The sequence below is a fragment of the Paenalcaligenes niemegkensis genome (assembly GCF_022230885.1).
In the GTDB taxonomy this organism is placed as follows: Bacteria; Pseudomonadota; Gammaproteobacteria; order Burkholderiales; family Burkholderiaceae_B; genus Paenalcaligenes; species Paenalcaligenes niemegkensis.
Genome location: NZ_JAKGCT010000004.1, coordinates 1377049 through 1434719, shown reverse-complemented (window position 1 = coordinate 1434719; position 57671 = coordinate 1377049). Strand labels below are relative to the sequence as shown.

48 protein-coding genes and 8 pseudogenes (2 of these 56 only partly in view) are annotated in these 57671 nt (G+C 52.8%); 35 read left to right on the top strand and 21 right to left on the bottom strand.

Translation table 11 applies throughout. The features are described from left to right. From upp to L1889_RS10895, 5 genes are all read left to right on the top strand, one after another. Nucleotides 1-118: the 3' portion of a uracil phosphoribosyltransferase gene (gene upp / locus L1889_RS10915; protein ID WP_238665144.1), read on the top strand. It extends 524 nt beyond the left edge of the window; the window shows 118 of its 642 coding nt (coding positions 525-642); the start codon falls outside the window, past its left edge; its stop codon occupies nt 116-118. A 149-nt stretch (nt 119-267) separates the two neighbouring features. After that, on the top strand, nt 268-981 hold the full coding sequence (locus tag L1889_RS10910; protein ID WP_238665143.1) for a hypothetical protein: 714 nt from the start codon (nt 268-270) through the stop codon (nt 979-981). 58 nt (nt 982-1039) lie between these two features. Next, a complete protein-coding gene (locus L1889_RS10905) occupies nt 1040-1357 on the top strand; it encodes an ElaB/YgaM/YqjD family protein (protein ID WP_238665142.1) in 318 nt (105 codons plus the stop codon). Between the two features lie 78 nt (nt 1358-1435). Beyond that, the gene (locus tag L1889_RS10900; RefSeq protein ID WP_238665141.1) at nt 1436-1834 is read left to right on the top strand and encodes a phage holin family protein; all 399 of its coding nucleotides are present in this window, start codon (nt 1436-1438) and stop codon (nt 1832-1834) included. Then, entirely contained in the window at nt 1834-2217 is a 384-nt protein-coding gene (locus tag L1889_RS10895) for a hypothetical protein (protein WP_238665140.1), read from the top strand. The genes L1889_RS10900 and L1889_RS10895 overlap by 1 nt, the downstream gene beginning before the upstream one ends. Nucleotides 2218-2308: 91 nt before the next feature. Here the strand turns inward: L1889_RS10895 and L1889_RS10890 are convergent. Further along, a pseudogene (locus L1889_RS10890) lies at nt 2309-3852 on the bottom strand (UbiD family decarboxylase). Nucleotides 3853-3931: 79 nt separating this feature from the next. Between L1889_RS10890 and L1889_RS10885 the strand changes: the two are divergent. Further along, on the top strand, nt 3932-4768 hold the full coding sequence (locus tag L1889_RS10885) for a transglycosylase SLT domain-containing protein (protein ID WP_238665139.1): 837 nt from the start codon (nt 3932-3934) through the stop codon (nt 4766-4768). Between the two features lie 26 nt (nt 4769-4794). On the opposite strand, the gene L1889_RS10880 is transcribed toward L1889_RS10885, so the two are convergent. Further along, complete coding sequence (locus tag L1889_RS10880) at nt 4795-5952, bottom strand: pyridoxal phosphate-dependent aminotransferase (RefSeq protein ID WP_238665138.1); 1158 nt, start codon at nt 5950-5952, stop codon at nt 4795-4797. A gap of 99 nt (nt 5953-6051) precedes the next feature. Here L1889_RS10880 and L1889_RS10875 point away from each other — a divergent pair, with 99 nt between their 5' ends. The 4 genes and pseudogenes from L1889_RS10875 (at nt 6052) to L1889_RS10860 (ending at nt 11064) form a co-directional block, all read left to right on the top strand. Further along, nucleotides 6052-6969, top strand: coding sequence for a hypothetical protein (locus L1889_RS10875; protein WP_238665137.1), 918 nt, complete (start codon nt 6052-6054; stop codon nt 6967-6969). A gap of 129 nt (nt 6970-7098) precedes the next feature. Next, the gene (locus L1889_RS10870; protein WP_238665136.1) at nt 7099-9390 is read left to right on the top strand and encodes an NADP-dependent malic enzyme; all 2292 of its coding nucleotides are present in this window, start codon (nt 7099-7101) and stop codon (nt 9388-9390) included. Beyond that, nucleotides 9368-10600, top strand: a pseudogene (locus L1889_RS10865) (patatin-like phospholipase family protein). Before L1889_RS10870 ends, L1889_RS10865 begins: the two are co-directional and overlap by 23 nt. Then, nucleotides 10597-11064, top strand: a complete 468-nt coding sequence (locus L1889_RS10860; protein ID WP_372871477.1) for a barstar family protein — start codon at nt 10597-10599, stop codon at nt 11062-11064. Before L1889_RS10865 ends, L1889_RS10860 begins: the two are co-directional and overlap by 4 nt. A gap of 4 nt (nt 11065-11068) precedes the next feature. On the opposite strand, the gene L1889_RS10855 is transcribed toward L1889_RS10860, so the two are convergent. Then, nucleotides 11069-11824 (bottom strand): 16S rRNA (uracil(1498)-N(3))-methyltransferase, encoded by a 756-nt coding sequence (locus tag L1889_RS10855; protein ID WP_238665135.1) that lies wholly within the window; start codon nt 11822-11824, stop codon nt 11069-11071. A 172-nt stretch (nt 11825-11996) separates the two neighbouring features. Between L1889_RS10855 and tkt the strand changes: the two genes are divergently transcribed. The 3 genes from tkt to L1889_RS10840 all read left to right on the top strand — a co-directional run bounded on the left by tkt (nt 11997) and on the right by L1889_RS10840 (nt 16344). Then, nucleotides 11997-14042: a transketolase gene (gene tkt / locus L1889_RS10850; RefSeq protein WP_238665134.1), complete on the top strand. Its 2046-nt coding sequence runs from the start codon at nt 11997-11999 to the stop codon at nt 14040-14042. Nucleotides 14043-14056: 14 nt separating this feature from the next. Beyond that, nucleotides 14057-15070 (top strand): type I glyceraldehyde-3-phosphate dehydrogenase, encoded by a 1014-nt coding sequence (gap, locus tag L1889_RS10845; RefSeq protein ID WP_238665133.1) that lies wholly within the window; start codon nt 14057-14059, stop codon nt 15068-15070. Between the two features lie 71 nt (nt 15071-15141). Beyond that, nucleotides 15142-16344 carry a phosphoglycerate kinase gene (locus tag L1889_RS10840; RefSeq protein ID WP_308217674.1) on the top strand — a complete coding sequence of 401 codons (1203 nt, stop codon included), beginning with the start codon at nt 15142-15144 and terminating at the stop codon, nt 16342-16344. Nucleotides 16345-16349: 5 nt separating this feature from the next. On the opposite strand, the gene L1889_RS10835 is transcribed toward L1889_RS10840, so the two are convergent. Then, entirely contained in the window at nt 16350-17201 is an 852-nt protein-coding gene (locus tag L1889_RS10835) for an NAD-dependent epimerase/dehydratase family protein (RefSeq protein WP_238665131.1), read from the bottom strand. Between the two features lie 139 nt (nt 17202-17340). Here L1889_RS10835 and mog point away from each other — a divergent pair, with 139 nt between their 5' ends. From mog to L1889_RS10805, 6 genes and pseudogenes are all read left to right on the top strand, one after another. Then, a complete protein-coding gene (gene mog / locus L1889_RS10830) occupies nt 17341-17973 on the top strand; it encodes a molybdopterin adenylyltransferase (RefSeq protein ID WP_238665130.1) in 633 nt (210 codons plus the stop codon). Between the two features lie 80 nt (nt 17974-18053). Continuing rightward, nucleotides 18054-19118, top strand: a complete 1065-nt coding sequence (gene fba / locus L1889_RS10825; protein WP_238665129.1) for a class II fructose-bisphosphate aldolase — start codon at nt 18054-18056, stop codon at nt 19116-19118. Nucleotides 19119-19240: 122 nt separating this feature from the next. Then, complete coding sequence (locus L1889_RS10820; RefSeq protein ID WP_238665128.1) at nt 19241-20122, top strand: phosphoribosylaminoimidazolesuccinocarboxamide synthase; 882 nt, start codon at nt 19241-19243, stop codon at nt 20120-20122. Nucleotides 20123-20212: 90 nt separating this feature from the next. Continuing rightward, nucleotides 20213-20733 (top strand): annotated as a pseudogene (gene purE / locus L1889_RS10815) (5-(carboxyamino)imidazole ribonucleotide mutase). A gap of 27 nt (nt 20734-20760) precedes the next feature. Beyond that, a complete protein-coding gene (locus tag L1889_RS10810; protein ID WP_238665127.1) occupies nt 20761-21948 on the top strand; it encodes a 5-(carboxyamino)imidazole ribonucleotide synthase in 1188 nt (395 codons plus the stop codon). Beyond that, the gene (locus L1889_RS10805; protein WP_238665126.1) at nt 21926-22963 is read left to right on the top strand and encodes an L-threonylcarbamoyladenylate synthase; all 1038 of its coding nucleotides are present in this window, start codon (nt 21926-21928) and stop codon (nt 22961-22963) included. Before L1889_RS10810 ends, L1889_RS10805 begins: the two co-directional genes overlap by 23 nt. Before the next feature lie 3 nt (nt 22964-22966). Here the strand turns inward: L1889_RS10805 and L1889_RS10800 are convergent, their stop codons facing one another. Next, nucleotides 22967-23485 carry an alpha/beta fold hydrolase gene (locus L1889_RS10800; RefSeq protein WP_238665125.1) on the bottom strand — a complete coding sequence of 173 codons (519 nt, stop codon included), beginning with the start codon at nt 23483-23485 and terminating at the stop codon, nt 22967-22969. A gap of 408 nt (nt 23486-23893) precedes the next feature. Between L1889_RS10800 and L1889_RS10795 the strand changes: the two genes are divergently transcribed. Then, the gene (locus L1889_RS10795) at nt 23894-24325 is read left to right on the top strand and encodes a MaoC family dehydratase (RefSeq protein ID WP_238665124.1); all 432 of its coding nucleotides are present in this window, start codon (nt 23894-23896) and stop codon (nt 24323-24325) included. A gap of 85 nt (nt 24326-24410) precedes the next feature. Here L1889_RS10795 and L1889_RS10790 read toward each other — a convergent pair whose 3' ends face one another. Both L1889_RS10790 and L1889_RS10785 read right to left on the bottom strand, forming a co-directional pair. Then, nucleotides 24411-25604: an acyl-CoA dehydrogenase gene (locus tag L1889_RS10790; protein WP_238665123.1), complete on the bottom strand. Its 1194-nt coding sequence runs from the start codon at nt 25602-25604 to the stop codon at nt 24411-24413. A 25-nt stretch (nt 25605-25629) separates the two neighbouring features. After that, nucleotides 25630-27306 carry a thiamine pyrophosphate-binding protein gene (locus tag L1889_RS10785; RefSeq protein ID WP_372871472.1) on the bottom strand — a complete coding sequence of 559 codons (1677 nt, stop codon included), beginning with the start codon at nt 27304-27306 and terminating at the stop codon, nt 25630-25632. Nucleotides 27307-27479: 173 nt separating this feature from the next. Between L1889_RS10785 and L1889_RS10780 the strand changes: the two genes are divergently transcribed. From L1889_RS10780 to L1889_RS10775, 3 genes are read left to right on the top strand one after another with little or no spacing between them, the layout of a single operon-like run. Continuing rightward, entirely contained in the window at nt 27480-28364 is an 885-nt protein-coding gene (locus L1889_RS10780) for a LysR substrate-binding domain-containing protein (RefSeq protein WP_238665121.1), read from the top strand. Between the two features lie 15 nt (nt 28365-28379). Further along, a complete protein-coding gene (locus L1889_RS18440) occupies nt 28380-28964 on the top strand; it encodes a gamma-glutamyltransferase (RefSeq protein WP_257793894.1) in 585 nt (194 codons plus the stop codon). Nucleotides 28965-28966: 2 nt separating this feature from the next. Continuing rightward, the gene (locus L1889_RS10775; protein ID WP_257793893.1) at nt 28967-30136 is read left to right on the top strand and encodes a gamma-glutamyltransferase family protein; all 1170 of its coding nucleotides are present in this window, start codon (nt 28967-28969) and stop codon (nt 30134-30136) included. 59 nt (nt 30137-30195) lie between these two features. Here L1889_RS10775 and purU read toward each other — a convergent pair. The 4 genes and pseudogenes from purU to L1889_RS10755 all read right to left on the bottom strand — a co-directional run bounded on the left by purU (nt 30196) and on the right by L1889_RS10755 (nt 32983). Next, nucleotides 30196-31049, bottom strand: a pseudogene (purU, locus tag L1889_RS10770) (formyltetrahydrofolate deformylase). Between the two features lie 31 nt (nt 31050-31080). Beyond that, the gene (locus tag L1889_RS10765; RefSeq protein ID WP_238665120.1) at nt 31081-31620 is read right to left on the bottom strand and encodes a flavin reductase family protein; all 540 of its coding nucleotides are present in this window, start codon (nt 31618-31620) and stop codon (nt 31081-31083) included. A gap of 21 nt (nt 31621-31641) precedes the next feature. Next, nucleotides 31642-32276 (bottom strand): annotated as a pseudogene (gene pdxH / locus L1889_RS10760) (pyridoxamine 5'-phosphate oxidase). A 5-nt stretch (nt 32277-32281) separates the two neighbouring features. Further along, nucleotides 32282-32983 (bottom strand): gamma-glutamylcyclotransferase, encoded by a 702-nt coding sequence (locus tag L1889_RS10755; protein ID WP_372871469.1) that lies wholly within the window; start codon nt 32981-32983, stop codon nt 32282-32284. A 198-nt stretch (nt 32984-33181) separates the two neighbouring features. On the opposite strand from L1889_RS10755, the gene L1889_RS10750 reads away from it, so the two are divergent. Then, nucleotides 33182-34009 (top strand): tRNA threonylcarbamoyladenosine dehydratase, encoded by an 828-nt coding sequence (locus L1889_RS10750; RefSeq protein WP_238665119.1) that lies wholly within the window; start codon nt 33182-33184, stop codon nt 34007-34009. A gap of 39 nt (nt 34010-34048) precedes the next feature. Here L1889_RS10750 and L1889_RS10745 read toward each other — a convergent pair whose 3' ends face one another. The 4 genes from L1889_RS10745 to L1889_RS19370 are packed head-to-tail and all read right to left on the bottom strand — an operon-like array spanning nt 34049 to nt 41464. Further along, nucleotides 34049-34747 (bottom strand): aminotransferase class IV, encoded by a 699-nt coding sequence (locus tag L1889_RS10745; protein ID WP_238665118.1) that lies wholly within the window; start codon nt 34745-34747, stop codon nt 34049-34051. Next, nucleotides 34699-35820 carry an aminodeoxychorismate synthase component I gene (gene pabB, locus L1889_RS10740; protein WP_238665117.1) on the bottom strand — a complete coding sequence of 374 codons (1122 nt, stop codon included), beginning with the start codon at nt 35818-35820 and terminating at the stop codon, nt 34699-34701. The genes L1889_RS10745 and pabB overlap by 49 nt, the downstream gene beginning before the upstream one ends. Continuing rightward, nucleotides 35820-41060: an excinuclease ABC subunit UvrA gene (gene uvrA / locus L1889_RS10735; protein ID WP_444329672.1), complete on the bottom strand. Its 5241-nt coding sequence runs from the start codon at nt 41058-41060 to the stop codon at nt 35820-35822. Before uvrA ends, pabB begins: the two co-directional genes overlap by 1 nt. After that, a complete protein-coding gene (locus tag L1889_RS19370) occupies nt 41039-41464 on the bottom strand; it encodes a hypothetical protein (RefSeq protein WP_444329662.1) in 426 nt (141 codons plus the stop codon). Before L1889_RS19370 ends, uvrA begins: the two co-directional genes overlap by 22 nt. A 154-nt stretch (nt 41465-41618) precedes the next feature. On the opposite strand from L1889_RS19370, the gene L1889_RS18435 reads away from it, so the two are divergent. Then, nucleotides 41619-41747 (top strand): hypothetical protein, encoded by a 129-nt coding sequence (locus tag L1889_RS18435; RefSeq protein ID WP_257793892.1) that lies wholly within the window; start codon nt 41619-41621, stop codon nt 41745-41747. A gap of 198 nt (nt 41748-41945) precedes the next feature. Then, nucleotides 41946-42893 (top strand): glycosyltransferase family 2 protein, encoded by a 948-nt coding sequence (locus L1889_RS10730; protein ID WP_238665116.1) that lies wholly within the window; start codon nt 41946-41948, stop codon nt 42891-42893. Nucleotides 42894-42896: 3 nt separating this feature from the next. Here L1889_RS10730 and L1889_RS10725 read toward each other — a convergent pair whose 3' ends face one another. Next, nucleotides 42897-43391, bottom strand: coding sequence for a hypothetical protein (locus tag L1889_RS10725; protein WP_238665115.1), 495 nt, complete (start codon nt 43389-43391; stop codon nt 42897-42899). Nucleotides 43392-43573: 182 nt separating this feature from the next. Here L1889_RS10725 and ettA point away from each other — a divergent pair, with 182 nt between their 5' ends. The 3 genes and pseudogenes from ettA to L1889_RS10710 all read left to right on the top strand — a co-directional run bounded on the left by ettA (nt 43574) and on the right by L1889_RS10710 (nt 46140). Further along, a complete protein-coding gene (gene ettA / locus L1889_RS10720; RefSeq protein ID WP_238665114.1) occupies nt 43574-45247 on the top strand; it encodes an energy-dependent translational throttle protein EttA in 1674 nt (557 codons plus the stop codon). A gap of 12 nt (nt 45248-45259) precedes the next feature. Then, nucleotides 45260-45796 (top strand): isochorismatase family protein, encoded by a 537-nt coding sequence (locus L1889_RS10715; protein ID WP_238665113.1) that lies wholly within the window; start codon nt 45260-45262, stop codon nt 45794-45796. A gap of 117 nt (nt 45797-45913) precedes the next feature. Then, nucleotides 45914-46140 (top strand): annotated as a pseudogene (locus L1889_RS10710) (YMGG-like glycine zipper-containing protein). Between the two features lie 207 nt (nt 46141-46347). Here the strand turns inward: L1889_RS10710 and minE are convergent. The 4 genes from minE to L1889_RS10690 all read right to left on the bottom strand — a co-directional run bounded on the left by minE (nt 46348) and on the right by L1889_RS10690 (nt 50220). Continuing rightward, nucleotides 46348-46620 (bottom strand): cell division topological specificity factor MinE, encoded by a 273-nt coding sequence (gene minE, locus L1889_RS10705; RefSeq protein ID WP_238665112.1) that lies wholly within the window; start codon nt 46618-46620, stop codon nt 46348-46350. 1 nt (nt 46621) lies between these two features. Beyond that, entirely contained in the window at nt 46622-47437 is an 816-nt protein-coding gene (gene minD, locus L1889_RS10700) for a septum site-determining protein MinD (RefSeq protein WP_238665111.1), read from the bottom strand. Nucleotides 47438-47636: 199 nt separating this feature from the next. Beyond that, entirely contained in the window at nt 47637-48413 is a 777-nt protein-coding gene (minC, locus tag L1889_RS10695; protein ID WP_238665110.1) for a septum site-determining protein MinC, read from the bottom strand. A 49-nt stretch (nt 48414-48462) separates the two neighbouring features. Then, complete coding sequence (locus L1889_RS10690; RefSeq protein WP_238665916.1) at nt 48463-50220, bottom strand: glutamine--tRNA ligase/YqeY domain fusion protein; 1758 nt, start codon at nt 50218-50220, stop codon at nt 48463-48465. A 178-nt stretch (nt 50221-50398) separates the two neighbouring features. On the opposite strand from L1889_RS10690, the pseudogene L1889_RS10685 reads away from it, so the two are divergent. From L1889_RS10685 to recQ, 6 genes and pseudogenes are all read left to right on the top strand, one after another. Continuing rightward, nucleotides 50399-51673, top strand: a pseudogene (locus L1889_RS10685) (cytochrome ubiquinol oxidase subunit I); the annotation flags it as partial. Beyond that, nucleotides 51670-52719: a cytochrome d ubiquinol oxidase subunit II gene (locus tag L1889_RS10680; protein ID WP_238665108.1), complete on the top strand. Its 1050-nt coding sequence runs from the start codon at nt 51670-51672 to the stop codon at nt 52717-52719. The pseudogene L1889_RS10685 and the gene L1889_RS10680, both read left to right, overlap by 4 nt. Before the next feature lie 11 nt (nt 52720-52730). Beyond that, nucleotides 52731-52922, top strand: a complete 192-nt coding sequence (locus tag L1889_RS10675) for a hypothetical protein (protein ID WP_238665107.1) — start codon at nt 52731-52733, stop codon at nt 52920-52922. Beyond that, complete coding sequence (locus tag L1889_RS10670) at nt 52919-54505, top strand: ClcB-like voltage-gated chloride channel protein (RefSeq protein WP_238665106.1); 1587 nt, start codon at nt 52919-52921, stop codon at nt 54503-54505. The genes L1889_RS10675 and L1889_RS10670 overlap by 4 nt, the downstream gene beginning before the upstream one ends. Nucleotides 54506-54557: 52 nt before the next feature. Next, nucleotides 54558-55655 (top strand): fimbria/pilus outer membrane usher protein, encoded by a 1098-nt coding sequence (locus tag L1889_RS10665; RefSeq protein WP_238665105.1) that lies wholly within the window; start codon nt 54558-54560, stop codon nt 55653-55655. A gap of 4 nt (nt 55656-55659) precedes the next feature. Beyond that, nucleotides 55660-57482 (top strand): annotated as a pseudogene (gene recQ / locus L1889_RS10660) (DNA helicase RecQ). 5 nt (nt 57483-57487) lie between these two features. Here the strand turns inward: recQ and ruvB are convergent. Then, a protein-coding gene (gene ruvB / locus L1889_RS10655; protein ID WP_238665104.1) for a Holliday junction branch migration DNA helicase RuvB crosses the window boundary here: on the bottom strand, nt 57488-57671 show its final stretch. It continues 878 nt past the right edge of the window; the window shows 184 of its 1062 coding nt (coding positions 879-1062); its start codon lies off the right edge, out of view; the stop codon is at nt 57488-57490.

Below are 57671 nucleotides of genomic sequence, written 5' to 3'. Positions count from 1 at the left end.
TGTACAAATTTATACGGCGTCCATTGATAGCCACCTTGACGAGAACGGTTATATAGTTCCTGGATTAGGTGATGCTGGTGACCGAATATTTGGTACCCGTCAAAAAGAAGTCGAATAGATAAAGTCAAACCCTATCGTTTAAAGGTCGAGTCAGCTCGGCCTTTTTTTCTTTGGCATTATTTTTTACAATCCTTTTGCCGGTATTGCTCGAGAGTTGCAGAAAATCAGGTAAGCTAAATATTGGAATTACTGTTGAATGGTTAATCGATGCAAAAATATAAATCCCATCTGTTAGGCGTGGTATTGGCTTGTTGTGGTACGGCCGCCAGCGCGGGTGTGTGTGATGCGCCCTTTATGCACGATGGGGGTTACCTGAGCCTGAACGGCAATGGCTTGATTTCAGTACAAGCGCAAATGAATCTTTCGCAGGTGCGCATCGTTAACTCGAACGAATGTGAGGCTTTCGTCAACGGAAACGCTGCCTTTGGTTTAGCCGGTCTGCCGGGCGGTAAGTCCAAATTGCATTACTGGATGTCAGTTAAAGACGGATTTGCCCGGTTTGAGCGTGATATAGGCGGTGGTGGCCGAGAAATTGTTAAAGGTGGTTTTGATTTAAACCTGTTAGGCTTATTTAATTACGATCAGGCAATTAATGCTAAGGGCCAGCAATTGCCAGAGCAGCGCTTTAGTGTGCAGTTTGATAAACGATCTGAAAAGCCTGTGGCCGTGCATACCACGGCGAAAACCGTGGGTGACGAGAAAGAAATGCCTACAGCATTGGGTCCGCAAAGCTGTTTTCCTATTCAGTATCATCGGACAGTGGCGGCTACACAGGTTTCGATCAGTGGCTTGGTGATGCCCATTCCTGAAATGCAGTCAGAGGTAACTGACTGGTATTGTCCCTCGGTACAAATGGTTATGCGACAGGATAGTGTTCAAAATGGTGTTCCGTCGTATATTGAAGTTCAAGAGGTGCGTTAACAAGTCTTTGCAGGGCGCACCACTTTTTTCGTTTCATTTTTGCTTGAAGGAGCTAATAATGGTCACAAAGAAGAGAGTTCAAGAGGTTGAAGATGATTTCGTCTCCAGCGTTAAAACGAGCTTAGACGAGGCCGAAAAGCTACTGGTAGAAGCGGCTTCGGCGTCCGGTGAAAAAGCAACTGAATTGCGTGAAAACGCATTGCGCTCCTTGCGTAATACACGTGAAGCCCTGCACGATACCCAGGAAGCTGTGGTCGAACGCGGCCGTCAAGCAGTGAAAGCTACCGATCACTATGTACACGATAACCCATGGCAGGCCATCGGCGTGGCAGGAATCGTCGGTCTGCTTTTCGGTCTTTTGGTTGGCCGTCGCTGATCTGTCTCGTTTTAACCGGCTGTAAAGGTCGCCCCGCTTGCGGGGCGTCTCTTGCTAATAACGATAAGAAGGGGTGACATGTCTTTACGTCAATCTGTGGGTGACATTACGTGTACCTTGGTTTCTATTGTTCGGACACGCTTAGAACTCTTCTCGCTTGAAGCCAGTCAACAAAAAGCGAGCCTGATCAAACTGTTAGGCCTATTGTTCGGTGCAATACTGTTTTCCACATTGGCCTTGCTGGTTTTTTCACTGCTGATTGCCTTGCTATTCTGGCCAACCGAATATCGATATTGGGCTATTGCCGTATTAATCGTAGTCTATGGCGCGCTTGGTCTGGGGATGTTCCTGGCTATCGTCAATCGCCTTAACAAGGGGCCTTATCCATTCGCTGCTACCATCGCAGAGCTTAGGCGAGATGTAGAGGTGGTCGAGCGTCTACGGGGTTCGTCGTCAAATAATGCCGGAGATTCCTGATGAGCACACGCCGTAACAATTTAGATCGCGAAATTCGCATTGAGCTTCTCCGTGCCCAGGCGGCTATAGAAAGGGGAGAGCTTTGCCGTCATGTACGTAATTTCAGCGAGGATCTCCGGCCTGGTAACTTGTTTCACTCCTTTTCCGGCCTGGGGCGTGGGTCCAGGCTTTCGCAGTGGAGCAACTTGCTGCTGACGTCCACGGGACGTTATCCGATGCTGGTGTCAGTACTCTCAGCATTGGTTGGCGGCATCGGTGGCAAAGGGCTTAAAGCCAGTGCGCTGGGGTTAATTGGCTGGCGTCTGGCGAAGACATTTATTTTGCGTTCCGCGCGGCAACGTAAAGATGCAGCGCGCAGTAAACGCGTGATGGGACCACTCTAAAAGTCCAGCTCTGATCTTAGCTATAAAGCGTTATGTAAAAAGAGCCGGATTCTACTGAACCTGGCTCTTTTTACATCAGATGAAGGCTGTTTTATAAGCCCAGCTCATTCCACATTGCATCAACTTTTGTTTTGACGTCGTCGCTCATGTCAATAACGCTTCCCCATTCTCTGGTTGTTTCCCAGGCCATTTATTGGTGGCGTCCATACCCATTTTTCCGCCAAGTCCCGAGACCGGTGAAGCGAAGTCGAGGTAATCAATGGGGGTGTTTTCGACTAAAACGGCATCTCGTACGGGGTCCATGCGGGTCGTCATGGCCCATATCACTTCTTTCCAGTCGCGCGTATTAATGTCTTCATCCACGATAACGATGAATTTCGTGTACATGAACTGACGCAAAATGCTCCACACGCCAAACATGACGCGTTTAGCGTGTCCGGCATATTGCTTGCGTATAGATACTACGGCGAGCCGGTAACTGCATCCTTCAGGTGGCAGATAGAAATCAACGATCTCTGGAAGTTGGCGTTTTAGAAGCGGAACAAATACTTCGTTCAGGGCTACGCCCAGGACAGCCGGCTCATCCGGCGGCTTACCTGTGTAAGTGCTGTGGTATATGGGGTCGCGACGCATGGTGATACGGTCTACCGTAAAGACGGGGAACCAGTCTTGTTCGTTGTAATAACCGGTGTGATCGCCATAAGGGCCCTCAAGCGCCTGCTCATAATTGCTCGAAGGGGGCTGCGGTGCTCCGTCTGGCACTGTCAGGGGCAAGGCGTCAGGATGGCTGGAAGGTAAAATATGACCTTCAAGTACAATTTCGGCAAAAGCGGGAACCGAAAGATCGCTACCGATAGCTTTGGACAGTTCGGTGCGTGAGCCGCGCAGCAAACCGGCAAATTGGTATTCAGACAGACTGTCTGGAACAGGCGTTACCGCCCCCAAAATGGTTGCAGGGTCGCATCCTAACGCCACCGCGATCGGGAAAGGCTCGCCGGGATTTGCCAGCGCATGATCCCGAAAATCAAGAGCGCCGCCACGATGAGAGAGCCAACGCATGATCAGCTTATTATGCGAGATTTGCTGCTGGCGGTAGATACCCAGATTTTGGCGTTTTGCTTTTGGTCCTTTGGTAATGACCAGACCCCAGGTCAGAAGGGGCGCCACGTCGCCCGGCCAGCAAAGTTGTAAGGGGATGTTGTTTAAATCGACATCTTTGCCTTCGATCACGATCTCTTGGCAGGGAGGGCTTTTGATGTTTTTAGGAGCCATGTCCCAAAGCGCCGACTTCAACATCGAAACCTTGGAGAAAGCATCCCGTAAGCCGCTCGGCGCCTCGGGCTCGCGCAAGGTAGCCAGTAGTTCGCCTACATCGCGCAATGCGGATACATCGTCGGCGCCCATCCCCCAGGCAACCCGTTTAGGTGTGCCGAATAAGTTGGTCAGCACGGGCATAGAGGCAGGGCTGTTCTGATGGACAGCGTTTTCAAATAGCAGGGCGGGCCCCGCAGCTTTGAGCACTCTGTCGCCAATCTCGGTCATTTCCAGATGAGTGGAAACGGATGTTTTTATGCGCTTTAGGTCGCCCGCTTTTTCAAGCTGTGCGATAAAGTCTCTTAAGTCACGGTATTTCACAACTACTGGATGCTCCGATTTTAGTTCTGCGCGTTGGAAGGGTAAGATGCCTCTAGTCTAGTTTACGAGGATAAGCGATATGAACCCAACCCGGTTCAGTTCAATGCTTAACCGAGGGGTACAGTTAATACGATACCGCCTCGAAGAATTTATGCATGTTTGTGCCATTTATCTGGGTATTGCCGTGTTGGTAACGATTGCAGCCGGTTCTGTAGTGCCGTCGATGCGCGAGCAGGCCAGCCAGCTTTATACCGTTGTGGTTGAAGCGCTACGCCCAGCAGCATTGGAAGATGATGGTTTTTCACAACTGGGGTGGTTCGCTTCATCAGTGGACCCTGAGGTTCGTGCCAACATTCATGATGATAATCAAAAAGACGGCATTAATGCATCAGCCTATCAGGCCTTTGCAGAGGCGTTGCAGGTAAGTGCAGGCACAGTGAATATCGCGGGTGTCTCGCGTACACAGCTGCAGGCGCTAAGAAGTTACATCGCCCGTAAATATAAAGTGGCTCATAGCGTGTCGGGTGCGCTGATCCACACTGCATTCAGGGTGGGGCACGAGAAAAATATTGATCCGCAGCTGATTTTGGCGATTATTGCGATTGAGTCCAGCTATAACCCTTTTGCAGAAAGCCATGCGGGAGCTCAAGGGCTCATGCAAGTCATGACGCGCGTACATAAAGATAAGCTTGAGGACTACACCGAGGGTGACCTCGCTGTTTTCAGTCCTGAAGCCAACATAAGGGCAGGGACGCAAATTTTATATGACTGCCGCCGCCGGCGCGGCTCACTGACGGGTGCCCTTAGCTGCTACGTCGGAGCAACCGGCCCCAGCGATGGTGGCTATGGCGCTCGTGTGCTGGCCGAGCGCCGGCGTATGGCCTTGGCTTCAGGCATTGCGGTGCGCAACGAGTAGCTGCGCAGTCTGCCGCCTTGCCTTTCTTAACCCAGGAATTTCTGTAATCTGGCTACGGCTTCGTGCAAGCGTTCCAGCGATGTCGCATACGAAAAACGAATCATCTTGTTAGCCAGAGCCGGACCGAAGTCGCGCCCCGGAACTGCAGCTATGCTAGCTTCGTATAAAAGCCGCTGCGAGAACTCATCGCTGTTGTTGCTATGCTGGCTGACATCAGCATAAATATAGAATGCGCCATCAGGTGTTACGGGAACGTGCAGACCCAGGTCGTTTAAGGCAGGCAGCAGAAAATCCCGGCGAGCTTTGAAGGCAATGCGGCGTTGCTCGTAGGTAGCCATTGCTTCGGGCTCGAAGCAGGCCAGCGCAGCGTGTTGGGCCAACGATGGCGCGCAGATCGATAAGCTTGAGGCCAGGCGCTCAACCGCAGCTACGATCTGTTCCGGAACAATAAGCCAGCCTAAACGCCACCCTGTCATGTGGAAGTATTTTGAGAAGCTATTGATAATGATGATGTTGTCATCCAGCACCAGCGCACTTTCGGGTTTCTCGTCGTAATACAGGCCCAGGTAGATTTCATCCATAATCACAAAACCATTCCGTGACTTTACCTCCTGAACCAGTGCCGCAAGCTCGGCTTTGGCAATGGTGGCACCCGTAGGATTACTGGGGGATGCGATAAGCACACCGCGTGTAGCCGGGCCCCAGTTTGCTCGTATGTCGTCGACACTCAGCTGAAAGCGTTGCTCGGCGCTGGTCGGAATTAGGGTGGGTTTACCGCCTGCCGACAAAATAAAGTTCTGATTGGCCGGGTACGAAGGGTCGGGCATCAAGACTTCGTCACCCTGGTTTATGAGAGTCAAGCAGGCCAGGCTTAAGGCCCCGGAAGCGCCAGCAGTTATCACGACACGTTCTGGCGAAACATTGGCACCAAAGTGTTCAGCATAATACTGACTAATCGCGACGCGCAGCTCGTATATGCCCAAGGGTGAGGTATATTGACTACGTCCCGCCAAGGCGGCCTGATGCAGCGCTTCAACGACAGTAGGCGGAGCAGTGAAATCGGGTTCGCCTATACCAAGGCTGATAATGTCTTTGCCCTGCGCAATCAATGCATTGGCTTGTTTAAAAAGTTCTACAGCGTGAAAGGGCACAGCTAGCTCTGTGCGTTGCGCGAGGCGAAACATAAAAACTAAATTCTCGAGTAAAAGTATCAGGCCGCAAGAAACGGCCGTATGGCTATTCGTATAGTGTTAATAAGTTTAAGCACATAGCAGGAAAACACAATGCATTCTGTATCTCGTCGCGCATTTTTTGGCGGTCGTCGTGGCTCGAAGAGCGCCTGGGAGACGTTTTGTCTACAGTTAGAGCGTAGAGTAGAAGGCACACTGCAACGTATTTCAAATCAACAGCAAAGCGAGCAGGCGCGTCTGCTGCCTAAAACGGCAGCAGATACACATCATGCCAGAGACTTGTGCGCTGCGCACGGAGTGTGCATGGCGCTGGACGGTGTGCCTGACGCGCACGCCGATTTAGATCAGCCGGTTCTGTGGGTGGATCCCATTGCCCACTTGAACTCGTTTCAGCGTTTATCGGCTGAATCGCCTCAATGGTTTGTGCAGCCAGGCTGTCTGGTGGGTGAGCTTGAAGCAGCAGGACTTTCGGCATTTGCTCAGGTACCTGCTAATCTGAGTGTGGCGGCATGGCTTGCCGATCGGCATCATCATTACTGGCCCACGGGACAAACACAGGGGAGCGGTGTGGTTCACGCCTCGCTGCTAATGGCAGACGGCAGTGCGGCCAGCTTAGGCCCCTTTGGAACCGGAAATACCAAGCCGTTGAACTGTGCTGCCTTGCGTAAGCTGGTGCCAGAGCTCTTTGTATTGCTGGCTTCACCCTTTGCCTTGTCTTGCCTGAATAGGCCAGAGTGGTTAGGGCGCTACCGTCTGGACGCGCTTCGGCCAGCGGATGGCGCGGAGTTAAATCTGGCCCACCTTTTGTTGGGGAGCGGAGGCGATCTGGGCTGGGTCGAATGGCTGGTTATTGACGAGCGTTTGCTCGATTTGCCCTTGGCCGGGCCCAATGAGTTTCCGCTCTGGACGGACGATGACTCAGTAGCGCTGCAAGCATCTGAAATGGATGCCACATTGAAAACCTATTTTGACCCTGAAGGGGTGTTTCCTCATCCCTCGCAAGACCTATAAAGTTGTGTTTTTTCGCAAATGGTGCCTATGCTGCCCTGCAGCATGTTTTATTTCGGCATCAGCGGCTAGAATGTTTGTCTTTATAGAACAATTTGTACTCAGCATATCTACTCTAGGCGGTTGAAGATCATGGATGAAAACCTTCGTAAGGCGGCGCTTGAATATCACGAGCAAGGGCGCCCCGGCAAATTATCAGTAACGCCCACCAAACAGCTTTCAAATCAACGTGACTTAGCCTTAGCGTATTCGCCCGGCGTAGCTGCAGCCTGCGAGGAGATCGTTGCGGATCCTCAGAACGTGTATCGCTACACAGGCCGTGGCAATCTGGTCGGTGTCATCACCAATGGCACGGCGGTGTTGGGTCTTGGCAACATTGGCGCGCTGGCTTCAAAGCCTGTCATGGAGGGCAAGGCAGTACTGTTTAAGAACTTTGCCGGAATCGATGTGTTCGACATCGAGATCAACGAAAACGATCCTGATAAGCTGGTGGATATCATTGCAGGGCTTGAGCCAACTTTCGGGGGAATTAACCTTGAGGACATCAAGGCGCCCGAATGTTTCATCGTCGAGAAGAGATTGCGTGAACGCATGAATATCCCGGTGTTTCACGACGATCAGCACGGTACTGCCATTTGCGTGTCTGCTGCATTTTTAAATGGTTTGGCTGTAGTTGGTAAAGACCTAAGTACAGTCAAGGTTGTAGTCTCCGGCGCAGGCGCCGCCGCGTTGGCGTGTCTGGACTTACTGCTTGACTTGGGATTGCCTCTGCAGAACGTCTGGCTTACTGATATTGAGGGTGTGGTCTACAAAGGCCGTACTGTCCTAATGGACGAAACCAAGGCGCGTTTTGTGCAAGACACCGATTTGCGTACGCTAAGCGAAGTAATAGACGATGCTGACGTATTTCTGGGGCTGTCGGCAGGGGGCGTGCTAAAGCCCGAAATGGTGGCCCGTATGGCGGCCCGTCCGTTGATCCTGGCTTTGGCTAATCCTAGTCCGGAAATTCTTCCTGAAGACGCTCATGCGGTACGTGACGACGTCGTAATGGCCACTGGCCGTTCCGACTACCCGAATCAGGTCAACAACGTCTTATGCTTCCCGTATATTTTCCGCGGAGCTCTCGATATTGGTGCAACTACCATTACACGGGGCATGGAAATTGCAGCAGTACATGCGATTTGCCAATTAGCTCGTGAAGAACAGGATGAAGTGGTAGCGGCAGCGTATAACCTGGACGACGTCGAGTTTGGCCCGAATTACTTCATTCCAATGCCTTTTGACTCCCGCCTGATTGTACGCATCGCGCCAGCGGTGGCGAAGGCAGGGATGGAAGAAGGGGTCGCCACCCGTCCTATCGCCGACTTCGACAGCTACACTGACGAACTACGTCAGTTTGTCTATCGCTCTGGCGCGTTCATGAAGCCTATTTACAGTCTGGCCAAAGGCCTGGTTAAAGATGGAGGTAAAGCCCGCATTGTTTTCGCCGAGGGTGAAGACGAGCGTGTTTTGCGTGCGGTACAAGTCGTTATCGACGAGAAATTGGCACGTCCAATTTTGATTGGCCGTCCTGCGGTGCTCCAGCAACGTATCGAACGCTATGGCTTGCGCATTCGCCTTGGTGTAGACGCCGATGTCACCAACCCCGAGCAAGATGATCGCTTCAACAAATACTGGACCAAGTACTGGGAGCTAATGTGCAGGGGCGGCATCACCAAAGAAATGGCCCGAGTGGAAATGCGTCGCCGTCTGACGCTGATAGGCGCCATGATGATTCATTTCGGTGACGCTGATGGCATGATTTGCGGAACCGTAGGTACCTACGCGAATCACTTGCGTTTCATTGACGAAGTCATTGGCAAACGTGCAGGTGCAAAAACCTACAGTGCCATGAACATCTTGCTGCTGGGCGAACGCACGGTGGCTTTGGCGGATACGCATGTCAATGATAATCCTGATGCAGCGCAGATTGCCGAGATCACGGTTGCAGCGGCCAAGCGTATGAAAGCGCTTAACATCGAACCCAAGGCAGCGCTATTGTCCCGCTCCAATTTTGGTACCGGCAGTTCTTCCTCAGGTGAGAAAATGCGCGAAGCGCTAAGTATTATTCGTGAAGTGGCGCCTGAGCTCGAAGTGGATGGCGAAATGCACGGTGATTGCGCCCTCGATGAAAAGCTTCGCCATCGGATTTTGCCGAATACAACCTTAAAAGGTTCGGCAAATCTGCTTATTTGTCCTAACGTTGATGCAGGCAATATTTCCTATAACCTGCTGAAGACCGACGCAGGTGGCAGTGTGGCCATCGGGCCCTTCCTGTTAGGTGTGAACGCTCCCGTCAGCATCATGACATCAAGTTCGTCAGTGCGTCGTATCATCAATATGACTGCACTTACCGTAGTCGATGCCAATACGAATCGAGACTGAGTCTCAGTCGCCCGATAGGGCTCGTGCCCGCCCTCCTGTAGCTGTAGTGCTTACTGGGGGGCGCACGGGGCGCCTATCAGGTTGGTGTTCTGGCCGCGATCAATCAGATTCTTGACCCTGATCGTGACCCAGGCTTCAGGAATCCTTTCAATATTATTTGCGGCACCTCGGCTGGCTCGCTGAATGCTGCAGGTCTGGCTTGCCACGCAGATGAACCTCACGAAGGCATTAAGCGTTTATGTGCTTTCTGGGGAAACCTGCGTACCGATATGGTCTTTGAGGCCGATAGCGCCTCGTTGATCCGCACCGGGCTACGATGGCTTACCACGTTGGGCCTGGGGTGGATAGCTCCCCGATTAAGGCGAAATGTACCGCATTCGCTACTTGATAACTCTCCTTTGCGTGAACTCTTAACAAATGCGCTTGATTTTGAGCGATTAAATGCTAATCTTCGCCACAAGTACATTGATGCATTAGCAGTTACCGCAACCGCTTACACGTCTGGTGAACACTTAACGTTTTATCAGTCCGATACCAAAATTGTTCCGTGGCGGCGTTCATTACGCCGCGCTATACCTTGTCGTATAGGTGTAGACCATTTGCTTGCTTCCAGCTCGATACCTTTTGTGTTTCCGGCTCAGGCGATGCTTGTGGGGGCGGCACGACCTGGTGCGGTGACGGCACGATGCGGCAATTGGCGCCAATCAGTCCGGCTATTCATCTAGGCGCCGAGAAAATCGTCATTATCGGAACAGGTTATAACGATGAAACCTATCCAGACGATCACGAAGTCGATCCGCCTTATCCGTCGCTAGCCCAAATGGGCGGCCATGCTTTGTCAAATATCTTTTTAGACAGTGTGTCAATGGATATTGAGCGAATGGAACGAATTAATTGTCTGCTTGCACAATTGCCACCAAGTGTATTAAAAAGCCAGTCGCTGCGGCCAGTTAGCACTTTTTCGATTACACCAAGCCAATCTTTGGACGCTATCGCTGTGAAACACTATCACAGCATTCCCAAGGCAGCTCGTACCTTGTTTCGAGTGTTAGGTGTGTCATCAAAGTCCGGTCCTACTACTGGCGGAGCGTTAATTTCTTATTTATTGTTCGAGTCAGGCTTTACTCAAGAGCTGATCGAACTGGGCAGGACAGACACCATGAATCGACTTGAGGAAGTCAAAGCGTTTTTTAAGGAGACGTCGCAATGAGCCAATCCCTCACTTTGCAGGAACTGTTGCAACGGGGCGGCCTAATCGACGCAACGGATTCGCAGCAGGCTAAAATTTTCACCATGGCGCAAGACGCCGAAATTACCGTTGGCGTGGTCGAGTGCGACCGCGCACGCAACTGTTCCGCAGTATTGCGCGCAATCGTAAAAGCAGTCGATTATCCCGACTATTTTGGTAGTGATCTTGATGCACTCTACGATTGCCTGTGTGATACTGTGCTTGATCAAAAAACAGGTCTGTACCTGTGGTTTAACAAGTTGCACACAGGCGATCCATCGCTAGAGTCACATGCCCAGGCCATCCTAAGTGTGTGTAATGACGCGGCAGACTTTGCCAGCACTAAAGATCGTATATTTGCCTATACGGTGATCCACGCCGGGAAACACCCGGAGCCCGAGCCAGGGGTGTCCCCGACGCCGTATTCAGGCTCTGGCGACGAGTAACGGTTTAAAGCCAGCCCAGACGTGCGCTGGCAGCCGACACTAAGGCAATTGCGGCAGTCTCGGTACGCAAAATACGTGAACCAAAACGCATTGAATAAGCCCCGGCCTGTATAGCCTGGGCTTTTTCTTCTTCTGACCAACCACCTTCCGGCCCGATCAGAAGGATAAGGTGAATATCATGGGCCGGTGTTAAGCCTGCCAAGGCTGAATCCAGATCGTGATCGGCATCGGGATCACAAAAGACAATACGTGTTTCTTGAGGAGCGGAAGCGTCAACGGTGCTTAAGTAGGCGGCGAGGCTTTGCGGTGCCATTACCTGATTGATGCGATTGCGTCCGCATTGCTCGCTGGCGGACCGGGCTACTTTTTGCCAGTGCGCCAGCCGCTTTTGCAAGCGTTCGCCGCTTAGCTGTAAAACACTGTACCTGGCTGCAATGGGCGCTACCGTTGTGACACCAATTTCGGTGCATTTCTCGATAATCCAATCCATTTTATCGCCAGAGGCCAAGCCCTGGGCTACCGTGACTTTACCGGCGAGTTCACACTCTACATCATGAAACGTGCCTATTACAGCGCTGACTTTTTTAGACTGCTGTTGTAAAGATGCTAAAAACTGCCCGCCCACACCATTAAAAAGCCAGACTGCTGAGCCGTCTTTTAAGCGTAAAACACGGGTCATATAGTGAGCAAGTTCGTCGGCAAGCTCAATGGTCGCGCCTGTTTGGAGGTCGGCGTTGCAATAAAAACGTGGCAGATTCATAAGCTTAGCGTGGGTGAGTTGAAGCGAAAGCTACAGCATACTCGACTCTTAAGGCATCGTGCTTCGGCGCATTGTGCGCTGCAGTGTTAAAATGGACGGCTTTATAACTCCTGATTGACGATTGGGGGTCCAGCCCCCTGCGGCTGGCTTTGGCACCCTTCGAGAGCTTCTAATGGATCTTCCAACTTCCACCGTCTCCCCCATGGCTAATGCAATTCGTGCGCTGGCTATGGATGCTGTTCAAAACGCTAATTCTGGTCATCCAGGTGCCCCGATGGGCATGGCTGAAATCGCCGAAGTGCTTTGGACCAGACATCTTAAACATAACCCTGCTGATCCCGCCTGGCCGGATCGCGATCGTTTCGTTCTATCGAACGGACACGGTTCAATGCTTATTTATGCATTGCTGCATCTAAGCGGCTACGACCTGCCGATGGAAGAGATTAAAAACTTCCGTCAATTGCATTCGCGCACGCCTGGCCACCCTGAGGTCGGCTATACCGCGGGCATTGAAACCACGACTGGCCCGCTTGGCCAGGGTCTGGCGAATGCCGTCGGCATGGCGCTGTCCGAGGCGATGCTCGCCCAAGAGTTCAACCTGCCCGGGCATTCAATTGTCGATCACCACACCTATGTATTCGTAGGCGATGGCTGCCTGATGGAAGGCATCTCTCACGAAGCCTGCTCATTGGCGGGTACGTTGAAGCTATCCAAGCTTATTGTTTTTTACGATGACAATGGCATTTCCATCGATGGAAAAGTCGAGTCCTGGTTTGGCGACAACACGCCTGAGCGCTTCCGCAGCTATGGCTGGAATGTGATTCCGAATGTTGACGGACACAATGTAGAGGCGCTTGACGCTGCCGTCCGCGCAGCCAAGAAAAATGCCCTCGAGAATACAGGCCCCACATTAATTTGTTGTAAAACGGTTATTGGCAAAGGGTCACCTAAACTGGCTGGCTCAGAAAAATGCCATGGCGCGCCCTTGGGGCCCGACGAGATTCATGCCACTCGTGAATCTATAGGCTGGAGTCATGGCCCTTTTGAAATCCCCGACGATGTCTACGAATATTGGGATGCCCGTCCAGCGGGCGAGCAGCTTCAGGCAACATGGCAACAGCGCTTTGATGCCTATCAGGAAGTCAATCCCAAGCTCGCCGCCGAGTTCGTAAGGCGTATGCATGGCGAGTTAAGCCCGGACTTTACAGAGCAGGCGCAGCAGTTTATTGCCCAGACCAATGCTAAGGCGCAAACTGTTGCCTCAAGAAAGGCGTCCCAGTTTGCCATTGAAGCCTTGGCTGGTATCTTGCCTGAAATGATTGGGGGATCGGCCGATCTAACCGGATCTAACTTTACCAATTGGCCTGGCGTAGAAGCGTTGCGCGCGACTGATGATGGCCTGCACTTTGGCCGTCATATCAATTACGGCGTACGTGAGTTTGGTATGGCTGCGGTAATGAACGGCATGGCTCTGCACGGCGGTTACATACCGTTTGGCGGCACGTTCCTGACCTTCTCCGATTACTCGCGTAATGCCATTCGCATGGCGGCGCTGATGAAGCAACGTGTAGTGCATGTGTTTACCCATGACTCTATAGGTCTGGGTGAAGATGGCCCTACACATCAATCTATAGAACATGCCTCCAGTTTGCGGTTAATCCCCAATCTCCATGTATGGCGTCCCTGCGATACCACCGAGACAGCTGTCGCCTGGGTGCAATCGATCAGCCGCCCCGCCAGCATCGGCATGGATGTCCACGACGGGGGCCCGAGTGCATTGCTGTTATCGCGACAGAACCTGCCCTTTGTCGAGCGTGATGAGCAAACCATAGCTGACATTGCGCGCGGCGGATATGTGCTTTCTGACGCCGCCGATGCCAAAGCCATCATCATCGCTACCGGTTCCGAAGTCGGTCTGGCGTTACGGGCTCAAGAGCTCCTTGCTGCAAAAGGTATTGCTGTTCGGGTGGTGTCGATGCCATGTACTAACCTTTTTGATACCCAAGAGTCTTCCTGGCGTGATCAAGTTCTTCCTGGCCATCTCCCGCGTGTTGCGGTCGAGGCAGGCTCTACCGGTTTATGGCATAAGTATGTGGGCCTGAACGGTGCAGTGGTCGGAATTGATACCTACGGCGAGTCGGCTCCTGCGGACGCTCTTTTTGAGCATTTTGGCCTGACGGTCACCCATGTGGCCCAAGCCGTTGAACAGATTTTGTAATTAGGAGATCTATCATGACGATTCGCGTCGCTATTAATGGTTATGGCCGAATTGGGCGCATGACCTTGCGCGCTCATTACGAGTACGGGAAAAAGCACAACATTGAAATTGTCGCTATTAACGCTCCCGGACAAGATGTTGTTGCCAGGCATCTTACTCGCTTCGATACCGTACACGGCCGTTTCAACGCCGATGTTGAGCTTGAAGGTACCGACTACCTGATCGTGAATGGCGACCGTATCCGTCTGCTGTCCGAACGTGATCCGACTAAACTGCCTTGGGCCGAGCTAGATGTTGATGTGGTGCTCGACTGCACCGGTCGCTTCACAACCAAAGAGGCTGCCAATGCGCACCTGCAGGCGGGTGCTAAAAAGGTGCTGATCTCCGCACCAGGTGGTAAAGATGTCGATGCAACAATAGTGTACGGCGTTAACCACCAGGTGCTTAAAGCCGCCGACACGGTTGTGTCGAACGCTTCATGCACCACTAACTGTCTGGCTCCGTTGGCGCAGCCCCTGCATCAGGAACTGGGTATTGTGAATGGTCTGATGACGACTATTCACGCCTACACCAACGATCAGGTGCTTACCGATGTGGCGCATAAGGATCTTCGTCGTGCGCGTTCCGCCACCATGAGCATGATCCCCACCAAAACGGGAGCTGCTGCTGCCGTGGGCCTGGTATTGCCCGAACTAAACGGAAAGCTTGATGGTTTCGCGGTACGGGTGCCCACCATTAATGTTTCGATGGTTGACCTGACCTTTGTATCAGGGCGGCCTACTACGGTGGATGAGGTCAACAGCATTTTGAAGAATGCCGCTCAGGGGCCGCTAAAAGGAATTTTGGATTACAGCGATGAGCCTTTGGTTTCTACCGACTACAACCATACAACGGCTTCCAGCACAGTAGATTCGTTGCTGACCAAAGTTTCCGGTAGCCTAGTTAAGGTTTCTGCCTGGTACGACAACGAATGGGCTTTCTCCATTCGTATGTTGGACACAGCCGAAGCCATGATGACGGCAAAATAATAAATAAGGCACATAAAGGCGGGTTTAACCCGCCTTTGTTACGCCCTTAAGATAATTACATCTACATCATGATTTCTACCGTAAAGACGTTAACTCAGTTGGCTACCGAAGGTAAGCTCAAGGGGAAGCGGGTCTTCATACGTTCGGATATGAACGTCCCCCTGGCTGCCGGTCTTATTACTGAAGACACCCGCATCCGTGCATCATTGCCCGCTATTCAGCTGGCCCTGGAGGCCGGGGCTGCGGTCATGGTTACGAGCCACTTGGGTCGTCCCAAAGAGGGCGAAGTCATGCCGCGTGACACCCTCACACCAGTGGCCGAGCGCTTAAGCGAAATGTTGAATATGCGTGTGCCGTTGCAGCGTGACTGGATTGACGGGGTCGAAATCGAACCTGGTCAACTGGTCTTGCTAGAAAATTGCCGCTGCAATGTGGGCGAAAAAGCCAACGACGAAGAACTCTCCAGAAAAATGGCAGCGCTTTGCGATGTATACGTAAACGATGCCTTTGGTGCTGCGCATCGTGCTCAGGCTAGCACCGAAGGTATCGCCCGTTATGCTCCGGTAGCGTGTGCGGGGCCTTTGCTTGAGGCAGAGTTGAATGCCTTGACCCGCACTCTGAGCGACCCGGCCCGTCCATTGGTCGCCATCGTGGGTGGCGCCAAGGTTTCAACCAAGCTATCTATTTTGCGTGCCTTGGCTGAACGGGTAGACAAGCTCATTGTTGGCGGAGGCATAGCCAACACCTTTATGCTCGCTGAAGGTCTGCCCATCGGCAAGTCGCTGGTCGAAGCGGCACAAATCGATGAAGCCAGGGCCGTTATCGAAATCATGAAAGAGCGAGGCGCCAGTGTGCCCATTCCTTCTGATGTTGTCTGTGCCAAAAGTTTTTCCACTGATGCCGAGGCAACCATCAAGTCAGCCAGTGACGTGGCTGATGATGATCTTATTTTAGATATTGGCCCGGATAGTGCACACGAGCTGTCTGCGATTTTGCATACTGCCGGCACTATCGTCTGGAATGGCCCCGTAGGGGTATTCGAGTTCCCGGCCTTTTCTGAAGGCACTCGAATTGTGGCACAGGCAATTGCTGATTCACCTGCATTTTCCATTGCTGGTGGAGGTGATACCCTGGCTGCTATTTCCGCCTTTAATATCGCTGATGACATTGGATATATCTCTACGGGTGGTGGCGCTTTTCTAGAGTTTCTGGAAGGCAAGAGCTTACCCGCAGTCGCAGTCTTGCAGCAGCGGGCTGCTGAAGTGCTTCCCTAAGACTCTTAGGTAGCAGCAGGCCGTGATGCAATGATGGCCCTATATCCCTCAAGGGTATCGGGCCATTTCAATGTCCAGCCGCTTTCTTTAAGGGTTGTGTTCGAGAAACGTTTTCCCGATGAGGGAGCGTTATAGTTATGGGCAGGTGCCGGGGCGCCGATATGCGCCGCCAACTGGTCATAAAGATCAGCAATTTCCATTGGTGTATCGTCGGTAGCTATATACACCGGCTCAGGAGCAGAAAGCTGTAGCAAGTGGGCGCAGGCCTGGGTAACGTCGTCAATATGAATGCGATTAGCCCAGTTCCCAGGACTGGCCGCCACTGTTATCGTATCTTGCATCAGCTTCTGAATGAGTGCCATTCGCTCCGGGCCATAAATGCCGCTAAAACGTATGGCTACAGCTTTATCACCCAGAGTGCTTTGTAAAAACTGTTCGGCTTTCAGTAAGGCCTGTCCATTGAACTGGGGGGCAGGGGTGGGGCTGCTTTCATCTTGCAGTCCGGTGCAATGGCCGTAAACGGCGGTCGACGAGACAAAAATGAAGCGCTGTAAGCTAGAGAGATCAAGAGCCGCTATGAGGTTGCGCAGACCAGTATCATAGACTGCTGCATAGGCCTCGGGGCTGCGCAGACTCGGTGTGGCGGTGTATAAAACGTGGGTGATAGACTTTGGCAGGCGCTCCAAGGTCCTGGGCATGGTCAAGTCGGCCTGCAGGCACTGAAGTGGCGTGTCTTCGGACTCAGCTGCACTGCGCCTTAATGCCCATTGTCTGGCAGCACGTCCTTTCATCAATGTGGCGCATCGGGTGGCGATGTCTCCGGCCCCTGCATAAAGAATGTGCATCGTCTGTGGCATCGTCGTCTCCATGGTAGAAGCCTAGCTTAGCAAATTGTGGGGCCGCTTAAAAATTTTACCGGTTTCCACGGTCACGGTAGGGCTTTGTCACGTCATATACTAGGTGAAACGGAAATTAATAAATGGAATCTGTATAGTTATGCATAGCAATAAACGATTAACGCGTCGTCATCCCGATGAGCTGCTGGTGGGGCTGGTCTCAATTTCTGACCGGGCTTCCAGTGGTGAATATATTGATGAGGGCATTCCGGCACTGCAAAGCTGGTTGAACACAGCTCTAATACAATCCGCACAATTTGAAACCCGCCTGGTTGCAGACGAGGCCGGGCTGATAGCACAAGCACTTACCGAACTCACTGATGAGGTGGGCTGTGATCTGGTGTTAACCACGGGTGGTACGGGTCCTTCACGTCGAGACGTCACGCCTGAGGCCACGTTAAGTGTTGCCACCAAAGAGATGCCGGGTTTTGGTGAGCAGATGCGCCAAATCAGCTTGCATTTTGTGCCGACGGCTATTTTGTCCAGGCAGGTGGCCGTAATTCGTGAAAATCCGCAGCATGCTGCCTTGATTGTTAATCTGCCCGGGCAGCCGAAGGCAATACGCGAGACTTTAGAAGGTCTGCGTGATGAAAACGGTGCGGTAGTGGTGCAGGGCATTTTTGCAGCTATTCCTTATTGCATAGATTTGATCGGCGGCCCGTATATCGAGACCCACGACTCAATAGTGTCGGCTTTTCGTCCCAAATCGGCGCGTCGCAAAGCGTCTACCTGAGGTAGGCAAGCAAGAAATCGCAATCGCCCTTAAAATTGAGGGTAATTTAGTAATTTATCTTAGTGTTCAGGAGATCTCCCATGGCCCTGGTTTCCATGCGTCAGTTGCTCGATCATGCAGCTGAAAATGGCTACGGCATTCCCGCTTTTAACGTGAACAACCTTGAACAGGTTCAAGCAATCATGGAAGCGGCTGACGAAACCAATAGTCCAGTCATCATGCAGGCCTCTGCGGGTGCCCGAAAATACGCTGGCGAAAGTTTTTTAAAGCTGCTTATTCAAGCAGCAGTCGAGACATACCCTCATATACCGGTGGTCATGCACCAAGACCACGGCCAGTCGCCTGCTATTTGTCAGGGCGCCATTGATCTGGGTTTTACCAGTGTCATGATGGATGGTTCCCTGGAAGCTGATGGCAAGACGGTAGCCGATTACGAGTACAACGTGGAAGTCACACGTAAAGTGGTCGAAATGGCTCATAAAGTCGGTGTTACGGTCGAAGGCGAGCTAGGTTGCCTGGGCTCGCTTGAAACCATGCAGGGCGATAAAGAAGACGGTCACGGATTCGAAGGTGCTTTGACGATCGATCAGCTATTGACCAGCCCGGATCAGGCTGCTGACTTTGTACGCCGTACACAGCTGGATGCCTTGGCCATCGCCATTGGTACCAGCCATGGGGCTTACAAGTTCACCCGTGAACCCACTGGCGACATACTTTCTATTGAGCGTGTCAAAGAGATTCACGCGCATTTGCCAAATACGCATTTGGTTATGCACGGCAGTTCCAGCGTACCCCAAGAGCTGCTCGCTGAAATTCGCGAGTTCGGTGGCGACATGAAAGAAACTTACGGGGTTCCTGTTTCGGAAATCCAGGAAGCCATCAAGCACGGTGTGCGCAAGGTCAATATTGATACCGATATTCGCCTGGCCATGACTGCTGCCATCCGCCGCTATCTGTTCACCAACCCAGACAAGTTCGATCCACGCGACTACCTTAAGCCTGCCCGTGCAGCGGCTAAAGCTATTTGCAAGGCTCGTTACGAACAGTTTGGTACTGCGGGCAACGCTTCCAAGATCAAGCCTATTGCGCTTGACGACATGGCGCGTCGCTATGCAGCGGGCGAGCTTGCCCAACGCGTTCAGTAATTATGTGTATCAGGCCATCATTATTATGATGGCCTGTTTTGTCCTAGGCCCGGCAAAGGGTGCTAGGTACCGTCCCGTCGCTTAGCCAATCGGCGGGATGTTTTTGCGTTAAGGAATACATCGTGCAAAAGGCTCTTTACGAATCCACCCTCACGTCGTTGCCACTGTTAGGTCGCGGCAAGGTTCGAGATATGTATGCGGTGGGTGACGACAAGCTTCTCATCGTGGCGTCAGACCGGATTTCGGCCTTCGATGTTATTTTGGATGATCCTATTCCTGGTAAGGGGGCTGTACTTACCGGCATGACAGAGTTCTGGCTGAAAAAATTAGCGCATATTATTCCCAACCATTCCACGACCGTGAACCCTGTTGATGTAGTGGCAGGAAATGAACGCCACCTGGTTGAAGGCAGGGCAGTGGTGGTCAAACGCTTGAAGCCTATTATGGTTGAAGCTGTTGCCCGTGGCTATATTATCGGCTCAGGCTGGAAAGACTACCAAAAAACAGGCGAGGTTTGCGGGATCACCTTGCCAGCCGGCTTGCAGCAGGCGAGCCAGCTCGCGGATCCGATTTTTACTCCTGCTGCCAAGGCAGAATTCGGATTTCATGATGAAAATGTTGATTTTTCACATGTTGTTGCCGAGGTCGGAGAGGGTATGGCAAACGAGATTCGGGACATCACTTTGCGCTTGTATCGTGAAGCCTCCGACTATGCGGCCACCAAAGGCATCATTATTGCCGACACCAAGTTTGAGTTTGGCCTTGATGAAGACGGTGTGCTGCACCTGATGGACGAAGTGCTCACACCTGATTCGTCGCGTTTCTGGGATGCAGGCACCTATGAGGTGGGCAGTAACCCTCCGTCTTTTGACAAGCAGTTTGTACGTGATTGGCTGGAAACACAGACTTGGGACAAAACGCCTCCAGCGCCGCGTCTTCCGGCTGATGTCATCAGCCACACAGCCGCCAAGTACCAAGAGGCCCTTGAGCGCCTGGCCAAATAGGCAGTGTATAAGGCTTTAGCCAAAGCATGGCATCCGAGTACCTGCTTTCGGCTAAAATGCTTCTTTTCGACAGTTAATTAGGTTTTACTCATGAGCCAAGCAGCAGCAGGTCAAGAGGCACCACTACTGGTGGGTGTGGTGATGGGGTCGTCCAGTGACTGGCCCGTTATGCAACATGCAGCCGCTATACTCGACGAGTTTGGCGTGGGTTTTGAAACCTTGGTGGTATCGGCGCACCGTATGCCCCTGGATATGGTCGAGTACGGAAAAAGGCCACTCGTGAAGGCATGCGCGCTATTATCGCCGGCGCCGGTGGCGCGGCACATTTACCCGGTATGCTGGCCGCTTTAACAGAAGTGCCTGTGTACGGTGTACCTGTTCCCTCGCGTTACCTGCGCGGCGAAGACTCGCTGCTCTCCATTGTTCAGATGCCCAAGGGTGTGCCAGTGGCCACTTTCGCCATTGGCGAAGCCGGAGCTGCCAACGCGGCATTGCATGTGGTTGCGGGCCTGGCCATGTACGATTCTGCCTTGCGAGAAAAACTGGTGGCCTTTCGCGAGCGCCAGACTCAAACAGCTCGCAGCATGAGCGTCCCACCTGTTGAATCTTAATTTTAACTTCAGATTTATTTTTATATTATGAGCAAGGCTTCGGATGTCGCGCCGGTTTTACCCGGCGAATGGCTAGGCATGATTGGCGGAGGGCAATTAGGGCGCATGTTTTGTCATGCTGCTCAGGGTCTGGGCTATAAGGTAGCCGTGCTTGACCCCGATACCCAAAGCCCGGCTGGGGCGGTAGCCGATCTGCATATTTGCGCCGCTTACGATAACGAGAATGCTCTGGACAAACTGGCTGCTCAATGCCAGGCAATTAGCACCGAATTCGAAAATGTCCCGGCCCAAAGCCTTATTCGACTGGGGGCTCAGCGTCGCGTAACGCCCTCTGGCGAGGCCGTGGCTGTGGTGCAGGACCGTGTCCAGGAAAAAGCCTTCATACGCTCGGCGGGGGTTCCGGTGGCTCCCTACGCGCCTATTCTAACCATAGATGACCTATACGCTGTTCCTGAATCGTTATTTCCAGGCATTTTGAAGGTAGCCAGGCTTGGCTATGACGGGAAGGGCCAGGCGCGTGTTGCGACACGCGACGAGGCACTCCATGCCTTCTCCGACTTTAGGGGTGTTGCCTGTGTCCTCGAGGCGTTACAGCCGTTGAAAGACGAGATTTCAATTGTTGTGGCTCGCGGTCTGGATGGCAATGTTCAAAGCTATATGCCTTCCCATAACGAACATCGGGACGGTATTCTGGCGGTATCGACGGCTGCTGTAAACAAGCAGTCGGAGCTCTATCAAAAGGCCGCTCAGGCTGCCGAGAGCATTGCCAAGGCGCTTTCCTACCATGGGGTGCTTTGCGTTGAGTTTTTTATACTTGATGACAATACATTACTGGCTAACGAGATCGCACCCAGGCCTCACAACAGCGGGCATTTCACCATGGATGCCTGCTTCAGCAGCCAGTTCCAGCAGCAAGTACGCGTGATGGCTGGTCTGCCGCTGGGCGATGCCGCCTCGCATACACCATCGGTGATGCTGAACCTATTGGGGGATATCTGGTTTAACGAGCAAGGCCATTATCAAGAACCCGACTGGGCGGAAGTGTTGCGCGTGCCAGGTGCCTGCCTGCACCTCTACGGCAAGACCGAAGCCCGTGCAGGGCGCAAGATGGGGCACATCAACATTCTTGATGCGGACCCGCTAAGCTTGCAGAGCAAAACAGCCAGGGTGGCGTCGGTTCTAGGGATTTCATATGAACTCCACGACCTCGTCTAGCCCCGATTTCACCGAGATCCAGGCTGCTGCCCGTCAACTGCTCGCGGGCGAACTGGTTGCGTTTCCAACTGAAACGGTCTACGGATTGGGTGCGGATGCAGAAAATGTGTCGGCCATCCAAAAAATTTATGCCGCTAAAGGCAGGCCCTCTAATCACCCTGTGATTGTGCATGTGGCTCCGGGGGCTGATTTATATTATTGGGCTCACTCCATACCGCCCGAGGCCTGGCGACTGATTGAATGCTTTTGGCCTGGGCCTCTGACTCTTATTTTGCCCAGAGCAGCTCATATTCCTGCTGAGGTTGCAGGGGGCCAGGATAGCGTAGGTATACGGTGTCCTTCACATCCGGTAGCCCAAGCCTTGTTAAGCGAGTTTTCACGTTTAAAGGGTAATCACGGAGGGGTGGCAGCACCGTCAGCCAATCGGTTTGGCCGTATATCGCCAACCCGGGCGCAACATGTACGTGCCGAATTTCAAGACGTGGGTACTAGCCCATTGACGGTGCTCGATGGGGGCGCAGCAGAGGTGGGTATTGAGTCCACCATTGTGGATCTGTCCCGAGTCGGGGCTGCTGGCGCTTCGACCATATCGGTTCTTAGACCAGGGCACATCAGCGTAGCACAGCTTGAAAACGTATTAAATTGCTCCCTGGCGGTGGCTGGCAGCCAGTCGTCTGAGGTGCCCCGTGTTTCGGGTTCACTGAAGGCACATTATGCGCCCACCACGCCCCTGCATTTGCTTGACCGTGAGCAACTGCTACTGACGGCGCGCAATGGCACAGAGCAAAAAGCAGCTGTCCTGGGTTTTGGCCAGGCTCCGGACTGGCTGGATCCCTCGCTTACCTGGATTAGTCTCAGTGACGATCCTGTACGATTTGCGCATGATCTGTATAGCTTGCTGCGCAAGGTCGATAATCAATCCTTTGAGGCTCTATATATAGAGCATCCACCCGAGGCTTCGCAATGGTCGGCGGTCACTGATCGTATTCGGCGCGCCGCCGCTGCTTTTAACTAGAGCTTATTGCTGCCGTTCTTTTTCCAGGCTGCTTAAAAAAGCATGGCAGTGTTCAAGTAGTTGTTCTGGACGTTCAATATGAGGCGAATGCCTTACCCTTGGCATGACTATAAGTTGGGCGTGGGGCACGGCTCGCTTTATGCCATAGATTTGCTCTAATGAAGCATATTCGTCCTCGTCACCCTGGACTACCAGCAACGGGCACTTTATAGCTGGCAACAAGGCTTCAATGTTCCAGCCCTTGAACGCGTCACTCTTCCATGCATTGCACCATCTCCAGAAGGTGGAGTCCACGTCATCATGATAGCGTTCCAGACGCTGTTTAAGGCCGCGGTTTTCGTACCAGTCAGCGCTGGCTGCGACACTTTGTTGTGTAATGTCTTCTACGTTGATGTGCGGAGCCACAGCTATGGCTGCACGAACGGGGCTATTTTCCATTGCAGCAAATAGCAGGGCGATAGTAGCGCCGTCACTATGACCAAAAAGCAGAGGTTTTTCGTGCTCTAGGCTGAGTGCTCGCAAGAATGCCGGCAGGCGTGTCCGGGCTTCGATATGCAGATAATCAATGGCTAAGGGCTCGTTTGCGGGACGGGGGTGCTTTTACCGTAACCTACGCGCGAATAGATTAGCCCTCTGCATCCCAGGTGTTTTGCCAGCATCTCTGGCCATGCTCCCCAATGGCTGACCGAGCCCAGACCCTCATGCAGGAAGATCAGCAGGGGGCCTCGCTTGATGCGTTCCCTACCCAGCTGTATTCGATAGTGAAAGTGTGTTCGTTATCGGAGATTTGGGTAAATTGTGAGACAGTCGGTTTAAGCATGTAGAGTAGAAAAATAGAACGTTTGTTCGGTTAATCACAGTGTAACGCCTGGCAATTTACGATGTGCAAGTAGCGTACACTGTAATAAAGAAAGGTTGTGGAGATTATCTATGAAATTCGCCGAATTTGTGCCGGGTAAAGTGATTAAGGCAGGCCCTGTGCAAATAGATCACGATGAGATGCTTGAGTTCGCTAAACGCTACGATCCGCAGTATTTTCATGTGGATGAGCAAGCTGCAAAGTCGAGTCACTGGAATGGCTTAATCGCAAGTGGCTGGCTAACGTGTGCAATAACCATGCGAATGGCCTGCGACGCAGCACTCTATGATTCAGAGTCCTTTGGTTCGCCCGGGGTTGAAAAGCTTCGCTGGCTGGCTCCTGTCAGGGCGGGTGATAGTCTACGTCTTGAAGCCACCGTCGATACGGTACGCGTCTCCGAATCCCGGCCTGAGCTCGGTATTGTGCGCTGGACCTGGCGCGTATTTAATCAAAACCAGAGTCAGGTGCTTGAGCTTGAGGCGACCAGTCTTTTTGCCCTATAAAAATAGCCCTCGGCAGGCCCGGCCCATACAGCTAAGCAAGCTGGGTCCGGCTGTCGAGGGCTTGTTTTCCAAGTGGCAGAAGCTTTTAGTAGAAAGCTTGCAGGCCTGTCTGTGCACGGCCAAGAATCAAGGCGTGTACATCGTGTGTGCCTTCATAGGTATTCACGACTTCAAGATTGACCAGATGTCGCGCCACACCGAACTCATCTGAAATTCCGTTGCCCCCTAACATGTCTCTGGCCAGGCGAGCGACATCCAGGGCCTTTCCGCAGGAGTTCCGTTTCATGATGGAAGTGATTTCTACCGCTGCGGTGCCTTCGTCCTTCATGCGTCCCAGGCGCAGGCAGCCTTGCAATCCAAGGGTTATCTCAGTCTGCATGTCGGCCAGCTTTTTCTGAACCAGCTGTGTTGCAGCCAGGGGGCGACCGAACTGATGGCGGTCTAAAGTGTACTGACGTGCCATGTGCCAGCAGAATTCGGCTGCGCCTAATGCACCCCAGGCGATTCCATAGCGCGCTGAGTTCAGGCAGGTGAAGGGGCCTCGCAAGCCTGAGACATTCGGCAGCATTTGCTCTGCCGCAATCTCTACATCGTCCATGACAATTTCGCCAGTAATAGAGGCTTTTAAGCCGACCTTACCGTGAATGACCGGAGCACTTAAGCCCTTCATGTCTTTTTCCAGGATGAAGCCGCGGATTTTTCCGTCGTCTTCGCCGCCTACAACTTTTGCCCATACAACAAATACATCGGCAATAGGTGAGTTGGTGATCCAGGTTTTGTTGCCTTTCAAGGTGTAGCCATTGCTGGTTTTAGTGGCCCGGGCTTCCATGTTGCCAGGGTCGGAGCCGTGATTAGGCTCAGTCAGGCCAAAGCAGCCTATCCATTCGCCGCTGGCGAGCTTGGGAAGATACTTTTGCTTTTGCTCTTCGCTGCCAAATTCGTATATGGGCACCATTACCAATGAGGATTGCACGCTCATCATAGAGCGATAGCCAGAGTCAACGTGCTCGACTTCGCGAGCGATCAGGCCGTAGCTGACATAGTTCAAGCCCGAGCCGCCATATTCTTCGGGGATGGTTGGCCCTAATAGGCCCAGGCTTCCCATCTCGGAGAAAATGCTGGCATCAGTGTGTTCGTTCCTGAATGCGTCCAGAACCCGAGGGGCAAGCTTTTCTTGCGCATAGGCATGGGCAGCATCGCGCACCATGCGTTCTTCTTCACTAAGCTGACTGCTTAGCAAAAGTGGATCTTCCCAGTTAAATGAAGGGGCTTTTGACATGCTTATCTCCTGAAATTCGTTACGGCTATTTGTTGCTCTGCGCAAGTGCAGCATCGCGTATTTGGTCGAGGCTCATCGATGGCGTGATGGCTTGCGGATCGAGAATGCAGTGCAGGATGGCGGGTTTGCTACTGGCTAGCGCACGCTCAAAAGCGGCGGCGAAGTCAGTGCTGTTTTCGACCCGTTCGCCGTAGCCACCAAAAGCCACGGCATACTCTGCGAAATTAGGGTTACGTAGCTGGGTGGCAGAAACCCGCCCCGGGTATTCACGTTCTTGGTGCATGCGAATGGTGCCATACATGCCATTATCGATGATGAGTACGATAATCGGCAGCTGATACTGCACAGCAGTCGCAAACTCTTGACCGTGCATCATAAAACAGCCGTCGCCCGCGAAGCACACCACGGGAGTGTCGGGCTTTATGCGTTTTGCAGCTACTGCTGCAGGCAAGCCATAACCCATTGAGCCTGAGGTCGGCGCCAGCTGAGTGCCATATTGGCTGAAACGATGAAAACGATGCAGCCAGGTAGCATAGTTGCCGGCACCATTGCACATGATGGTGTCCTCAGCAAGAGCGGTTTGTAAATATTGCATAAGCTCTGACATCTGGAATTGACCAGGGCTACGTATGTCGTCGGGTGAGCTCCAGCGCAGATAGCTGGCGTTTAGCTGGTTGACTCGTTCGGCGCTGCGCCCGGCAGGGCTGCTTGCCTTGGGTAAACTGTTCACAAAGTCTGTCGAACTTAGCGTAATCCCCAAATGACTTTGGTAAACACGATTCAGTTCTTGGGAGTCTGGATGCACATGCACCATTTTTTGTCTGGGCTTGGGAATGTCAAACAATGAGTAGCTTTGGCTGGGCACCTCTGACATGCGGCCGCCGATCAGTAGCACCAGATCTGACTCCTGGATCGCCGTTAGCAGGGCGGGGTTGATGCCTAAGCCTACATCACCGATGTAGTTGGGGTGAAGGGCAGAAAATAAGGATTGGCGTCTGAACTGTACAGCAACCGGAATGTGGTTCGCTTCAGCAAATTGCTGGAAAGCCAGGCAACTGTCGGCATCCCATGAACTGCCCCCTACGATGGCTATGGGTTTCTCCGCCGGTGCCAACAGGCTGCTCAGGGCCTGCTGCTGAGCGGAGCTCATGGCGCCGGGTACGCGCTCTACAGGGGTCACAGCAGGCTGTTCGGTGGTATCAATGAGCATATCTTCGGGCAGGGCAATCACCACGGGGCCCGGTCTGCCGCTGGTAGCCACGTGAAAGGCCCTGGCGACGATTTCCGGGATACGCTCGACATGGTCAATTTCGGTTGCCCATTTGCACTGACTGCCAAAGACCGCGCGATAATCCATTTCCTGGAAAGCATCACGCTCACGCATGCGTTGATCTATTTGGCCCACAAAGAGAATCAGCGGTGTAGAGTCTTGGTGAGCGATGTGAATGCCCGCCATGGCGTTGGCCGCACCGGGGCCACGGGTAACCATACAAATTCCTGGCTGTCCCGTAAGCTTGCCGTAGGCGTCGGCCATCATGGCGGCTCCGCCTTCCTGACGACAGACAGTAATTTCTATGTCGGCGTCATGAAGCCCGTCGAGAACGGCCAGATAGCTTTCGCCTGGAACACAGAACACATGTCTTACGCCTTGTGCCAGCAACTGATCGACCAGTAAATGGCCGCCTAAACGAAGATTGGACATAGTGCTGTCAGTAGAATGGGTCATAGGCTCAGGTTAATGTGCGTTTGATGCACAGATCAATTGATAAAATTGCACACCGTCGTGTAATAAATGCACGATAGGCGCTTTGAGATAGTAAAGACGTAGCCATATATCCTAGCGCCACTTTCTCTTTATTTTGTAGCGGGAAAACCATGAGACACGGCATACCCAGTTTGGGTGCATTACAAGCTTTCGAAGCCACTGCCCGGTTAGGCGCCTTTTCGCGGGCTGCTGAAGAACTCGCACTGACCCACAGTGCGATTCATCGTCAGGTATCCAGCCTGGAGGAGGGTCTGGGGGTGCAGCTATTTACACGCGTGAGGCGTCGCATTACCTTGACGGATGCTGGGCAGGAGTACGCCGCTCGTGTCCGTCATCATCTAGAGCAGCTGGAAAAAGATACGCTAAGTTTAATGTCACGCTCCGCAATGGGTAGAAGTCTGCATATTGCGGTATTGCCCACCTTGGCTACTGTTTGGCTAATGCCAAGGCTTATAGAGTTCAATCGTGTACGACCAGATATCACGGTTAATTTATCGGTACGCACAACACCTTTTCAATTTTCTGACCATCCTTTTGATGCCGCTATTTATCATGGCACGCAACTTTGGTCGGGAACACAAGGGTTTAAGCTGTTTGACGAAACAGAGCTGCTGGCAGTGTGTACGCCAGAGCTTCTTGCCGCCAATAACAATAACATCAGGAAAATGACTCATTTGCATATGATGTCCAGACCCGATGCGTGGCGCATGTGGTATTACGAACAGAATGACGGTTACTCGCCCAAGGTGGCCGCAGGACCACGTTATGAATTGTTTTCACTGACTTTGGTAGCGGTGCACGCAGGTTTGGGTGTGGCATTGGTGCCACGCTTTCTGGTGGCTGATGATCTGCACAACGGAAGCCTGGTTCAGGCACACGAGGGTGTGTTGAAAGGAAAAGAGGCTTATTTTTTTAGTTATCCCCGCGAGAATCAAAGCTCTGAAGCCTTAATCGCTTTTGAGCAGTGGTTAATGACTTCCAGTGACGAACAATGATAAGGAAATGCTCAAATGGAAAAAATAATGTTTAGAGCCGCAGTGCTATGTGGTCTGGTGACGCTGGTAGCAGGCTGCACGCCGCTCGCGCCGAGTGTGGATCATCAGCATGTTAATCCTGAAGCCGCCACCGGTTATGAGCAACGCGATAAAGTGGTTGCCGAAAAAGCGATGGTCGCCAGTGCCAACCCATTAGCTACCCAGGCTGGTTACGAGATTCTGGCCAAGGGAGGCAATGCGGTTGATGCATCCATAGCCATGCAGTTGGTGCTGGGTTTAGTTGAGCCTCAGTCGTCTGGTATCGGGGGTGGGGGCTTTATTTTGGCTTTTAATCCTGAACAAGGTCTGGACGCGATTGATGGCCGTGAGGCTGCACCAGCACGTGTAGATGCTTCGCTATTCATAAACGATGCGAAGCAGCCCATGGCTTTTAGCGATGCGGTAAACAGTGGTCGATCAGTAGGCGTGCCCGGTTTGGTGGCGGCAATGGCTGAAGCACATCGCCGCCAGGGAAAACTGACGTGGTCAGAGCTCTTTGAGCCTGCTATTAGCCTAGCTACAGAGGGCTTTGAGGTGTCCCCCGTTTGCACGAACTATTAAGCATGGATACAGAGCTGCCAAAACAAGAGGCAGCCCTACAGTATTTTTATGATGCCCATCAGCAAGCCTGGCCAATAGGGCATCGTTTGCGTAATCCTCAACTGGCACGGGTATATCAAAAAATTGCAGCAGAGGGGCCCGCGGCTTTCTACGAAGGCGATGTTGCATCAGCCATGGTTTCAGCCGTGCAGGGACATCAGCTTCCGGGCCAGTTGTCACTGTCTGACCTACAGGCTTATAAAGCCGTCGTGCGCGACTCGCTTTGCACCGACTTTCGGGCTTATGTAATGTGCGGAATGGGGCCACCCAGTTCGGGCTCATTGGCAGTGATGCAAATTTTGAGTCTGCTGGAGCACACTCCGATTGCTGAGTATGAACCCACATCGGCGGCGGCCATACATTATTTCGCCGAAGCCGGACGCCTTGCTTTTGCGGATCGGGATGCCTATGTGGCGGACCCGTCGGCAATGACCGTATCTCCAGCCTGGTTATTGGACTCCGACTACATTAAACAGCGTGCCAGCCTGATTCAGCCCCAGCAGAGTATGGGCAAGGCCCAGCCCGGGCAGCCGATACAAGTCTTGACGCGCAGTTATGTCGAACCCGCTCTGGAAATCCCTTCTACGACTCATCTGGTAGCAGCCGATGAGTATGGCGGCGTAGTGTCGATGACCACTTCGATAGAATCTGTGTTTGGTAGCAAGATTTTTACCGAGGGGTTTCTGCTTAACAATCAGCTGACTGATTTTTCGTTCACGAGCGAATCTCCGGAGGGCAAACCGATTCGCAATCAGGTGGCCGCCAATAAGCGACCACGTAGCTCGATGGCTCCCATGATGGTTTTTCAAAATGAAAAGCCGGTGATTGCTGTGGGTTCGCCAGGAGGGAGTGCCATCATCTTGTATGTTGCAAAGGCTTTGATGGGGGTAATGGAATGGGATCTGGATATTCAGCAAGCCATTAATCTGCCTAATTACGGCAGCCGCAATCAGGCAACGGAGCTAGAGCAGGATCAGGGTCTGGAGCGCCAGGCTGATGCTTTGCGAGCTATAGGACATGAAGTGAAGTTCGTGTCCTTTCCCAGTGGCATACAGGGGATAGAACGTAATCGGCAAGGGCAGTGGGTAGGGGGCGCTGATCCACGCAGGGAAGGCGCTGTAATGGGCTACTAGAAGGCCCATTAAAAGAAAGCTCGTTGTTCTTGGCCCTGATAGATATCAGGGCCATTTTTTTAGCGGAAAACGACGGTGCGCTGGCCGTTCAGCAGAATACGATGTTGCACATGAGCCGCGACGGCCCGCGACAACACTAGCGACTCTACATCGCTACCCACCTGGGTAAGCCGGAGGGGCTCATTGAATGGCTGACATGCTCGATGTCCTGCTCGATGATGGGGCCTTCATCCAGGTCTTCCGTTACATAGTGTGCCGTCGCGCCAATGATTTTTACGCCTCGGGCATGGGCCTGATGATAAGGGCGCGCGCCTTTGAAACTGGGTAAAAAACTATGATGGATATTGATAGCCCGACCCGATAAAGCACGGCAAAGCTCTGGAGACAGAATTTGCATATAACGGGCGAGAACGACCAGATCAATATTTAAATTGTCGACGAACTGAAGAATTTCTTTTTCTTGTTCTGCTTTGCTCTCTGGCGTAACAGGCAAATGGTGAAAAGGTACGTTATACGAGGCGGACAAAGCGGCGTGATCAGTATGGTTCGAAATGACACCAGCGATTTCCACGGGCAGTTGACCGCTGTGGGTGCGAAATAGCAAATCATTTAGACAATGGCCCTGACGGCTAACCAGGATAAGAATGCGGGCCTTACGATCTGCGTCGTAAATGTGGGCATCCATATTGAATTTAGTGGCAACCGGTTCAAAGTGCTGGTTCAGGGTTTTAACGTCGCTTCCGTTGGGGATAGTAAAGTGAACGCGAAGGAAAAAACGCTCTGTTTCGGCATCGCCAAACTGTTGCGCTTCGACAATATTCCCTTTCTGCTCCAGTAGCCATTCGGTTACTGCATGCACGATCCCGGTTCGATCAGGACAGGAAAGGGTCAAAATGTAGTCAGTCATTTTTATTGAGTGCTTAAGGAATGCAATGGGAAGGGCTCTATGCCTTTGCAGCGTCCCAGGGCTGATTCACGGGAGTGAGCTCGAAGTCACCAGCGTGATAGATCAAGGGCTGCTCGAAATTTCGAAAGCAGTGCTCGACCTTGCCGACAAAAATAAAGTGATCGCCGGCTTCGTGTTGCGTGATGTTCGTGCATTCAAACCAGGCAGCAAATTGATGGTCGTCGATCATTAGCGTGCCATTTGGGGCACGGCTAAGAGTCTTGCCCTCAAAGCGATGGCTTTGAGGGCCCCATGCGAAGCGCTTTGCCATTTCAAGTTGCTTAGCGCCCAGCACATGTATGACGTAACGCTCTGCCTCGCGATAGTGAGGCAGCGAGGATGCTTTTTTCGCCAATGACCATAAGATCAGCGGAGGTTCTAATGACACCGAATTAAAAGAACTGACGGTAAGGCCCAGAGGCTGGGGGTCTGAGTTCGAACTTTCGGTGGTGATGATTGTGACGCCCGTAGCAAATCGCCCTAGGGCAGACCTAAAGTACGGAATATCAAAGCTGGGAACAGAAGCAATATCAGGCATAGAGGCAAACACACTACCACATCAGGGCGCTAAGCGCGATATGGCCCATCCATTTTGTGCATTTTGAGCGAAGGCAAAACGATCATGCAGTCTGGAGGTTCGTCCTTGCCAGAACTCGATATAGACGGGCTTTAATATGTAACCACCCCAAAAATCAGGGCGGGGCGGGTTCGAGCCCAGCTGTTGGTGCAGCTTGATAGAGTTAGCTTCCAGTTCAGCACGATCAATGACAGCGCTTTGCGGGGAAGCAATGGCATTGATACGGGATTCGAGGGGGCGGCTTGAAAAATACAGGTCAGATTGTTCAGCGCTTAGCTTTTGCACCTGGCCTTCGAAACGCACCTGGCGTTGCATGGTAGGCCAAAAAACTGTAGGCAAGCTCGGGGATTTTGCGCCAGTTCTTGTCCTTTACGGGATTGATAGTTGGTGTAGAACTGCAGCCCATGATCGCTTTCGTAACCTTTTAGCAGCACAATGCGCGAGGTAGGCTGACCTTGCTCGTTAACCGTGGAAAGTGTCATGGCGGTGGGTTCGGGCGCACCTTCGCTCATAGCTTCATTTAGCCAGAGATGAAACTGAAGGCGAGGATCAGCTTGAAGAGCGTCTTCCCCCAAAGAAAATTTAGCGTATTCGTTACGGTAATCGGAGAGGCTCATGGTAGTCACACAGCACAAAGAGGAAAGGAGCCAATAGAACGGCTCTCGAGAGCATCTACCAGGCTTTGTAAACGTTTGTCCTGAATTTCTGAACGCTTGAGCGCTTCTGCTGTTTCAAGTACGTACTCTATGCAAGGGCCATTGATACCATGCGCTGCATTGATGACGTCGATTAGCTGTTCAAGCGGCATACGCGGTACATACGCGTCAGTGTTGCGATTCATGACAAATGTCAGGGCCTGAATATTACCTGTATTTGTTCTGCAGGGTAACCAGCGTGGTGTATAGGCTCCACTGGGCATTTCCCGCCGCCATAAGGCATCAAAGACGTCAGGTACCTGATGCCCGGCAATACGAAAAGCCATGCCTCTGCATGAGCCGCCTGCGTCAAGGCCAAAGACCAGGCCAGGCTGCTCGGGTGTGCCGCGGTTAATTCGAGACCACAGGCAGAGCGAGCGGTGGTAGCCTCGTAGTAATGCCTGTCGCTGCTCGAGATAGTCGAATTCGGGACGCCATATTAGCGAGCCATAGCCGTAAACCCAGACGTCTTGACCTGGGTTCCAGTGAGTTAAACACTCGTGCATCGAGCGATCACGCTCGGCATCGCTCAGAACGCGAAAGCTGGTGGGTTCAGGGGCAGGTTGGATAGAGGCGGCTAAAGACGAGTTCACTGTATCAAATAAATGCTTAAGAGGTTCCGTTGACAAAATACGCTGCTCCATTGTAGAACAAGCGTCCTGAATGGGCGAAAAAACCACTCGGAAACAAGCAAGTATTTAGGTATAAGCTTATTGCTCTCAGCGTAATAACAACGGCTGAGAAGCTGGTTGCGGTTATATGGCCGGCTTCTCTCTGAACCGCCGATTTACAATAGGGTTCGCTCGTACATTTTTAAGGTTAATGCGGTGTCAGAACAAGAAATCGGCAGTGCTCAGCGACGTTTTGGTGGGTTGGAACGTTTATATGGTCCGGGGTGTGTGGCGTATTTTGCGTCCAAACACGTGATGGTCGCCGGAATAGGCGGGGTGGGTAGTTGGTGCGTTGAGGCTTTGGCCCGTACGGGGGTGGGCCGTATAAGCCTGATCGACATGGACCATGTGGCTGAATCGAATATTAATCGCCAGTTGCCCGCGCTGAGCAGTACTTTGGGCAAGGCCAAATGCTTGGCTATGGCAGAACGCATTGCGGACATCAACCCTTTGTGCCGGGTCGAGATCATCGACGATTTTATTGGTCCTGATAATGTGGGTATCTGCTTGCAAAGCTTGCCGGATGTACTGGTCGACTGTACTGACCAGGTTTCAGCAAAGATCGCCATGCTGACGCAGGCCAAGAGCCTGAAAATCAAGGTGATTGTATGTGGGGCAGCAGGCGGCAAGCTGGATGCTCTAGCCTTGCGTAGCGGAGACTTGTCACAAAGTACCCACGATGCACTGTTGGCCAGGCTGCGTAATCAGCTGCGTAAAGCGCATGGCTACGCTAAGCCTAAGGCAGGCGCTAAAAAGCCTCGTGTACCAAAAATGGGAGTGAGTTGCTTGTGGATCGAACAGCCTGCTTTACTGCCCGCAGAATGGCAGCAAGACGGTAATCAGAACCAGACGCTCCAGGGCCTGTCGTGTGCGGGCTACGGATCCGCGGTTACGGTCACGGCGCCAATGGGATTTGCCGCCGCTCAGCTAGCTATTCAGCATCTGCTTAGTCAGCAGCCCCAGCCTGGGCCGGATATATCTTAACTCGTGGTTTCAGGATGGCCTGAGCCAGCCTGGATGTATTTATTGAGTTAGCTCAGTGTCGGTAAGCAGCGTTGCGTCTAACCATCCGCGTAAGGCATTGGAGACGCGGATCTTTGGCGCAGCCAAAAACTCCGCCCGGCTGATTGTGGCGACATTTACTTGGCCACTGGCCAGAAGCTGGGCGCGTTTCACACCTGCCAGCAATCCACAGCCTACCGGCGGGGTAAGCCACTGTCCGTTTTGCTGAATGTAGAGATTGCTGCGACTGCCTTCGCAGAGCTCGTCCAGCTCATTAAAAAACACCACATCAAAGAGTGTCGGCTGCTGTTTCAGGTTTTGTTCCGCTGATTCATACCAGCTTCGGTTGCTGGTCTTGTGGCCCAGCCATGGACTCTGTTTTAAGGGCGCGGGGTTTATTGTTAGCGAGACAGGCTCTGCTGTGGGGGCGAGTTCACTATGTTCAAAAGACAGGCAGCCTGTTGCGGATAAGGTCAGGCGCAACCTGAAAGTGGCCTGCTGCAAGGCAGCCAGTTGTGCCTGAATAGCAGCAGTAACAGCGTTTGGGTCGCAGGGATAGCCAAGCGCCTTTGCAGACGTCTGCAGGCGCTGCAAGTGAAAGGGCAGCAAGGCGATGTCCCCACCGCTGTCTACCCGCATGGTTTCTATTAAAAGTGGGGTATCCCGGTTTTTCATGCTTTGCCCTGTCGGATCTCTGAACCCAGAATTCGCGCTTTCCATAGACATTCCTGCCATTCTTGCGCTGCATCAGAATCATAGACAATACCGCCTCCAACGCCAAATTTGCCGTGTTGCTGATCCTGAAACTCAAGCGTACGAATCGCGACGTTCAAGTTGAGATCGCCATTCGGGGCAATCCACCCGATACTGCCGCAATAAATGCCCCGATCGCGCTGCTCCAGTTCTTTTATGGCTTGCATGGCTGCCAGTTTCGGGGCTCCGGTGATGGAGCCACAGGGAAACAAGGCAAGCAACAGCTGTTTCAAGGTGGTTTCGGGGCGTTGCCGGGCACTGATTGTTGAGGTCATTGTCCATACCGACGGGTATTGTTCAAGCTCAAGCAATGTCTCTACCTTAACGCTGCCAGGGGAAGCGACCTGGCTCAGGTCGTTGCGTAATAAGTCGACGATCATTACGTTTTCAGCACAATCTTTGGCGCTGCTTTTCAGGGCTGCGCCTGAAGCAGCATCAAGATCTGGATCAGTAAAACGCGGGCGGGTGCCTTTCATGGGCCGAACAGTAAGCGTCGAACCCTTACGTTTTACGAAAAGCTCAGGAGAAAACGAGGCGACGGTGCGCTCGCCATCGACGACAAAAGCAGCGTGAGGGCTGGGATGCTGACTGGCAATTTTTCTATAGATCTGTTCCGGCGAAGCATCACTGTGCACATCAATGGAAACGGTGTAATTGATTTGGTAATATTCGCCTTCGCAGATATTGTGACGAATGCGCTGGATAGCGTCTGTGTAATGATTGTTGCTGGCAGCCGTGCTGCACTTCAGAACGACAGGCACATCAGGTGCCTGCCAGACCGGGCATTGTTCTGCCTGTTCAAAGAACAGTGCCGTGATTAACGGCTGGCCTGAAGCAGACCGTTCTTTATCGTTATCAAGCAGGGCTTCGCCCAACTCATAGTTCAACAACAGCGCCACCCACCAGCCTTTAGTCTGGGCATGAGCAATAGCAGAAAAAACCGAGTCTATTCCCCGTTTCTCATGCGCGGCGGCCCGACCAACAGGTCTGCGAAACTCCAGTGCGTGGTTCGATACGCGATTTTCAAAACGGCAATACATTAGCGAGGGTGCAGAAATTCTTTTAAGGCGTGGCCTGTATGGGAGGAGGGCGTATTTTGCACCGCATCGGGGTTTCCTTCAACAACCAGGCGACCCCCGCCCGAACCGCCCTCAGGCCCTAAATCGACAATCCAGTCCGCTTCGGCGATTACATCCAGATTGTGCTCAATAACAACCACCGTATTGCCCGCGTCGGTTAATCGATGCAATACACGCAGCAGCTTTTCTACGTCGGCTATTGCCAGTCCAACGGTGGGTTCGTCAAGCACGTACAAGGTGTGTGGGGTGCGGCTTGCGCGTCCGCTGCGAATGACCCCTTCGTCGAGACGGGCCTTGCTCAGTTCGGTGACCAATTTGACGCGCTGTGCCTCGCCGCCCGAGAGGGTGGGTGAGGGTTGCCCCAATGTAAGATAGCCCAAGCCTACGTCCTGCATTAACTTAAGCGGACGTAAAATTCGGGAATTAGACGCAAAGTACTCTACGGCTTCGTCTACCTCCATACTCAGCACTTCGCCGGCGTTTTTAGATTGCCAGCGCACGCTTAGGGTGTCATCGTTAAAGCGTTGGCCACCGCAGGCTTCGCAAGGTACTTTTACATCTGGCAAAAAGCTCATCTCGAGGGTCAGCATGCCTTGGCCACCGCATTCTGCGCAGCGGCCTTCACCGGTGTTGAATGAAAACCTGGAGGCGTTCCAGCCGCGCATGCGTGCGTCTCTGGTGTCGGCAAATAGCTTGCGTACGTCATTCCAGAAACCAATGTAGGTGGCTGGGCAAGAGCGCGGGGTTTTACCGATGGGGGTCTGGTCGACCTCAAGCACGCGATCCAGGGGCTCCCAGCCGGTGATCGCAGCGCAGCCCGTCCAGGGACCATCACTACGGGAACTCAAACTGCGGTGCAGGTTGTCGAGCAAGACCTCACGGGCAAAGGTTGATTTTCCCGAACCGGAAACACCGGTCACGACGCTTAGACGCCCTATGGGGATATGGGCTGTGACGTTTTGCAGATTATGCATATGGGCGCCAACCACTGTCAGCATGGGGGTATCTGCGTCAATGGGGCGGCGATCCTGCATGGGGTGCTTGATGGGCTCTCGCAGATAGCGGCCTGTCAATGAATTCGGGTTATCCATCAGTTCAGTGACAGTGCCCTCGGCAACGACGGTACCGCCTCGGGTTCCTGCGCCGGGGCCCATGTCGATGACGTGTTTGGCCTGACGGATGGTGTCTTCATCGTGTTCAACGACGACCAGTGTATTTCCATTGGCTTCAAGGCGCTGTATGGCATTGAGCAAAATTCGGTTGTCCCGGGGATGCAGGCCTATAGTGGGTTCGTCCAGCACATAGCAGACCCCCTGCAAATTGGAACCCAGCTGGGCAGCCAGGCGTATGCGCTGTGCTTCGCCACCGGATAGGGTGGGCGCAGCACGATCCAGGGCCAGGTAGCTCAGGCCCACCTCTTCCATGAAGTCCAGACGGTTACGAATTTCGCCAAGTATATCCCTGGCAATGTCAGCTTCGCGTCCTTGACTGCTCAGCCCACTGAAGAAAACGCTGGCCTCGGAGACGGGCATGCCGGCAAGGGTAGCAATAGAAAAATCTCGCCATTTAAAAGCAAGGGAGACCGGGTTGAGTCGTTGACCGCAGCAAGCGCTACACACTACCTCTTCGTCTTCGTAGTTGGTGGTCCAGCCGCTTTCTTCACCTGTTTGCTCGCTGTCGAAGCCCTTGAGCTGCAAGCCGGTACCGAAGCATTGCTCGCACCATCCATGTTTTGAGTTGTAGGAAAACATGCGCGGGTCAGGCTCGGGGAAGCTGGTTCCGCAGCAGGGGCAGGCACGTTTGGTTGAAAGCTGTAGCCGCACAGGGGCGGGATTCAGGCCGCTGTTTCGCCTGTCCTCGACGGTGCCACTGTTGAGATTGCTGAGTTGAGTCAGAAGTACCAGTGTGCCCTTCCCGTGTTCCAGAGCACTGGCAACAGCCTGACGCAATGCCTGTTCGTGCCGTGGGTCAACCAACAAGTCGGCGACGGGCAGTTCGATGGTGTGCTCTTGGTAGCGGTCCAGTCGAGGCCATGGGCTTACCGGAATGAACTCGCCGTCTACGCGCAAATGTGTATGCCCACGGGCACCAGCCCAGGTAGCAAGATCGGTATAGTAGCCTTTGCGCGAGCTGACCAGAGGGGCGAGCAGCCCGATGTGCTGACCGCGGTTCTGGCTCATGATCTGGGCAACGATCTGGTCGACTGACTGCGGTTCTACCGGTACATCGCAGGTAGGGCACATCTGCGTAGCCAGCTTGACATACAGCAGGCGCAAGAAGTGGTGAATCTCGGTCATGGTGGCAACGGTGGATTTGCGTCCGCCACGGCTGGTGCGCTGCTCGATGGCCACAGTAGGGGGAATGCCGTAGATAGCGTCCACATCGGGCTGCCCTGCGGGCTGCACGATAGATCTGGCATAAGCGTTCAACGATTCCAGGTAGCGCCGCTGCCCTTCGTTAAACAAGATGTCAAACGCCAGGGTGGATTTTCCTGAGCCAGACACACCGGTAATGACGGTAAAAGTGTCACGGGGAATAGCTACGGTGATGCCCTTTAAATTATGCTCTTTGGCGTTGACGATCGTGATGTTGTTGTCGGTATGATAGTGGTTCTCGGGCTCGGCCAGCACAGGAAGCTCGGCTGCCGCAAAGTCGACCACTACCGTTGATGCATACTCTTTCAAGGCCTGGCCGGTATGTGAACGGCTGCAAGACATGACGTCATCCGGAGTCCCCGTAACGACTACCTCACCGCCATTACGTCCCCCTTCGGGGCCTAAGTCGATAACCCAGTCTGAGGCAAGAACCATGTCCAGATTGTGTTCGATGACCAGCAGCGAATGACCTGCTGCCAAAAGTTTGCGGAAGGCCAGCATCAGCGTGGCAATGTCATCAAAGTGCAATCCCGTTGTGGGCTCATCAAACAGGAACAGGCTTCCTTTTTTGGCGACTTGTACCCGCGATAGCCGGCTTCTGGAGGCCTCCGCCAGGTGGCCTGCCAATTTCAGGCGCTGTGCCTCGCCGCCAGATAGCGTGGGTACGGGCTGGCCCAATTTCAAGTAGTCCAGGCCTACGTCTAAAAGCGGGGCCAGACCAACCTGTACGTCGCGCAATCCAGCGAAAAAATCGGAGGCTTCGCGCACAGTCATGTTCAGCACATCGGCAATGGAGGCACTTGCGCCCAGGTGCTCTACCTTGACTTCCAGCACTTCAGGTCTGAAGCGTGTGCCATCACAATCCGGGCAGCGCAAATAGACATCCGAGAGAAACTGCATCTCGATGTGTTCAAAGCCGGTGCCGCCGCAGGTAGGGCAGCGGCCTTCACCGCTGTTGAAGCTGAAGGTGCCTGGCTTGTAGTCGCGTTCCAGAGCCAGGGGCGCGCGAGAAAATAATTTACGGATCGCGTCAAAGGCGCCCACATAACTGGCCGGATTCGAGCGGGCCGTTTTTCCGATAGGGCTTTGGTCGACCATGACGACGTCGGCGATTTGCTCGGCTCCGAGCAGGGCCCCGTGCGGCCCCGGGGCTTCGGTGGCCAAACCTTGAAACTTACGCAAGGCCGGGTACAGCACATCTTGAACCAGGGTGGATTTTCCGGAGCCGGAAACACCAGTAATGCACACCAAACGTCCCAACGGGATAGAGATCGAGATGTCTTTTAAATTATTAGCGCATACATTTTCAAGCAGAAGCCTGGGGGTATGCTCAAGAACGGGCATGGGTCTTGGAGCACTAATGCGCTTACGGCCACTTAGGTAGTCGCCGGTAAGTGTGTTGGCTTCGCGTAGCTGCGTGGGCTGGCCATCGAAGAGGATTTGTCCGCCACGTTCGCCAGGGCCTGGACCTATGTCCAGAATTCGATCGGCGGCAATCATGACTTGCGGATCGTGTTCCACTACGACCAGGGTATTACCATTGCGCCGCAGACGATGCATGATTTCGACAATGCGATGCATGTCGCGAGGATGCAAACCGATAGAGGGTTCGTCGAGCACAAAAAGAGTATTGACCAGTGAGGTGCCCAAGGCCGTTGTCAGATTGATGCGTTGGACTTCGCCGCCGGACAACGTTCGGCTTTGGCGGTCTAATGACAAATAACCCAGGCCCACATCGGAGAGAAACTGCAGCCTTGACAGCACTTCGGTGCGCAGCAGATCGGATGCCGCATCAAATTGCCGCCCCAATTGCAACTGCTTGAAAAATGCCTGAACCTGGTCAATAGGCATACGCATCAAATCATGAATATGCAGCCCGGGTAATGCATTTAATTGCGCTTGCGTCCAAGAGGCATGCACTGGCATGAATCGTTCGTAGGGGCCATCCTGGTCATGGGTTTGATTGCCAACTCGCCATAACAAGGCATCGGGCTTTAAGCGTGAACTATTGCAGGCGGGGCAAGGCGTGTAGCTTCGATATTTGGAAAGCATCACCCTGACGTGCATACGGTAGCTACGGCTTTCCAGCCACTCAAAGAAGCGTGCGATGCCATACCACTGGGTATTCCAGGCATTGCGACCGCCTTTCCAGTCGTCGGCACCATAGATGACCCAGTGTTTTTCGGCCTCGCTCAGATCGCTCCATGCAGCCCCCAGGCGGACGCCAGCGGCTGGCGCGTACTTCTGCATTTCAGTCTGGCATTCTTTGTAGCTTGCCGTTTGCCAAGGCCGTATCGCACCTTCAAGCAGGCTTTTGCTTTGGTCGGGGACGACCAGACCGTAATCGATGCCCATGACGCGACCGAAGCCCCTGCAGCTTTCGCATGCCCCCAAGGGTGAGTTGAAGGAAAATGTACTGGGCAAAGGCCGGCTGTAGTCAATGTCGCAATGTGCGCAGTGCAGTCTGTTGTTATAGGTCCATTGCCGTTCTGGCGACTCAGCGTTTTCCGAGGCAAACACAATGATTTGGCCATTGCCCTGGTTAAGCGCTGCATCAATGGCTTCCATGATCCGCTGGGATTCTGTGCTGGCCAGGCGGAAGCGATCTTGAATCACATGCAGTACACGTTGCTGCACCTTCCTGGTTTTCTTGCCTTCCTGCACCTCGATGGTCTTTGAGCTTTCGTGGTGAATCCGGGTGTAGCCTTGCTGATCAAGAAAGCCTTCGACCTCGCTTTGGCTAAAGTTCAGGGGCACAGGAACGGCAAAGGTAATGATCAGGCGTGGATTGTCAGCTGCACATTTCAGGCTGAGATCAGCGGCGATGCTTTGCGCGCTGTCAGGCTTGACCTCTTGAGCGCAACAACGGCAAAAAGCTTGCCCATACGGGCATACAGCAGCTTTAAATAATCGTTAAGCTCGGTCATGGTGCCTACCGAACTGCGAGAGTTTCGCACCGGATTGACCTGATCAATGGCAATTGCAGGCAAAATACCTTCGATGCGATCAACTTGTGGTTTATCCATTCTGTCGAGAAACTGCCTGGCATACGGCGAAAAGGTCTCAACGTAGCGACGCTGTCCTTCTGCATAGAGAGTATCGAAGGCCAGTGAACTTTTTCCCGAGCCTGAAACCCCCGTCAAGACGGTTAATTCACCGGTCTTAAACTCAACGTCGATATTTTTTAGATTGTTCTGGCGGGCGCCAAAAATTCGGATATGGGAGCTCATGTTGCAGGGAAAGCGACAGTAATGATGAGTAAAAGCACAATAATGTACTGAGTTTTTGTATCTTAGCGCGGATTACGGTAGAATTTTGGATTGTCTTTTATGGTAGCCTCAATTACGTGGGCTGCCAGCCCAAACGTTGAATCCGGAGAACACCATGGCAGAAATCAAACGCACACGCCGCAACACGCTAGAGCGTCGTTGCTTGGGCAAAGCCTTCAAACGTCTTTACGTGCGTTCGCCTAAAAGCGTTTTCAAAATGCTTGAGAAAGTAAAACGCGCCTAAGTACTCTGCATTTCATATCTATCGTGGTCAAGTGGTCCCGCTAAGATGTGTTACGCACTGTAAGTAAAGAAAAAGAAACCACAGATGTTTAATCTGTGGTTTTTTTCGCCTATGCTGTGGAAAAGAAAAGGCTGCGATAATCGAGTGGAGCTGTTCCACCCCGCTGAAACTAGCTGTTTTACTGTAGGTGCAACGTCTATGACAACTCAGGCCGAGCCACGCCACTCTTGGCAGTATCAGTTTACGGTTCTTACACCGTCTTATAACCGGGCACACACCTTAGAGCGTGCATATCAGTCACTGTGCAAACAAAGCTTTCAGGACTTCGAATGGATCATTATCGACGACGGCTCCGTAGACAGCACTAAAGAACGTGTAAACGGTTGGCAGCAAGAGGCCAGTTTTCCCATCGTTTATCAGTGGCAGGAAAATCAGCATAAAAAGACAGCCTTCAATCATGGCGTGCGTCTGGCGCAGGGCGAACTGGTGGTGGCGCTCGATAGCGATGACACCCTGGAGCCGAATGCGCTTGAGCAAATGGCAGCCGCATGGCGTGATATTCCGCTTCCACAGCGGCATAATTATGTGGCGGTGATTGGTTTGTGCCAGCGGCCGGATGGCCATGTGGTTGGGGATATGTACCCGTATGACCAGTTCGATGCCAGCTCGCTGGATTTAAACTTTAAGCACTCGATAAAGGGCGAAAAATTTGGCTGCCTTAGTACGGCCGTATTGCGAAAATTTCCGTTTCCAGAGCATATTGATGGCTACGTGCCTGAAAGCATAGTATGGCGCGCCATAGCCCGGGCTGGCTATTTGACGCGTTTTGTCAATCAGGTGTACCGGGTGTATTACGACAGTTCGGACTCATTGTCCGAGCAGGGGCGCAGTACACGGCAGCATGCACTGGGCCTGTGGTTACTGGCTCAGGATACGGTGGTTAACTGTCTGCCGTGGTTCAGGTATAGACCTAAGGCGTTCTTGATGGCTGCGGCCCGCTATACACGATTCTGGCTGCACATGCGCGATATGGGCGTATCGCCGCCCCAGGGGTACGAGCTTCGTGGTTTGGCTGCCTGGCTGCTTGTCATTGCAATGTGGCCGGCTGGCGTGGTGCTGTACCTTCGTGATCGTGCCCGTTCGTAGGGCTTAATGAATCGAGCCAGGTTTAAAATCAGTCGGGATTTGCACAGGTTCGTATTTGTCAACGTCGGCTTCATCATCATCTGCCAGAACATCTGAGTCAATCTGAAAGGGCAGGATGTCTTCAAGGCTATCGCTCCAGGCAACATCGTCCCCTTGATCATCCAGCTTGATGTAGCGTATATTTTCGGTGTCGGATAGTTGTATGGCCCACAGATATTGGCACGAATAGCTTTCATTGACACCAATGTTCAAACCGCCCTGGCTTCCAAGCAGTCGGGCTTTTGCCCCACCTATTTGTACTACTGTGATGGTGGTGTCGTCGTCATTCACGTCTAGCGGGATTGCGAAAATGACCCACTCGAAGCCGGTTTCGCTGGCATCAACGACTTCAGCCAGCACCGGTTTTCCCAAGTACGCACTTAGGGCGTCAGCCGTACGGGCTAAAGTATCAAGCTCATCATCGGTAAATACGAATGGTGACTTTGGGGTCTGAGACATAATCTGATCAATAACAAAAATTAAAGTTCTTCCATTTTAACCAGTGTCGCGGATATATTGCGACCACTCTGGCTGCAGGTTGGCGCTTTGACAAACTAAAGCCTTGGCAGCCCCTTAAGCATAAGCCTTTGACCTACAATCGGGGCTTCGCAATTACGCCTTTTTATCTTGCTCGAGTATTTATGGCTCAATACGTTTACACAATGAATAGGGTGGGCAAAATTGTTCCACCCAAGCGTCAGATTTTGCGTGATATTTCGCTATCTTTTTTCCCCGGTGCAAAAATTGGTGTGCTGGGTTTAAATGGCTCCGGAAAGTCCACACTGCTGAAGATCATGGCTGGTGTCGATACCGAGATTGAAGGTGAAGCCATCCCGATGCCTGGCATCAATATTGGTTATTTGCCTCAAGAGCCTCAGCTGAACCCAGATCATACGGTGCGACAAGAGGTCGAGGTCGGCCTGGGTGACGTGTTCACGGCTAAGCAGCGACTGGATCAGGTCTACATGGAGTACGCCGAGCCTGATGCAGACTTCGACGCGCTGGCAACCGAACAGGCTGAACTTGAGGCTATTATTGCCGCAGCTGCCTCCAGCGGAGCCGATGACATCGCTACCCAAATGGAAATCGCCGCTGATGCGCTGCGTCTTCCACCCTGGGATGCTGTTATTGCTAACTTATCGGGTGGTGAGAAGCGTCGAGTGGCCTTGTGTCAGTTATTGCTGGCCAAGCCGGACATGTTGCTGCTTGACGAGCCAACTAACCATCTGGACGCGGAAAGCGTGCACTGGCTAGAGCAGTTTCTCAGCAAGTTTCCCGGCACGGTTGTTGCGGTAACGCATGATCGTTATTTCCTGGATAACGCCGCCGAGTGGATACTTGAGCTTGACCGGGGCCACGGCATACCCTGGAAAGGCAACTACAGCTCGTGGCTGGAACAAAAAGACGACAGGCTTCAGCAAGAAGAATCTTCCGAGTCTGCTCGCCAGCGTACCATCAAGAAAGAGCTCGAGTGGGTGCGGCAAAACCCCAAAGGCAGACAGGCTAAATCAAAAGCACGTATAAATCGCTTTGAAGAGCTGTCTTCGCACGAATACCAAAAGCGTAACGAAACTCAAGAGATCTTTATTCCCGTCGCCGAGCGTCTGGGTAATGAAGTCATTGAGTTTAATAATGTCAGCAAAGCGTTTGGCGACCGTCTTCTTATTGATGACCTTAGCTTTAAAGTACCACCAGGCGCTATTGTCGGGATTATCGGCCCTAACGGTGCAGGTAAGTCCACGCTTTTTCGTATGATCGCAGGGCAAGAGCAACCCGATTCCGGTTCGGTAGAGATTGGTCAAACAGTCAATCTGGCGTACGTCGATCAGTCACGCGATTCGTTGCCTAACGATAAAACCGTGTTTGAAACCATTGCCGATGGCTCGGATATTCTCACTGTAGGCCGTTTCGAGATGCCTTCGCGTGCCTACGTGGGCCGCTTCAACTTTCGGGGCTCAGATCAGAATAAAATAGTCGGCGAGCTATCAGGCGGTGAGCGAGGCCGGCTGCATTTGGCCAAAACGCTGATTTCGGGCGGCAACGTATTATTGCTTGATGAACCCTCCAACGATCTTGATGTCGAGACATTACGCGCGCTGGAAGATGCCTTGCTTGAGTTCGCGGGTTGTGTCATGGTGATCAGTCACGATCGTTGGTTCCTGGACCGTATTGCTACGCATATACTGGCTTTTGAAGGCGATTCACACGTTGAGTTCTTCGACGGCAACTACCAGGAATATGAAGACGATAAGCGTCGCCGTCTGGGTGAAGAGGCAGCGAAGCCACGTCGTATTCGTTATAAGGCACTTAAATAAAAGGATATCGTTATGGCGTTGTTAACGGCACATCAAAGCGTGGTTCTGGTTATCGATTTGCAAGAGAAGTTGTTGCCTGCTATTGACGGTCACGAAGCCTTGTTGCAGCGGACGCAACGTTTCATAACGGGGGTCAGAGAGTGCTCGGTGCCTGTCATAGCCACCGAGCATTGGCCCGACAAGATGGGTTCCACACATCCGGCCCTGCAGAGCCTGATTGATACCACCGTTGCCAAACAGCATTTTGATGCCACCCGAGAGCAGGCGGTGCTTGATTCCTTGCCAAGCGAACGCCATCAGGTGTTGCTAATCGGCGCCGAAGCCCATATCTGCGTGTTACAAACCGGTTTGAGCCTGGCTCAGGCCGGCTACACACCCATACTGGTGGTGGATGTCATCGGATCGAGGCTCGAGTCTAGCCGTCAGGCAGCGATAGACCGCTGGCGCCACCATGGCCTCGAAATCGTGAATACCGAGATGGCATTGTTCGAATGGTTGGAAACTCCTGCTAACCCCGCTTTCAAGAAAATATTGCCGCTGCTTAAGTAAGGCTCTACTTACAAATGTTTCGTTGACTCACACCTTGGAAGAACTAGTGCTGTGTGTATGGCCTCGTCTCCGTTAAGCTATAGCTATTAACTCGCTATATTTGAAGGAGAGCGTTTCATGAACATTCAAAAATTTACCAAAGTCGGCGTTACGATTGCTTTAGTTGCTGCTATGGCAGGTTGCTCATCGTGGGATAGCATGAGTTCTCGCCAGAAAAGCACCACTGCTGGCGCCGGCCTAGGGGTGTGGCGGGTGCAGTGGTAAGCGGTGGTGGTGTGCTCGGTACGGTTGGTGGAGCTGCCATTGGTGGCGTTATTGGCGACCAGATTGGCAAGAACCGCTAAGCCCAGATGTCTCGCGGCTCGGTCCGTTTTGCCATCTGATCGTTAGCAGCTCCTTATTAAGCCTCTTTTTTAAAGAGGCTTTTTTAATGCTGCAGCTGTTTGTTGATTCAGATGCTCAGACAAGAAAAAAGGCAGATACCGTGATGGAATCTGCCCTTATAATGCTTGCGGGCGCTGGACTTAGCCTACCACCGTCATCTGGCGATCTTACTTTGTAGTCTCGCCATCAGGCTGAGGCATTTCAATTTTTACCTCCAGCACTTCCAAGGAGTCCTGACGTTCAAGGTTCACCTTGATATCGTCCGGATTGATGCTCACGTAGCGAGAAATAACTTCGATCAGTTCTTTCTGCAAACGTGGCAAATAGTCTGGTGTTACCCCGCCATGGCCGCGTTCGTTAATCAAAATCAACTGTAGACGATCTTTGGCAACCGTCGCAGACGTCTTCTTGTTACCGAGCAGAAATGATAGGAAAGACATATTACTTTCCTCCGAAAATACGCTTGAACAGACCGGGTTTTGCGTAGTCAACAAAGCGTAGGGGTTTCTCTTCGCCTAAATAACGATCGACGACGTCCAGGTAGGCAGCGGAAACATCCGTATCTCGGATGTGAATGACAGGTAAACCTTGGTTAGAGGCTTGCAACACTACATCGGACTCGGGGATCACGCCGATTAGCTTGATGCGCAAGATGTCTTCAACGTCTTGCAGCGAGAGCATTTCGCCATCGGCGACGCGTTTAGCGCTGTAGCGGGTAAGCAGCAGATATTCTTTAATTGGAGTATCGCTTTTTTCGGCACGTTGCGACTTTGCCGACAAGATGCCCAAGATGCGGTCGGAATCACGTACCGATGACACTTCAGGGTTGGTGACGACCAAGGCGTCATCGGCAAAATACGAGGCCATCAGCGCGCCGGTCTCGATACCAGCGGGAGAGTCGCATACGATGAACTCAAAATCCATGGCTTTGAGATCTTCAAGGACTTTCCCGACTTCTTCTTTGGTTAATGCATCTTTGTCACGTGTTTGCGAAGCAGGCAGAATAAATAGATTTTCCAGCTGTTTATCGCGTATTAACGCTTGGTTTAAACTGGCCTCGCCCTGGATGACATTCACAAAGTCATAGACGACACGGCGTTCGCAACCCATGATCAGATCAAGGTTGCGCAGACCGACGTCGAAGTCGATTACTGCTGTTTTATGGCCCCGCATGGCAAGTCCAGCAGCAAAACTGGCACTGGTGGTGGTTTTACCCACGCCTCCTTTGCCTGATGTCACCACTACAATTCGCGTCATGACAAATTTATCCCTATAGTTTTATCGTTCGGTTATACAGCTTGCTGTGCCCGTGATACGTGGTGGCCGCTGCAAAAAATTGCGTATTACTCTCTATTTTAACGAATATATAGGCCTTTACTGTACCAAAGCACGCATTTCTGCGTTTTTATGCACAGGGCAGTGTACCTATCTGGAAAAATGCGCTTGTTAAAAAGAGTTAAGAAAGTGGTCGAATACTCAGATTGTCGTCTTCAAGCTGTATCACTGTGGCTTTTTTGTGCAGATCTGTGTCCAGCGTTTCTTCGATGACACGATAAACCCCGGCAATGGCAATCAGTTCAGGATCAAGCTCGGTAGTAAAAATTCGGGCAGTCGTGTCTCCACGAGCCCCGGCCATGGCTTTACCACGCAAAGGCCCGTACACGTGAATGTTGCCATCGGCTATGACTTCAGCACCTTGGCCAACTACGCCAATAATGACCAAATCGGTGTCGCGGGCGTATATGCGCTGGCCCGAACGTAGTTGCCGGTTTACCACCATGGCTGCGGGTGCCACCTTGGTGACGACTTCCGGACTGGGAAGCTCGCTATCAGGCGCCTTCACTTCGGCGGGTGAAGCGAGAGTCGGTACATCCGCTTCAGACACGCTGGGGCTGGCGGGCCGGGCGGGCGCATTGGAAATATCAACCTCCGCCAGGCCACTGCTCAGGGCTGACTGCAGTAATTCGCCCTCAGCCACTACGCCAACAGCATTAAGCTTATGCGTGTTTAACGCGCTAAGCAGGGCAACCCAGTCTACCGGAGCGGAAATGAGGCTGGCGTCAATGACCACCGCCTCATTTTCGAAGAAGGAGCCGGCATCTTTCATGCGTTGAGTCAGGGCCGCCAGTAGCTCTGCAGTGTCATTGCTATGTAAAACCAAGCGCACTGTATAGAGCGTAGCGCTTTTGAAGTCTAAGGCTTGTGGGCCTTTACGCGTGCTAGATTCGTTCACGTTAATATTTTTTATAAAAGAATTGCGGAGCGTGAGGCCCCGCCAGTTATTAGACCCAGGTGTCGCGAAGGGTAGTGCTGCGATTTAACACCGGCTTTTCAGGGGTGGACTCGATGCGGTCAGCAACGAAGTATCCAAGGCGCTCGAATTGCCAGTGGGCACCGGCTTCTGCGACCAGCCCGGGTTCAACCCAGCCTTGCACTACGCTGAGCGAGTTCGGATTAATCAGAGTTAGAAAATCCTTATCGCCTACATCTGGATGTGCGTCAGTAAAGAGGCGGTCATACAAGCGAATCTCCGCTGCTACAGCGTGCTGTGCACTGATCCACGTGATGTTGCCCTTGACCTTCACTGAATCGGCGCCTGGCGTGCCGCTCTTGGTGTCCGGGAGGTATTCGGCATGAACTTCCACTACGTTTCCGTCGGAGTCTTTTACGAAGCCTGTGCACTTCACCACGTAACCATACTTGAGACGGACCAGATTATCGGGGAAAAGACGGAAGTAGCGCTTCACGGGAGTTTCCCGGAAGTCGTCTCGTTCTATCCAGAGCTCACGCGAAAACGGAAACTCGCGGCGTCCGGCGTCAGGGTCGTGCGGATTGATCGGTGCCGAACAAGTCTCGCTTTGCCCTTCAGGGTAATTGGTGATGATCAGTTTGATAGGATCAAGCACGGCGACACTGCGGGCTGCCTTGGGATCAAGGTCGTCACGCAGTGCTTGTTCAAGAATACTGTAGTCGATGCGCGAGTCGGCTTTGGATACGCCAATTCGTTCGCAGAACAGACGGATAGACTCGGCCGTATAGCCGCGACGGCGTAAACCTGCCAGCGTCGGTAAACGGGGGTCGTCCCAGCCGTGTACGTGATTTTCCAGCACCAACTGGCGCAGCTTGCGTTTGCTGGTGACAACATAGCTTAAGTAGAGGCGTGCAAACTCGTATTGCTGGGGCAAAGGATCGCTAAAGAAACCCAGATCTCGCAGGTGCTCGAGAATCCAGTTGTAATACGGACGCTGATCTTCGAATTCGAGAGTACAAATACTGTGGGTGATGCCCTCAAGAGCATCTTCCACGGGATGAGCCCAGCTGTACATAGGGTAAATGCACCAGGCGTCGCCTGTACGGTGATGCGTTGCATGGCGGATGCGATACATTACAGGGTCGCGCATATTGATGTTTGGCGATGCCATATCAATTTTCGCGCGCAAGGCCATGCTGCCATCAGGGTGAGCGCCGTCACGCATTTCACCCAATAAGCGTAGCGATTCGGCAGCGGGGCGGTCGCGCCAGGGCGAATCAGTGCCCGGCGATGTCAGAGATCCGCGGTTCTCGCGCATTTGCTCGGCTGTCTGTTCATCTACGTAGGCCAGATCTGCCGAGATTAAGGCCTCGGCAAACTCGTACATAAAGGCAAAGTAATCGCTGGCAAAATACAGATTATCCTCTTCTTGGTATTTCCAGTCGAAACCAAGCCAATGCACCATGTCGATAATGGCGTCTACGTATTCCTGTTCTTCTTTCTCGGGGTTGGTGTCGTCGAAACGCAGATGGCATGCCCCGTTGTAATCACGAGCCAGTCCGAAGTTCAGGCAGATGCTTTTGGCATGACCGATGTGGAGGTAGCCATTGGGTTCTGGAGGAAAGCGGGTTCGAATGCTTGCTGTGTCAATGCTGCCCGTTTTTTGTACGGCAGCAGGCCCCGGCTTGCCAGCCCAACGTTTAGTGGCATGACGTTGAGCCTTTAGGTCTTGGTCGATGATAGTGCGTAGAAAATTCGAGACAGGAGCCGTGTTGGATTCAGTGGTCATACGTAATAATACAAATAAAAAAATCGGGCGAATAGTCCATTTTGCCATGTTCTGCTTTTAGTAACTGCTTTTATAGGCATAAATAACGAACAAGCTCTAAACTAGCGCTCATTATGACGTATTCTGCCCTCTGGTTATCACAGCTACAGTTCTTCGGTAGTTTAAGCTTCATGCTGATTTTTTCGCCATGGAGCTTGGCCTGTCGTGGCTGCTGCTGCTCTATCGAGTCCGCGCCCTGTCCGGTACCCATTCTGTGTGGGTATCGGCCTATCGGTTCTGGGTCCGGGTCTTTGCTTTAGCCTTTATTCTTAGCTTTGCATCCAGCTTGCCGGTTCTGATCCAGCTAGGCAGTTTATGGCCATCGCTGATCGCTAAGATCGGTGAGGTCTCTGGCCCTATCCTGGCGGTCGGAATGCTTAGTGCTTTTGTGTTCAAGTCGTGCTTCCTGGGCGCCATGTTATTTGGCTACAGAAGCATGCCAGCCTGGCTGCATACCAGTGTGGTGCTGCTTGTTGCGGTGGGTAACACGCTTACGGCCGCCTGTTTTGTGGCGCTGCTCTCGTGGATGCATGTTCCACACGGCGCTGAGCTTGTTGATGGTTCGTATGCAGTCCATCGCTGGCTGGATGTGATTTTTAACCCCGCTTTCGTCTGGTATTTTTGCCAGCTTTTGTTGGCGAGCCTGATCGTCTCGTCCTGCTTCGTGGTAGGCGTGACGGCAGCCAAGGCGCTGCGGCGGCCTTCCGATGAAAGCGAGCGCCGTGTTTTTCGGCTGGCTCTGTGGGTGTTGCTATTAAGTACGTTCTCCTTAGGAGCGGTGGCCATCGGTAATGGTTTGATGGTTGCTCAGTACCAGCCTATCAAGGCAGCGGCAGCAGCGGGTTATTGGATCTCCGGTGATCCGGCGAGCCTTGTGTGGTTTGCCATTCCATTTAGTCCGGACTTGAGTAATTTGTTTTCTCTGAGCTGGAGCGGTGCGGGGGGCATGTGGCTCTCGCAAGATAGCGATGGTCAGCTTATTGGTCTGGACCAGGCTTCAGGCATGTTGCCGCCGGTAATACTGACGTTCTTTGCATTTCGTATTGCGGTGCTGGCAGGCTTGGTTCTGTTGGTGAGCAGTGCGGTCAGTCTATGGAAGGTGTCTTCGCAGCACTATGATGCCTCAGCGCTTTCGATGCGCTGGCGTCGCTATCTGGCCTGGCAATCATGTGCCGGGGGCGTGCTGTTGACAGCGGGTTTGGCCTATCAGTTATTTGGTGCCTTGCCTTATGTTGTGGCCCATACCATTACCATCAGCGAAGTGTTTGCCAATAATTCAGTCAATCAGGTAGTGGCTGGCGTGGTGGCCTATTCAGTCGTTTATACCTTTTGTCTGGCAGGCTTCTTTTTGCTGGTAAGGTACGCCGCGAGATACGGTGTGGTACCCGTTGCGCGTAGAAGGGGACGAGCATGATTGATGCTTTAGCTAACGCCGTCGGCTTAGGTGTCTACGACCCTCAGTTTTGGATGCCACTGCTGTTCCTGGGCTTTTTCTTTTTGGTTATTGTTGCCGGAACCGTGCTGGATGGCTTCGATATAGGCGTAGGGTGCCTATCGCTGATTGCTCCTGATTTGTTACGGCCCCGAATGCTTTCCTTGCTCAGCCCGTGGAGGGATGCCAATGAGTATTGGCTGTTCTTGGGTATGGGCCTTTTTATTACTGCTTTTCCCAAAGCATGGGGCCCGGTCATGGGCAGCCTTTACTTACCTTTGTGTGGCCTGGCTCTCGGCGTTATGCTGCGCTCGGTCAGCTTCGAGATGCGCTTGCGTGCGCCAGCCGAGCTGCAGGCTAAGTGGCAGATGGCTTTTGGCGTAGGGTCCTTAATCACTGCTTTCGTACATGGCTTGTTGCTGGCGAAGGTGGTGGTCAGTTTCAGCCAAGGAGCGGGCTATTTCTGGTTCGGTATCTTCATGGGCTTCTGTGCGGTTGCCGCGTATGTGCTTTTAGGAGCAAGCTGGCTGATCATGCGCGAAGCTGGTGAACTTCGTGCCCGTGCGGTGCGGTGGGGTAGCTTGGCAGTGCGATGGTTTGCGGCAGGGGCCATCGGAGCCTCGGTGGTATTGGCATTAGCTAACGCCGGCGTGCTGCTCAAATGGAGCGAAGGCATTAACCGCATGGTAGTGTTGGCGTTGTGGGGAATGCTGCTGCTTTGTTTTGTTTCCATCGAAATGTGTCTGCAGCGCATGATCAACAGTAGTTATAGAACGACCGCGCTACCATTTTTATTGACCTTATTGGTCTTCTTGGCCGTCTTGCTAGGGTTGGCCTTTAGTTTTTTCCCGTTTTTAGTGCTTGATGAAATTACTATTTGGGACGCAGCCGCCTCGGTGACTGTCTTACGCATTATTCTGGCGGCAGCGGTGGTCGCTATTCCTATACTGTTTGTTTTTAATATCTGGGTTTATTGGGGCATGTTTGGGTTGTCGAGACCACCGGTACCGCCTGACTATAAAAGGTAGTTTATCCGCCTATGCTAAAACGCTCTATCGGCTCCTTGCGCCGTCGCCTCAAAGGAGTGGGTTGGTTATCCGACACGCCGGCGATGCTGTGCTGGGCGGCGCTTATGGGCGTATTGGGCGCAGCGGTGGTGATTCTCTTTCATGAAGGGATTTATCTCATCCAGTATCTGGCGGTGGGGAAGTCGGTGAGATCACTGACGTGACCCGGGCACTGCCTTGGTATAGCCGCTTGCTGTTTCCCACTGCCGGTGGGCTTATTGCCGGTTTGCTGCTGTGGCTGGCCAGCCGCAAAAAAACCGAAGCAGCTTCCGACTATATGGAGGCGGTTGCCATCGGTGATGGCCGCATGTCATTGCGCCAGGGCCTCTTGCGATCTTTATCCTCATTATTTACGGTGGCGTCAGGCGGCTCCATCGGCCGAGAGGGGGCGATGGTTCATCTATCGTCTTTGGCGGCATCGCTGGTGGGACGTTTTATTTATATTGGTACCGCCCACCTACGTGTACTGGTAGCCTGCGGTGGGGCTGCGGGTGTGGCCGCAGCCTACGGCACACCGCTGGCGGGTGCTATCTTCATTGCGGAAATTGTACTAGGAACCTTGAGTATTCAGAGCCTGGGGCCATTACTGATCGCTGCGGTATCAGCCAATATCACCATGCGCATGATGGGCGATTACCATGCGGTCTATGAAATGATTGATGTGCCGCGTGTTGCTGGTCCTGAAATATGGGTATTCGTGCTTTTGGGAATTATTATCGGAATTATTGCCCCCGGCTTCCTGAAATTAATGACCTTATCCAGGGAGCAGTTTTCCAGAACGGGGATTCCTCTCTGGCTGAGACTGGCCTTGGGCGGTTTTATGCTGGGAATTCTACTCATCATGACACCCGATGTGGCGGGTAATGGCTATAGTGTGGTGTGGTCGTTATTGCACGAGCCCTGGGCTTGGCACGCCATTGTCGCAATCTTGTTTGCCAAGGTTTTGGCAACCGCGCTTACGGTAGGTTCCGGGGCAATAGGTGGTGTTTTTACACCCGCGCTATTTGTGGGGGCGGCTTTTGGCTCTTTGTATGGTCAGCTGTTGCTGCTCGTCTTCCCAGGCATTGGCATACCGGGGTATCTGTTTACATTGGTAGGCATGGGGGCTTTTCTGGGGGCGGCGACAAGCGCACCGTTCATGGCCATTTTGATGATTTTTGAAATGACCCTCAGCTATCAGTTGGTACTGCCTCTGATTGTTGCGAGCGTCATAGCTTACTTTGTCTCCAGAATGCTCGCCGAAGTTTCGATGTATGACGTGATTTTGGTGCGAGAGCGTGATGAGCGCCTGCGCCATACATTACGTAACATGCGGATAAATCAGCTGATTCGACCTGCCGACACCGTTGTGCTGACCACGACGAAAGTCAGTGAGGCGTTACAAATGTTTTTGGAATACCCGGTTAAATACCTATATGTTGTAGATGAAGATAACGTGTATCAGGGTGTCATTGCGCAGCAGGACCTCACCCGCTTATTACTTCATCATGCCGACGCCCAAGAACAGCTGGTGGGCGAGGTCATACGCCTGGATTTCGTCAAGACCCTGGACTCCTCCATGAGTCTGGACGAGGCACAAGGTTATTTTGTGAACTTCCAGGGCGAACGCTTACCTGTACTTAGTTCAGACGAGACTCCTCGTTTAATTGGCGTGGTGTACAAGTCGGCGCTGCTGGAGAAATACTCGGCAATAAAGCGCTCGCTTGATGCCACAGGCGAAGCTATGTTCGATACACGTGCATCGTAATTTGGTAAAAAAGCAACGGTTTGGGGTCTTATCGATGTATGCGCTTGTTGGTATGACTACGGTAATTGGAAGCGGCTTGATTACGCTATTGATGCCTTTCGCCTCAACGCACGCTACTGGAATCCAGCGTCTGGCTCCGGCACAAAGTTTTAGCGTCGATATCCCGCCTGCGCCCAAAGCTGTGCCATTGCCTCCGGTGCCGGGCTTTTTCGATGATTTGATCGAAGAGTCGACTGTGGATTCAACTGATGAGTACGATAGTACCGAGCTGCACACCAGCTTATTGAATGCCGGAGAGACGCTGCGCAGCTTCAGCATCAATCACAAGCAAATGGGGACGGTCAGTCTGAGCGGCGCTTCCAGCGTTCCGCGGGCTAATCAAAGTATAGAAAACTGGGAGTTGGGGAGTGCGGCCTGGCGCTATCAAGGTATGCACAATACCGATGTGCTTATTGGAAACGCAGAGATGGGCACCCCCAATTGGATATCTTCGCCACAACTTGGCGGCGTCCAGATATCGCAACGCTTTTCTGAAAATGACGAACGGTTTCCATGGCGCTATAACCTTTCGGTAGGGGCGCTAGACTACAGTAATAGCAAGGCTGAGGGCGATCTGCAATATGGGCCTACGGCGACAGGTCTATGGGTGGATGCAGATGTGTCCAGTCAGGTGCAGGTAGAAGCCTTGTATGAAACAGCTCCAGCAATGCAGTTGGGCGGTGTAGGAGCCAGGTACCAAACCGAAGAGTGGGGCGCCTGGAGCAGTAGCATTGCGAGAGCTAGCCATAGTTTTGGCAGCGGCTGGCGTTATCAGACACGCTACGACGCAGACATTTCCTCGACCTTGAATGTAGGTGTTGCCAGCGAACGCTACCAGGGAGATTTCGCTGATCTCAGCAGCTATGGCAAAAGCGCCCTGGGTAGCGGTGTCAAGCATGCCGTTGATGCTAATCTGGGCATGGGGCGCTGGGGATCACTGCAAGGGCAGCTGGTTACTCAGCGCAGTCAGTTTGGTACGCCTTCGCAGCAGTTGGGGGTTACCCAACAGTTCTGGTACAGTCCTAATCTTCGCATCGGGTTGCAGGCGCAACGCGAGTTACTTAACGGTGACTACAATATGGTTTTGCGCTTTGCAGTCCCTCTACCCTAAAGACATGTCTAATTCTTCACTCGATATTTTGCAGCAAGTGTTTGGCTACGACTCTTTTCGTGGCAGCCAGCACGAGGTGATCGAGCATGTTATTCAGGGGGCGACGCGTTGGTGCTGATGCCCACCGGTGGAGGAAAATCACTTTGCTACCAGATACCAGCATTGGCGCGTGAAGGTACCGGCGTAGTGATCTCCTCCTTAATCGCCCTGATGCAAGATCAGGTCGATGCCTTAACCGAACTGGGTGTGAAAGCCGCCTATCTGAATTCCACACAAGAGTGGCAGCAGGCTCGCGAAGTCGAGCGGGCCTTTCTTGCTGGCGAGCTGGATCTGCTCTATGTTGCACCGGAGCGTTTGCTAACAGACCGTTGTCTCGATTTACTCTCACGCGCCAAAATTTCTTTGTTTGCAATTGACGAAGCACATTGTGTTTCCCAATGGGGGCACGATTTTCGCCCTGAGTATTTAGGTTTGTCCTATCTGGCAGAGCGCTGGCCCGATGTACCGCGTATTGCCCTGACGGCAACGGCAACCGCTGAAACCCAGGTCGAAATTGCCCAGCGGTTGTCATTGCAAGAGGCCCCGCATTTTGTGGCAAGCTTTGACCGTCCGAATATTTGCTATCGCATTGTAGAAAAGAAAGAAGTCAGACGGCAATTGCTGACCCTGATCAACGAGGAGCATCCGAATGACAGTGGTATTGTGTATTGCCTTTCACGTGCACGCGTCGAAGACACCGCGGCTTTTTTAGTTCGTGAAGGGGTGAATGCGCTAGCCTATCATGCGGGGTTAAAGGCCGAACTGCGTGCTCAGAATCAGGCTCGCTTCTTGCGTGAAGAGGGTGTGGTAATGGTGGCCACGATTGCGTTTGGCATGGGCGTCAACAAGCCTGATGTGCGCTTTGTGGCCCATATTGACTTACCCAAGTCGGTCGAGGGCTATTATCAGGAAACTGGCCGGGCAGGACGTGACGGTGAGCCCGCTACAGCGTGGTTAGCCTATGGCCTGCAAGACGTGGTGCAGTTGCATCGCATGATTAACGACTCTATGGCCGAAGAATTCCATCGGCGCAACCAAGGCCGTCAGTTAGATGCCATGCTGGGGCTGTGTGAAACAGTAAGCTGTCGCCGAACGGGTCTATTGGCTTATTTTGGGCAAGAAACCAACGCTTGCGGTAACTGCGACACGTGCCTGCAACCGCCCGAGTCCTGGGATGGGACAGTGGCGGCACAGAAGCTCATGTCAGCGGTGTATCGGCTTTGGCGCGAGCGGGGCCAGCGATTTGGCGGTGGTCACCTTATCGATATATTGCGCGGCAAGCTGACTGACCGTGTGAAAGAGTATGGTCACGATAGCCTGACGGTATTTGGAGTGGGTGCAGATATTTCCGAGCAAGGGTGGCGGGGAGTATTACGTCAGTTGCTGGCGCAGAACTTGCTCAGCATCGACACCCAGGGTTTTGGCACCTTGGGGCTAACTGAAAGCTCCAGAGAAGTGCTTAAGGGTGAACGTAGTCTGATGTTCAGGCGAGAGACAACCGTTGCAAGCAAGCCTGGTCGCAAGACGGCTGCGCAGCCCGAGCTGCCGCCCGAGGCAAGGGCCCGGTTTCATGCTTTGCGGCAATGGCGTGCTGCCACAGCCAAAGAGCACGGGGTACCCGCTTTTATCATCTTTAATGATGCCACCTTAAGGCAAGTGGCTATTGATATCCCCCAGAACGCTGACGACTTACGTTGCATATCCGGCATTGGCGTGCGTAAGCTTGAGGCGTATGGGGATGCCTTGCTGGAATGCATTGCTAAAGCCAATACTGCAGATGCCTTTTAACAGGTCTATTCGAACAGCGGGCCGCCAGGTTGCGCGGCTGGCTCTAAGCCCAGATGCAGCCAGGTCATCCGTGTGGCGATACGGCCACGAGGCGTACGCTGCAGAAAGCCGTGCTGGATCAGATAGGGCTCGATGACGTCTTCTATAGTGTCACGTTCTTCACCAATGGCAGCGGCCAGGCTGTCAACG

Excerpts from the sequence above, each read along its gene's own strand:
- L1889_RS10900 (WP_238665141.1), top strand. The coding sequence starts at position 1,436 with ATGTCTTTACGTCAATCTGTGGGTGACATTACGTGTACCTTGGTTTCT.
- L1889_RS10715 (WP_238665113.1), top strand. The coding sequence starts at position 45,260 with ATGGCGTTGTTAACGGCACATCAAAGCGTGGTTCTGGTTATCGATTTG.
- minD (WP_238665111.1), bottom strand. The coding sequence starts at position 47,437 with ATGACGCGAATTGTAGTGGTGACATCAGGCAAAGGAGGCGTGGGTAAA.
- L1889_RS10690 (WP_238665916.1), bottom strand. The coding sequence starts at position 50,220 with ATGACCACTGAATCCAACACGGCTCCTGTCTCGAATTTTCTACGCACT.
- L1889_RS10775 (WP_257793893.1), top strand. The coding sequence starts at position 28,967 with ATGGATACAGAGCTGCCAAAACAAGAGGCAGCCCTACAGTATTTTTAT.
- L1889_RS10855 (WP_238665135.1), bottom strand. The coding sequence starts at position 11,824 with ATGAATCTGCCACGTTTTTATTGCAACGCCGACCTCCAAACAGGCGCG.
- L1889_RS10905 (WP_238665142.1), top strand. The coding sequence starts at position 1,040 with ATGGTCACAAAGAAGAGAGTTCAAGAGGTTGAAGATGATTTCGTCTCC.
- L1889_RS10810 (WP_238665127.1), top strand. The coding sequence starts at position 20,761 with ATGAGCAAGGCTTCGGATGTCGCGCCGGTTTTACCCGGCGAATGGCTA.
- L1889_RS10880 (WP_238665138.1), bottom strand. The coding sequence starts at position 5,952 with ATGTTTCGCCTCGCGCAACGCACAGAGCTAGCTGTGCCCTTTCACGCT.
- L1889_RS10835 (WP_238665131.1), bottom strand. The coding sequence starts at position 17,201 with ATGCCACAGACGATGCACATTCTTTATGCAGGGGCCGGAGACATCGCC.
- L1889_RS10745 (WP_238665118.1), bottom strand. The coding sequence starts at position 34,747 with ATGGAAAGCGCGAATTCTGGGTTCAGAGATCCGACAGGGCAAAGCATG.
- L1889_RS10725 (WP_238665115.1), bottom strand. The coding sequence starts at position 43,391 with ATGTCTCAGACCCCAAAGTCACCATTCGTATTTACCGATGATGAGCTT.
- L1889_RS10860 (WP_372871477.1), top strand. The coding sequence starts at position 10,597 with ATGAGCCAATCCCTCACTTTGCAGGAACTGTTGCAACGGGGCGGCCTA.
- L1889_RS10870 (WP_238665136.1), top strand. The coding sequence starts at position 7,099 with ATGGATGAAAACCTTCGTAAGGCGGCGCTTGAATATCACGAGCAAGGG.
- mog (WP_238665130.1), top strand. The coding sequence starts at position 17,341 with ATGCATAGCAATAAACGATTAACGCGTCGTCATCCCGATGAGCTGCTG.
- L1889_RS10665 (WP_238665105.1), top strand. The coding sequence starts at position 54,558 with ATGACTACGGTAATTGGAAGCGGCTTGATTACGCTATTGATGCCTTTC.
- L1889_RS10785 (WP_372871472.1), bottom strand. The coding sequence starts at position 27,306 with ATGTCCAATCTTCGTTTAGGCGGCCATTTACTGGTCGATCAGTTGCTG.
- ettA (WP_238665114.1), top strand. The coding sequence starts at position 43,574 with ATGGCTCAATACGTTTACACAATGAATAGGGTGGGCAAAATTGTTCCA.
- L1889_RS10875 (WP_238665137.1), top strand. The coding sequence starts at position 6,052 with ATGCATTCTGTATCTCGTCGCGCATTTTTTGGCGGTCGTCGTGGCTCG.
- L1889_RS19370 (WP_444329662.1), bottom strand. The coding sequence starts at position 41,464 with ATGAGCTCCCATATCCGAATTTTTGGCGCCCGCCAGAACAATCTAAAA.
- L1889_RS10895 (WP_238665140.1), top strand. The coding sequence starts at position 1,834 with ATGAGCACACGCCGTAACAATTTAGATCGCGAAATTCGCATTGAGCTT.
- L1889_RS10885 (WP_238665139.1), top strand. The coding sequence starts at position 3,932 with ATGAACCCAACCCGGTTCAGTTCAATGCTTAACCGAGGGGTACAGTTA.
- L1889_RS10780 (WP_238665121.1), top strand. The coding sequence starts at position 27,480 with ATGAGACACGGCATACCCAGTTTGGGTGCATTACAAGCTTTCGAAGCC.
- L1889_RS10790 (WP_238665123.1), bottom strand. The coding sequence starts at position 25,604 with ATGTCAAAAGCCCCTTCATTTAACTGGGAAGATCCACTTTTGCTAAGC.
- L1889_RS10795 (WP_238665124.1), top strand. The coding sequence starts at position 23,894 with ATGAAATTCGCCGAATTTGTGCCGGGTAAAGTGATTAAGGCAGGCCCT.
- L1889_RS10680 (WP_238665108.1), top strand. The coding sequence starts at position 51,670 with ATGATTGATGCTTTAGCTAACGCCGTCGGCTTAGGTGTCTACGACCCT.
- tkt (WP_238665134.1), top strand. The coding sequence starts at position 11,997 with ATGGATCTTCCAACTTCCACCGTCTCCCCCATGGCTAATGCAATTCGT.
- L1889_RS10910 (WP_238665143.1), top strand. The coding sequence starts at position 268 with ATGCAAAAATATAAATCCCATCTGTTAGGCGTGGTATTGGCTTGTTGT.
- L1889_RS10675 (WP_238665107.1), top strand. The coding sequence starts at position 52,731 with ATGCTAAAACGCTCTATCGGCTCCTTGCGCCGTCGCCTCAAAGGAGTG.
- pabB (WP_238665117.1), bottom strand. The coding sequence starts at position 35,820 with ATGTATTGCCGTTTTGAAAATCGCGTATCGAACCACGCACTGGAGTTT.
- L1889_RS10805 (WP_238665126.1), top strand. The coding sequence starts at position 21,926 with ATGAACTCCACGACCTCGTCTAGCCCCGATTTCACCGAGATCCAGGCT.
- gap (WP_238665133.1), top strand. The coding sequence starts at position 14,057 with ATGACGATTCGCGTCGCTATTAATGGTTATGGCCGAATTGGGCGCATG.
- L1889_RS10765 (WP_238665120.1), bottom strand. The coding sequence starts at position 31,620 with ATGCCTGATATTGCTTCTGTTCCCAGCTTTGATATTCCGTACTTTAGG.
- minE (WP_238665112.1), bottom strand. The coding sequence starts at position 46,620 with ATGTCTTTCCTATCATTTCTGCTCGGTAACAAGAAGACGTCTGCGACG.
- L1889_RS18435 (WP_257793892.1), top strand. The coding sequence starts at position 41,619 with ATGGCAGAAATCAAACGCACACGCCGCAACACGCTAGAGCGTCGTTGC.
- L1889_RS18440 (WP_257793894.1), top strand. The coding sequence starts at position 28,380 with ATGGAAAAAATAATGTTTAGAGCCGCAGTGCTATGTGGTCTGGTGACG.
- L1889_RS10730 (WP_238665116.1), top strand. The coding sequence starts at position 41,946 with ATGACAACTCAGGCCGAGCCACGCCACTCTTGGCAGTATCAGTTTACG.
- fba (WP_238665129.1), top strand. The coding sequence starts at position 18,054 with ATGGCCCTGGTTTCCATGCGTCAGTTGCTCGATCATGCAGCTGAAAAT.